General features: G+C 64.2%; 63 protein-coding genes and 1 tRNA gene (2 of these 64 only partly in view). 34 read left to right on the top strand and 30 right to left on the bottom strand.

The features are described from left to right. The 4 genes from arsJ to RBB18_RS07980 form a co-directional block, all read left to right on the top strand. A protein-coding gene (arsJ, locus tag RBB18_RS07995; protein WP_306110729.1) for an organoarsenical effux MFS transporter ArsJ crosses the window boundary here: on the top strand, positions 1–1,220 show its 3' portion. 61 nt of this gene lie to the left of the window's left edge; only the last 1,220 of its 1,281 coding nucleotides appear in the window; its start codon lies off the left edge, out of view; its stop codon occupies positions 1,218–1,220. A gap of 345 nt (positions 1,221–1,565) precedes the next feature. Then, a complete protein-coding gene (locus tag RBB18_RS07990) occupies positions 1,566–1,853 on the top strand; it encodes an HU family DNA-binding protein (protein ID WP_057790788.1) in 288 nt (95 codons plus the stop codon). Positions 1,854–1,926: 73 nt separating this feature from the next. Continuing rightward, positions 1,927–2,799: a DMT family transporter gene (locus RBB18_RS07985; RefSeq protein ID WP_103762934.1), complete on the top strand. Its 873-nt coding sequence runs from the start codon at positions 1,927–1,929 to the stop codon at positions 2,797–2,799. A gap of 59 nt (positions 2,800–2,858) precedes the next feature. Next, entirely contained in the window at positions 2,859–3,635 is a 777-nt protein-coding gene (locus RBB18_RS07980) for a methyltransferase domain-containing protein (RefSeq protein WP_274594507.1), read from the top strand. 8 nt (positions 3,636–3,643) lie between these two features. On the opposite strand, the gene aroC is transcribed toward RBB18_RS07980, so the two are convergent. Beyond that, complete coding sequence (aroC, locus tag RBB18_RS07975; protein WP_103762932.1) at positions 3,644–4,747, bottom strand: chorismate synthase; 1,104 nt, start codon at positions 4,745–4,747, stop codon at positions 3,644–3,646. Between the two features lie 266 nt (positions 4,748–5,013). On the opposite strand from aroC, the gene RBB18_RS07970 reads away from it, so the two are divergent. From RBB18_RS07970 to RBB18_RS07955, 4 genes are all read left to right on the top strand, one after another. After that, positions 5,014–6,657, top strand: coding sequence for an ABC transporter substrate-binding protein (locus tag RBB18_RS07970; protein WP_306110730.1), 1,644 nt, complete (start codon positions 5,014–5,016; stop codon positions 6,655–6,657). A 552-nt stretch (positions 6,658–7,209) separates the two neighbouring features. Further along, positions 7,210–8,559 (top strand): aminotransferase class III-fold pyridoxal phosphate-dependent enzyme, encoded by a 1,350-nt coding sequence (locus tag RBB18_RS07965; RefSeq protein ID WP_306110731.1) that lies wholly within the window; start codon positions 7,210–7,212, stop codon positions 8,557–8,559. A gap of 156 nt (positions 8,560–8,715) precedes the next feature. After that, positions 8,716–10,092 (top strand): cytochrome ubiquinol oxidase subunit I, encoded by a 1,377-nt coding sequence (locus RBB18_RS07960; RefSeq protein ID WP_306110732.1) that lies wholly within the window; start codon positions 8,716–8,718, stop codon positions 10,090–10,092. A gap of 4 nt (positions 10,093–10,096) precedes the next feature. Next, positions 10,097–11,107 carry a cytochrome d ubiquinol oxidase subunit II gene (locus RBB18_RS07955; protein ID WP_103762928.1) on the top strand — a complete coding sequence of 337 codons (1,011 nt, stop codon included), beginning with the start codon at positions 10,097–10,099 and terminating at the stop codon, positions 11,105–11,107. 20 nt (positions 11,108–11,127) lie between these two features. On the opposite strand, the gene RBB18_RS07950 is transcribed toward RBB18_RS07955, so the two are convergent. Continuing rightward, a complete protein-coding gene (locus RBB18_RS07950; RefSeq protein WP_103762927.1) occupies positions 11,128–11,415 on the bottom strand; it encodes a hypothetical protein in 288 nt (95 codons plus the stop codon). A gap of 172 nt (positions 11,416–11,587) precedes the next feature. On the opposite strand from RBB18_RS07950, the gene RBB18_RS07945 reads away from it, so the two are divergent. Continuing rightward, positions 11,588–12,004, top strand: a complete 417-nt coding sequence (locus tag RBB18_RS07945) for a TIGR01244 family sulfur transferase (protein ID WP_103762926.1) — start codon at positions 11,588–11,590, stop codon at positions 12,002–12,004. Continuing rightward, complete coding sequence (locus RBB18_RS07940; RefSeq protein WP_103762925.1) at positions 12,001–12,723, top strand: 2-dehydro-3-deoxygalactonokinase; 723 nt, start codon at positions 12,001–12,003, stop codon at positions 12,721–12,723. The genes RBB18_RS07945 and RBB18_RS07940 overlap by 4 nt, the downstream gene beginning before the upstream one ends. Here RBB18_RS07940 and RBB18_RS07935 read toward each other — a convergent pair. The 7 genes from RBB18_RS07935 to RBB18_RS07905 form a co-directional block, all read right to left on the bottom strand. After that, positions 12,720–13,652, bottom strand: coding sequence for a metal ABC transporter permease (locus RBB18_RS07935; protein ID WP_306110769.1), 933 nt, complete (start codon positions 13,650–13,652; stop codon positions 12,720–12,722). The two genes, RBB18_RS07940 and RBB18_RS07935, sit on opposite strands and share 4 nt — an antisense overlap. Further along, positions 13,649–14,848 carry a metal ABC transporter permease gene (locus RBB18_RS07930; RefSeq protein WP_306110733.1) on the bottom strand — a complete coding sequence of 400 codons (1,200 nt, stop codon included), beginning with the start codon at positions 14,846–14,848 and terminating at the stop codon, positions 13,649–13,651. The genes RBB18_RS07935 and RBB18_RS07930 overlap by 4 nt, the downstream gene beginning before the upstream one ends. 6 nt (positions 14,849–14,854) lie before the next feature. Further along, complete coding sequence (locus tag RBB18_RS07925) at positions 14,855–15,649, bottom strand: metal ABC transporter ATP-binding protein (RefSeq protein ID WP_371931608.1); 795 nt, start codon at positions 15,647–15,649, stop codon at positions 14,855–14,857. Positions 15,650–15,653: 4 nt separating this feature from the next. After that, positions 15,654–16,598, bottom strand: a complete 945-nt coding sequence (locus tag RBB18_RS07920; RefSeq protein WP_245890463.1) for a metal ABC transporter solute-binding protein, Zn/Mn family — start codon at positions 16,596–16,598, stop codon at positions 15,654–15,656. Positions 16,599–16,864: 266 nt separating this feature from the next. Beyond that, complete coding sequence (locus RBB18_RS07915) at positions 16,865–17,977, bottom strand: site-specific DNA-methyltransferase (RefSeq protein WP_274594499.1); 1,113 nt, start codon at positions 17,975–17,977, stop codon at positions 16,865–16,867. A 93-nt stretch (positions 17,978–18,070) separates the two neighbouring features. Then, on the bottom strand, positions 18,071–18,715 hold the full coding sequence (locus RBB18_RS07910; protein WP_103762919.1) for a ribonuclease HII: 645 nt from the start codon (positions 18,713–18,715) through the stop codon (positions 18,071–18,073). A gap of 104 nt (positions 18,716–18,819) precedes the next feature. Beyond that, a complete protein-coding gene (locus RBB18_RS07905) occupies positions 18,820–19,350 on the bottom strand; it encodes a hypothetical protein (protein ID WP_103762918.1) in 531 nt (176 codons plus the stop codon). Positions 19,351–19,562: 212 nt separating this feature from the next. Here RBB18_RS07905 and RBB18_RS07900 point away from each other — a divergent pair, with 212 nt between their 5' ends. From RBB18_RS07900 to RBB18_RS07890, 3 genes are all read left to right on the top strand, one after another. Continuing rightward, positions 19,563–19,805: a hypothetical protein gene (locus tag RBB18_RS07900; RefSeq protein ID WP_103762917.1), complete on the top strand. Its 243-nt coding sequence runs from the start codon at positions 19,563–19,565 to the stop codon at positions 19,803–19,805. 19 nt (positions 19,806–19,824) lie between these two features. Then, positions 19,825–20,529 (top strand): hypothetical protein, encoded by a 705-nt coding sequence (locus tag RBB18_RS07895; protein WP_306110734.1) that lies wholly within the window; start codon positions 19,825–19,827, stop codon positions 20,527–20,529. Between the two features lie 128 nt (positions 20,530–20,657). Then, a complete protein-coding gene (locus tag RBB18_RS07890; protein ID WP_103762916.1) occupies positions 20,658–22,268 on the top strand; it encodes a BCCT family transporter in 1,611 nt (536 codons plus the stop codon). A 17-nt stretch (positions 22,269–22,285) separates the two neighbouring features. Here the strand turns inward: RBB18_RS07890 and RBB18_RS07885 are convergent. Then, a tRNA-Arg gene (locus RBB18_RS07885) sits at positions 22,286–22,362 on the bottom strand. A gap of 277 nt (positions 22,363–22,639) precedes the next feature. Between RBB18_RS07885 and RBB18_RS07880 the strand changes: the two genes are divergently transcribed. The 6 genes from RBB18_RS07880 (at position 22,640) to rpsO (ending at position 28,549) form a co-directional block, all read left to right on the top strand. Beyond that, entirely contained in the window at positions 22,640–24,286 is a 1,647-nt protein-coding gene (locus tag RBB18_RS07880; protein ID WP_306121241.1) for a YadA-like family protein, read from the top strand. Between the two features lie 17 nt (positions 24,287–24,303). Continuing rightward, complete coding sequence (locus RBB18_RS07875; protein WP_274592954.1) at positions 24,304–24,813, top strand: hypothetical protein; 510 nt, start codon at positions 24,304–24,306, stop codon at positions 24,811–24,813. 69 nt (positions 24,814–24,882) lie between these two features. Further along, the gene (locus RBB18_RS07870) at positions 24,883–25,911 is read left to right on the top strand and encodes a LacI family DNA-binding transcriptional regulator (protein ID WP_103762907.1); all 1,029 of its coding nucleotides are present in this window, start codon (positions 24,883–24,885) and stop codon (positions 25,909–25,911) included. 91 nt (positions 25,912–26,002) lie between these two features. Then, complete coding sequence (locus RBB18_RS07865) at positions 26,003–26,956, top strand: NAD(P)-dependent oxidoreductase (protein WP_306110736.1); 954 nt, start codon at positions 26,003–26,005, stop codon at positions 26,954–26,956. 165 nt (positions 26,957–27,121) lie between these two features. After that, entirely contained in the window at positions 27,122–28,120 is a 999-nt protein-coding gene (locus tag RBB18_RS07860) for a calcium-binding protein (RefSeq protein WP_306110737.1), read from the top strand. 159 nt (positions 28,121–28,279) lie between these two features. Then, positions 28,280–28,549, top strand: a complete 270-nt coding sequence (gene rpsO, locus RBB18_RS07855) for a 30S ribosomal protein S15 (RefSeq protein WP_103762904.1) — start codon at positions 28,280–28,282, stop codon at positions 28,547–28,549. A gap of 144 nt (positions 28,550–28,693) precedes the next feature. Here rpsO and RBB18_RS07850 read toward each other — a convergent pair whose 3' ends face one another. The 7 genes from RBB18_RS07850 to RBB18_RS07820 all read right to left on the bottom strand — a co-directional run bounded on the left by RBB18_RS07850 (position 28,694) and on the right by RBB18_RS07820 (position 33,589). Continuing rightward, positions 28,694–29,254, bottom strand: a complete 561-nt coding sequence (locus RBB18_RS07850; RefSeq protein WP_103762903.1) for a F0F1 ATP synthase subunit B — start codon at positions 29,252–29,254, stop codon at positions 28,694–28,696. 5 nt (positions 29,255–29,259) lie between these two features. Beyond that, positions 29,260–29,811, bottom strand: coding sequence for a F0F1 ATP synthase subunit B' (locus RBB18_RS07845; protein ID WP_152476339.1), 552 nt, complete (start codon positions 29,809–29,811; stop codon positions 29,260–29,262). Positions 29,812–30,017: 206 nt separating this feature from the next. Beyond that, on the bottom strand, positions 30,018–30,254 hold the full coding sequence (locus RBB18_RS07840) for a F0F1 ATP synthase subunit C (protein ID WP_057790696.1): 237 nt from the start codon (positions 30,252–30,254) through the stop codon (positions 30,018–30,020). Between the two features lie 94 nt (positions 30,255–30,348). Beyond that, the gene (locus RBB18_RS07835) at positions 30,349–31,128 is read right to left on the bottom strand and encodes a F0F1 ATP synthase subunit A (RefSeq protein ID WP_103762901.1); all 780 of its coding nucleotides are present in this window, start codon (positions 31,126–31,128) and stop codon (positions 30,349–30,351) included. Next, entirely contained in the window at positions 31,118–31,480 is a 363-nt protein-coding gene (locus RBB18_RS07830) for an AtpZ/AtpI family protein (protein ID WP_103762900.1), read from the bottom strand. Before RBB18_RS07830 ends, RBB18_RS07835 begins: the two co-directional genes overlap by 11 nt. Positions 31,481–31,714: 234 nt before the next feature. Continuing rightward, positions 31,715–32,251, bottom strand: coding sequence for a prolyl-tRNA synthetase associated domain-containing protein (locus RBB18_RS07825; RefSeq protein ID WP_306110738.1), 537 nt, complete (start codon positions 32,249–32,251; stop codon positions 31,715–31,717). A gap of 30 nt (positions 32,252–32,281) precedes the next feature. Further along, complete coding sequence (locus RBB18_RS07820) at positions 32,282–33,589, bottom strand: hypothetical protein (protein ID WP_306110739.1); 1,308 nt, start codon at positions 33,587–33,589, stop codon at positions 32,282–32,284. A gap of 338 nt (positions 33,590–33,927) precedes the next feature. On the opposite strand from RBB18_RS07820, the gene ffh reads away from it, so the two are divergent. The 13 genes from ffh (at position 33,928) to RBB18_RS07755 (ending at position 42,455) form a co-directional block, all read left to right on the top strand. Next, positions 33,928–35,430, top strand: coding sequence for a signal recognition particle protein (gene ffh, locus RBB18_RS07815; protein WP_306110740.1), 1,503 nt, complete (start codon positions 33,928–33,930; stop codon positions 35,428–35,430). A 144-nt stretch (positions 35,431–35,574) separates the two neighbouring features. After that, positions 35,575–36,144: a GNAT family N-acetyltransferase gene (locus tag RBB18_RS07810; protein WP_103762896.1), complete on the top strand. Its 570-nt coding sequence runs from the start codon at positions 35,575–35,577 to the stop codon at positions 36,142–36,144. After that, the gene (locus RBB18_RS07805; protein WP_306110741.1) at positions 36,141–36,683 is read left to right on the top strand and encodes a GNAT family N-acetyltransferase; all 543 of its coding nucleotides are present in this window, start codon (positions 36,141–36,143) and stop codon (positions 36,681–36,683) included. The genes RBB18_RS07810 and RBB18_RS07805 overlap by 4 nt, the downstream gene beginning before the upstream one ends. A 1-nt stretch (position 36,684) precedes the next feature. Then, entirely contained in the window at positions 36,685–37,290 is a 606-nt protein-coding gene (locus RBB18_RS07800) for a GNAT family N-acetyltransferase (RefSeq protein ID WP_103762895.1), read from the top strand. Further along, positions 37,283–37,582: a chorismate mutase gene (locus RBB18_RS07795; RefSeq protein WP_103762894.1), complete on the top strand. Its 300-nt coding sequence runs from the start codon at positions 37,283–37,285 to the stop codon at positions 37,580–37,582. The genes RBB18_RS07800 and RBB18_RS07795 overlap by 8 nt, the downstream gene beginning before the upstream one ends. A gap of 80 nt (positions 37,583–37,662) precedes the next feature. After that, positions 37,663–38,079, top strand: coding sequence for a 30S ribosomal protein S16 (gene rpsP, locus RBB18_RS07790; RefSeq protein WP_103762893.1), 417 nt, complete (start codon positions 37,663–37,665; stop codon positions 38,077–38,079). 94 nt (positions 38,080–38,173) lie between these two features. Continuing rightward, positions 38,174–38,323, top strand: a complete 150-nt coding sequence (locus tag RBB18_RS07785) for a hypothetical protein (protein ID WP_170067172.1) — start codon at positions 38,174–38,176, stop codon at positions 38,321–38,323. Next, positions 38,320–38,826, top strand: a complete 507-nt coding sequence (gene rimM / locus RBB18_RS07780; protein ID WP_274592945.1) for a ribosome maturation factor RimM — start codon at positions 38,320–38,322, stop codon at positions 38,824–38,826. Before RBB18_RS07785 ends, rimM begins: the two co-directional genes overlap by 4 nt. 2 nt (positions 38,827–38,828) lie before the next feature. Beyond that, a complete protein-coding gene (locus RBB18_RS07775; RefSeq protein WP_306110742.1) occupies positions 38,829–39,644 on the top strand; it encodes a hypothetical protein in 816 nt (271 codons plus the stop codon). A 31-nt stretch (positions 39,645–39,675) separates the two neighbouring features. After that, positions 39,676–40,473 (top strand): tRNA (guanosine(37)-N1)-methyltransferase TrmD, encoded by a 798-nt coding sequence (gene trmD / locus RBB18_RS07770; RefSeq protein WP_103762890.1) that lies wholly within the window; start codon positions 39,676–39,678, stop codon positions 40,471–40,473. Between the two features lie 355 nt (positions 40,474–40,828). Continuing rightward, positions 40,829–41,212 (top strand): 50S ribosomal protein L19, encoded by a 384-nt coding sequence (gene rplS, locus RBB18_RS07765; RefSeq protein ID WP_103762889.1) that lies wholly within the window; start codon positions 40,829–40,831, stop codon positions 41,210–41,212. Between the two features lie 12 nt (positions 41,213–41,224). Next, positions 41,225–41,446 (top strand): 50S ribosomal protein L31, encoded by a 222-nt coding sequence (rpmE, locus tag RBB18_RS07760; RefSeq protein ID WP_103762888.1) that lies wholly within the window; start codon positions 41,225–41,227, stop codon positions 41,444–41,446. A 199-nt stretch (positions 41,447–41,645) separates the two neighbouring features. Then, complete coding sequence (locus tag RBB18_RS07755) at positions 41,646–42,455, top strand: division plane positioning ATPase MipZ (protein WP_103762887.1); 810 nt, start codon at positions 41,646–41,648, stop codon at positions 42,453–42,455. A gap of 108 nt (positions 42,456–42,563) precedes the next feature. Here the strand turns inward: RBB18_RS07755 and RBB18_RS07750 are convergent, their stop codons facing one another. From RBB18_RS07750 to RBB18_RS07740, 3 genes are all read right to left on the bottom strand, one after another. Continuing rightward, positions 42,564–43,232 carry an MBL fold metallo-hydrolase gene (locus tag RBB18_RS07750; protein WP_103762886.1) on the bottom strand — a complete coding sequence of 223 codons (669 nt, stop codon included), beginning with the start codon at positions 43,230–43,232 and terminating at the stop codon, positions 42,564–42,566. Positions 43,233–43,368: 136 nt separating this feature from the next. Next, entirely contained in the window at positions 43,369–44,031 is a 663-nt protein-coding gene (locus RBB18_RS07745; RefSeq protein WP_306110743.1) for a 5-formyltetrahydrofolate cyclo-ligase, read from the bottom strand. Further along, a complete protein-coding gene (locus tag RBB18_RS07740) occupies positions 44,028–44,885 on the bottom strand; it encodes a DMT family transporter (protein ID WP_103762884.1) in 858 nt (285 codons plus the stop codon). Before RBB18_RS07740 ends, RBB18_RS07745 begins: the two co-directional genes overlap by 4 nt. Before the next feature lie 260 nt (positions 44,886–45,145). On the opposite strand from RBB18_RS07740, the gene RBB18_RS07735 reads away from it, so the two are divergent. Further along, on the top strand, positions 45,146–45,613 hold the full coding sequence (locus RBB18_RS07735; RefSeq protein WP_306110744.1) for an N-acetyltransferase: 468 nt from the start codon (positions 45,146–45,148) through the stop codon (positions 45,611–45,613). A 233-nt stretch (positions 45,614–45,846) separates the two neighbouring features. Here RBB18_RS07735 and RBB18_RS07730 read toward each other — a convergent pair whose 3' ends face one another. Continuing rightward, positions 45,847–47,067: a phenylacetate--CoA ligase family protein gene (locus RBB18_RS07730; protein ID WP_306110745.1), complete on the bottom strand. Its 1,221-nt coding sequence runs from the start codon at positions 47,065–47,067 to the stop codon at positions 45,847–45,849. Positions 47,068–47,195: 128 nt separating this feature from the next. Between RBB18_RS07730 and RBB18_RS07725 the strand changes: the two genes are divergently transcribed. Beyond that, positions 47,196–48,047 carry a hypothetical protein gene (locus RBB18_RS07725; RefSeq protein ID WP_306110746.1) on the top strand — a complete coding sequence of 284 codons (852 nt, stop codon included), beginning with the start codon at positions 47,196–47,198 and terminating at the stop codon, positions 48,045–48,047. Positions 48,048–48,097: 50 nt separating this feature from the next. On the opposite strand, the gene RBB18_RS07720 is transcribed toward RBB18_RS07725, so the two are convergent. The 9 genes from RBB18_RS07720 to RBB18_RS07680 all read right to left on the bottom strand — a co-directional run. Further along, positions 48,098–48,685 (bottom strand): hypothetical protein, encoded by a 588-nt coding sequence (locus RBB18_RS07720; RefSeq protein WP_274592935.1) that lies wholly within the window; start codon positions 48,683–48,685, stop codon positions 48,098–48,100. Continuing rightward, positions 48,682–49,509: an ABC transporter ATP-binding protein gene (locus RBB18_RS07715; RefSeq protein WP_103762880.1), complete on the bottom strand. Its 828-nt coding sequence runs from the start codon at positions 49,507–49,509 to the stop codon at positions 48,682–48,684. The genes RBB18_RS07720 and RBB18_RS07715 overlap by 4 nt, the downstream gene beginning before the upstream one ends. Before the next feature lie 119 nt (positions 49,510–49,628). Further along, complete coding sequence (locus RBB18_RS07710; RefSeq protein ID WP_103762879.1) at positions 49,629–50,909, bottom strand: ABC transporter substrate-binding protein; 1,281 nt, start codon at positions 50,907–50,909, stop codon at positions 49,629–49,631. A gap of 94 nt (positions 50,910–51,003) precedes the next feature. Then, positions 51,004–52,080 (bottom strand): branched-chain amino acid ABC transporter permease, encoded by a 1,077-nt coding sequence (locus RBB18_RS07705; protein ID WP_306110747.1) that lies wholly within the window; start codon positions 52,078–52,080, stop codon positions 51,004–51,006. Between the two features lie 39 nt (positions 52,081–52,119). Next, positions 52,120–52,368: a hypothetical protein gene (locus tag RBB18_RS07700; RefSeq protein WP_103762877.1), complete on the bottom strand. Its 249-nt coding sequence runs from the start codon at positions 52,366–52,368 to the stop codon at positions 52,120–52,122. Then, the gene (locus RBB18_RS07695) at positions 52,365–52,577 is read right to left on the bottom strand and encodes a hypothetical protein (protein WP_103762876.1); all 213 of its coding nucleotides are present in this window, start codon (positions 52,575–52,577) and stop codon (positions 52,365–52,367) included. The genes RBB18_RS07700 and RBB18_RS07695 overlap by 4 nt, the downstream gene beginning before the upstream one ends. A gap of 3 nt (positions 52,578–52,580) precedes the next feature. After that, positions 52,581–53,570 (bottom strand): branched-chain amino acid ABC transporter permease, encoded by a 990-nt coding sequence (locus RBB18_RS07690; protein ID WP_103762875.1) that lies wholly within the window; start codon positions 53,568–53,570, stop codon positions 52,581–52,583. Positions 53,571–53,650: 80 nt separating this feature from the next. Continuing rightward, a complete protein-coding gene (locus tag RBB18_RS07685; protein ID WP_103762874.1) occupies positions 53,651–54,469 on the bottom strand; it encodes an ABC transporter ATP-binding protein in 819 nt (272 codons plus the stop codon). Between the two features lie 64 nt (positions 54,470–54,533). Continuing rightward, positions 54,534–54,710, bottom strand: the end of a protein-coding gene (locus RBB18_RS07680) for an AMP-binding protein (protein ID WP_103762873.1). It continues 1,797 nt past the right edge of the window; 177 of the gene's 1,974 nt are visible here — the last part of the coding sequence; its start codon lies beyond the right edge, outside the window — the gene reads right to left on this strand; it ends in the stop codon at positions 54,534–54,536.

The raw sequence follows: 54,710 nt of genomic DNA, 5'->3' as shown, positions 1-54,710 counted from the left end.
ACTGGGCCTTCATGCTCACCGACGGCGCGTTGCGGATGCTGGTGCTGCTGCACTTCCACACGCTGGGCTTTTCGCCCGTCCAACTGGCCTATCTCTTCGTCCTGTATGAGATCGCCGGCATGGTCACCAACCTCGCCGCCGGCTGGATCGCCGCCCGCTTCGGCCTGACCTCGACGCTCTATGCGGGTCTCGGGATACAGGTGCTGGCCTTGCTGGCCCTGACCCAGCTCGACCCCGACTGGGCCATCGGCCTCTCGGTCGTCTATGTCATGGTCGTCCAAGGCGCCAGCGGCGTGGCAAAGGACCTCGCCAAGATGTCCTCCAAGTCCGCCGTCAAGCTCCTCGCCCCCGCGACGGGCGGAGGCCTCTTTCGCTGGGTCGCCGTGCTCACCGGCTCCAAGAACGCGGTAAAAGGTCTGGGCTTCCTCCTCGGCGCCGCCCTTCTGGCGCTCTTCGGCTTCACCGGCGCGGTGCTCGGCATGGCCGCCATCCTCGCCCTCATTCTCGTGGCCGTCCTCATCGCCATGCCCTCGGGCCTGCCCAAGGGCCGCAAGGGCGCCAAGTTCTCCGAGGTCTTCTTCAAGTCCCCGAACGTCAACTGGCTGTCGGCGGCGCGCGTCTTTCTCTTCGGCGCACGCGACGTCTGGTTCGTCGTCGGCATCCCGATCTACTTCTACGCCGTGCTCTCCGACGGCACCGAGGACGGCAATCGCGCCGCCTTCTTCCTCATCGGCACGTTCATGGCCCTCTGGATCATCCTCTACGGCGCCGTGCAGGCCGCCGCCCCCCGTCTCCTGCGTGCCGCCTCCCGCCCCGAAGCCGACCTCGTCTACGCCGCCCGCGGCTGGGCCTGGGCGCTGGCCGCCATTCCCGCCGTCCTGACCGCCGCCGCGCTGGCGTCTTCCGGCCCGCAACCCTGGCTCACCGTCACGCTGGTGGCCGGCCTGCTGGTCTTCGGCGGCATATTCGCGGTCAACTCCTCCCTGCACTCCTACCTGATCCTCGCCTTCACCCGGGCCGAGCGCGTGACGATGGACGTGGGCTTCTACTACATGGCCAACGCCGGAGGCCGGCTCCTCGGAACCGTGCTGTCGGGCCTGACCTATCAACTGGGCGGCCTGCCCCTGATGCTCGGGACCGCGACCGCGATGGTCGCAGCCTCCGCGCTGGCGTCCGGTCGCCTCGATCCGGCCCTGGGCCAGGAACGCCCCGCCACGTAGCGCCAGTCTCCTGTTAACCACGTACGGCCCGTTAACCCCGGCAAATCGCGAAACGCGCACCGTCGCCATACCACCCGGATACCGACGCGATACCGACATGGAATTTCGACCGCTTTTGCCCGATTAACCAAGTTTCACTGGCGATTCCCCGCCTCGCTTGCAGGATCGCCATTTGCGCGTTGAAGGTCCCTGAATCTCGTGTAAAACGGCCTGAACCCAAAAAAACAGGCCCAAATCACCGAAATCGGCCTTGTTTTACGACACTATTTGTTGTGTTTGCCTACAAGATACAGTTAAATCCCGCGCAGGAGGCCCAAGAAACGGGCAGTTGAAGGAGACCAGAAAATGGCAAAACCGATGACCAAAACCCAGCTCGTTGCGGCCCTCGCCGAGGAAATGGGCAGCGACAAGAAAACCGCGACAAGCGCCCTCGACTCCATGATCGAGATCATCACCAAGGAAGTGTCGAACGGCGGCGCCGTCACCCTTCCCGGCGTTGGCAAGATCTACTGCCGCGAGCGTCCGGCGCGCATGGTGCGCAACCCCGCCACCGGCGAGCAAATCCACAAGGATGCCGACAAGGTCGTCAAAATGACGATCGCCAAGGCCCTCAAGGACAGCGTGAACGGCTGACCTTGTATTCCTTTCAGGTTTCGGAAAGGGTCGCCCCACCGGCGGCCCTTTTCATTTCGAGGACGAGTAAAACATGGATGTTCGCGCGTTACTCATGGGGCTGGCCTTTGCCGTCATGTGGTCCAGCGCCTTCACCTCCGCGCGCATCATCGTCGCCGCCGCACCGCCCGTCAGCGCGCTTGCCCTGCGCTTCCTGATCTCGGGCATACTGGGTGTTCTGATCGCCCGCGCCCTGGGGCAATCCTGGCGTCTGACACCCGCGCAATGGCGGGCCACGATCATCTTCGGCCTGTGCCAGAACGCGCTCTATCTCGGCCTGAATTTCGTCGCCATGCAGACGGTCGAGGCCTCGCTCGCCGCGATCATTGCCTCGTCGATGCCGCTGCTCGTCGGCCTCGCCAGTTGGCTGATCCTCGGCCAGCGCGTCAGCGCCCTGGGCTTCGCCGGACTCGCCGCGGGAATGGCCGGCGTCGCGCTGATCATGGGCACGCGTATCCAGGGCGGCGCCGACCTTTACGGCGTCATGCTCTGCATCGGCGGCGTCATCGCGCTTACTTTTGCCACCCTGATGGTGCGCGGCGCGACCTCGGGCGGTAACTTCCTGATGATCGTGGGCCTGCAAATGCTGGTCGGCAGCGCCGCCTTGGGCGTTTTCGGCCTTGCAACCGAAACCCTTGAAATCGCCTGGTCGTGGCAACTGATCGCGGCCTTCGTCTACACCACGCTGATCCCCGGCCTCGCCGCAACGCTGGTCTGGTTCGCCCTGGTCAACCGCATCGGCGCGGTCAAGGCCGCGACCTTCCACTTCCTCACCCCGTTCTTCGGCGTCACCATCGCCGCCCTCGTGCTTAACGAAGCATTAGGTTTCTGGGATATAATTGGCGTGCTGGTCGTAACAGGCGGCATTCTCGCCGTGCAGCTCTCGCGTCAAACGGCCCCGCGCTAAGGCGTCGATTTCGTGATTTTTCCGCTTTCGGGTATTCTGAAACGCGGGGGGATGCGATCATGCTGCAATTCAACGCCGAGACGACGCGCCTGCTGGACCTCGTCTATCAAGGGTCCGACATCATCCAGCGGCGGCGTCTGTCGTTCGACGCTGTCTTGCCGAAGCCTGCCGAGACGATCCTCGATATCGGGAGCGGCAACGGCCTTTTGTCTGCCGAACTGGCCCGCGCCGTCGGACCCGGCGGGTGCATCATCGGGGTCGACCCCAGCAACGACATGCGGGAGGCCGCCATCGCCCGCTGCACCGAGTTCGAATGGGTCGAGTTCCGCGATGGCTCGGCTTATGATCTGCCGGTTGAGAGGGGATCGGTCGACAAGGCCGTCTCGGTGCAGGTGTTCGAATATCTCGATGACCTGCCACGTGCCTGTCGCGAGGTCGCCCGTGTGTTGCGCCCCGGTGGACGGCTGGTTGTCAGCGACATCCATTTCGACAGCTGGATCTGGCACACCGAGGATCAGCCGCGCATGGACCGCATGATCGCCTCGTGGGACGACCATTTCATCGAGCGCCGCGTGCCTGCGGTGCTGCCGCCGATGCTGCGCGACGCGGGCTTCGAGGTAGAGGATATCCGCCCGGTCACGCTAAATGATCACGATCTCAGACCGGACGGTCTGGCCCGCATGATGCTGACATTAATGGATAACTACGCGCGGCAGAACGACCTCGTCCCCGAAGCCGATTGCACGGCTTGGCGCAAAGAACAGGAAGCCCTCGCCGCTGAGGGGCGCTTTTTCTTTTCATTGACGCAGTTCGCGGTGGTCGCCCGCAAGTCATAGGCCTGGGATCAGCCGATCACGCCCCGCGGTCCGGCCCCGACCTGCCCGCGATGCAACAACAGGTGATCGAGCACGACACAGGCCATCATCGCCTCTGCCACCGGCACCGCGCGGATGCCGACGCAGGGGTCGTGCCGCCCCTTGGTGACAACCTCGGTCGGGCTGCCGTCCATCCGGATCGACCGGCGCGGCGTCAGGATAGAACTGGTGGGCTTCACGGCAAACCGCACCACGATGTCCTGCCCGGTGGAGATGCCACCAAGGATGCCGCCCGCGTGGTTGCTGGTGTATTCCGGACCATTCTCGCCCATGAAAATCTCGTCGGCATTGTCGACGCCGGTCAGCCGGGCCGCGGCCATACCCTCGCCGATCTCCACGCCCTTCACCGCGTTGATACTCATCATTGCCGCGGCAAGGTCAGTGTCCAACTTGCCGTAAACCGGCGCGCCCAGCCCCGCCGGCGCTCCGCGACAGACCACCTCAATCTCCGCCCCGACAGAGTTCTGCGCCTTGCGGATGCCTTGCAGATACTCCTCCCAGACCGCCACCGCGCCCGCATCGGGCAGAAAGAAATCGTTGCGGTCTATCTGGTCCCAGTCGATCTGGTCGGGGTCGATCGTGACCTCGCCCATCCGGGTCATGTAGCCCTTCACCTGCAGCCCCGGCGCAAGGCTTGCCAGCGCAGCCCGCGCCAGCCCCCCTGCCGCGACCCGTGCGGCCGTCTCGCGGGCAGAACTGCGCCCGCCGCCGCGATAGTCCCGGATGCCGTATTTCTGGTGATAGGTGATGTCCGCATGACCCGGCCGGAAGGTTTGCGCGATATCGCCGTAATCCTTCGACCTCTGGTCGGTGTTCTCGATCATCAGCTGCACCGGCGTGCCGGTGGTCTGTCCTTCGAACACCCCCGACAGGATCTTCACCGCGTCCGGCTCCTTGCGCTGCGTCGTGTGCTTGCTCTGGCCCGGGCGGCGCTTGTCCAGAAACTGCTGAAGGAAGGCCTCGTCCACCGGAACCCCCGGCGGACACCCGTCCACGGTCGCGCCCAAAGCGGGCCCGTGGCTTTCGCCCCACGTGGTGACGCGAAACAGATGTCCGAATGTGTTGAGGCTCATACCCTGTCTCCTTTGCCGCCTGATCTACCCGTGCGCTCAAAGCGTCTCAAGCAAATTCGCCGGGGCCGAACCACCCGCATTGATCACGTCGCAAAACTACAATTTGATGTCGCAAATATTACAGGTCGTACGTATCCGTCCGCCCATTCTCATTCGGCGACATGCCCGGTCGAATGCTGGCGGATTTTCGAAAAGACCCAGGAAAACGCTGACCTGCGAGCCGGAAAAACAGGATGGAACAACATCCGATCAACAGGGAGACTTCGATGACACACGAAACGGAAACCGCGCAGCTGCGCCCCGTCATACGCAAGCTGGCCGAGGACACGCGCGCCGGCAAGATGGACCGCCGCGAATTCATGGCACTCGCCTCGACCTTCGGCGCCAGCGCCGCCACCGCTTACGGCCTTCTGGGCATGGCTCAACCCGCTATGGCGCAGGATGGCGAAGGCAAGAAAGGCGGTGTTCTGCGCGTCGCCATGCGAGTTCTGGAAATCACCGATCCGCGCAAGTACGACTGGACCGAGAAAGGCAACCTGGGCCGTCAGTTCTGCGAGCCGCTGGTGCGCTGGAACTCCGATTACAGCTTTACCGGCCTTCTGCTCGACAGCTGGGAAGTGTCGGACGACGCGCAGACCTACACCCTCAACCTGCGCCAGGGCGTGACGTGGAACAACGGCGACGATTTCACGACCGAGGATGTGGTCCACAACATCACCCGCTGGTGCGACAAGTCGGTGGAAGGCAATTCCATGGCCGCGCGCATGGCCTCCTTGATCGACGCGGAATCGGGCCAACTGGCCGATGGCGTGGTCGAGCAGGTCGATGACTACACCGTCAAGCTGAACCTGCCGCGCCCCGACATCTCGCTCATCGCAGGTATGGCCGACTATCCCGCGCTGATCGTGCACCGCAGCCACGGCGACGACACCGACCTTGCCCAAAGCCCGATCGGCACCGGCCCGTTCGAGCTGGTCTCGATGGATATCGGCACCGGCGCCGAGGTGAAGCGCCGCGAAAACGGTGAATGGTGGGGCGGCGACGTCTATCTCGACGGCATCAAGTTCATCGACTTCGGCACCGATGGCGCGGCCATCGTGGCGGCCTTCGACGGTGACGAGATCGACGTGAACGATGAAACCACGTCCGACTTCATCGACACGCTGGACGGTCTTGGCCTGGTCAAAAGCACCATGCCCACCGCCAATACGATCGTTGCCCGGATGCGCATGGACACCGAGCCCTACACGTCGAAAGAACTGCGCAACGCCGTGCAGATGGCAGTCGACAACAACATCGCGCTGCAACTGGGCATCAACGGCGACGGCATCACCGCCGAAAACCACCACGTCGCACCGTTCCACCCCGAATACGCCGAGATCCCCAAGAAAGAGGCCGATCCCGCCGCCGCCATCGAAATGGCCAAGGCCGCAGGTCACGGCGAAACCGAACTGGAGCTGATCTCGATCGACGGCGACTGGCGCACGGTGACCACCGACGCCATCGGCGCGATGCTGCGCGAGGCGGGCTTCAACCTCAAGCGCACCGTCATCCCCGGCTCGTCCTTCTGGAACGATTGGACAAAGTACCCCTTCTCGACCACCAACTGGGGCCCGCGCCCCTTGGGCGTGCAGGTATTGGTGCTGGCCTACAAGTCGGGCGAGGCCTGGAACGAATCCGGCCACTCGGACCCCGAGTTCGACGCGATACTCGAAGAGGCCGTTGGCGTGTTTGACGCGGACCAGCGGCGCGAATACTCCGCCAAGCTGCAAGCGCGCCTTCAGGACAACGGCGTGATCATACAGCCCTTCTGGCGCAACCAGACCAAGCATTTTGCCGAGCATGTGAAGAACGACCAGGTGCACCAGTTCCGGTACATGCATTTCGAAAATGTCTGGCTCGACACCTGAACCTGTACCAGATCATCACCACCCCAATAGCGGCGCCCCGTGCGCCGCTATTTTTTTTCGAGTCGAAGTCAGGGGTTAGCGCCTGTCGCGGTTAAAACGAATCACGCGATATTGACCGGCGCGAATCACTTCGCCTATACCTTGTAAAACAGCATGAAACGCACGGGGACAAGGGACCGGACCCGTGCATCCATCGGGGGACGCCGTGTTGCGAACGGCACTGGGGCACATCTTGATTTCGGCACCGCGTAACCACGCGGGGAATGCCGCATGACCCGGGCGACGGTCATAACGGACCAGCGTGCCTCTGCGCCCCATCCAGGCTTTTCCGATATATTTCAGACACACACCGCGATCGACGCATCGCGGTACACCCTGACCGGGGACGACCAGCGAGCCCCGGCACGGTAACCCGACAACGCGGCAGGAGGGAATGAGGGGCCGAACCAACGGCCCCCTTTCTTTTGCGCGGTCCCCATTGGCGTCACTGGACAGAACCCCGGCACGGTGCCACGTTTGATCAAATCCGCGACTCAGACACGGGGGCTTTCCATGAAAGACGACAATTTCCTGCGAGAGATGAATGCGCGCCACCTGTGGCACCCGATGGGCCACCCGGGCGAACAGCAGGAACACGCTCCCACCATCATCAAAAGCGCCGAGGGCGTCGAGATTACCGATATCGACGGGCATCGCGTGGTGGACGCCGTGGGCGGACTGTGGTGCACGAACTTGGGCTATTCCAACGACGCCATCAAACAGGCGATCAGTGACCAGCTGTGGCAACTGCCCTATTATTCGGCCTTTGCCGGCACCACCAATCCCCCGGCGATCGAGGCCTCCTACGCGGTACAGGAATTCTTTGCCGAAGACGGCATCGCCCGCGTCTTTTTCACCTCCGGCGGGTCCGACGCGGTCGACACGGCCCTGCGCATGGCGCGGCAATATCACCGCCTGCGCGGCGAGCCCACGCGCACCAAGTTCCTGTCACTCAAAAAGGGCTATCACGGCACACATTGGGGCGGCGCGTCGGTCAATGGCAACAACCGCTTCCGCATCACCTACGAGCCGCTTCTGCCCGGCTGTTTCCACCTGCCCAGCCCTTATACATATCGCAATCCGTTCCACGAAACCGATCCTGCCAGGCTGGCCGAGAAGATCGCCGCCGCGATGGTGGACGAGATCGAGTTCCAGGACCCAAGCACCATCGCGGCCTTCATCATGGAGCCGATCCAGGGCGCGGGCGGAGTCATCGTGCCCGACGCCAGTTTCATGAAGCACATGCGCGAGATTTGCGACCGCTACGGCATCCTGCTGATCTCCGACGAGGTCATCTGCGGCTTCGGACGCACCGGCGACTGGTCGGGCGCCCGGCACTGGGGCGTGCAGCCCGACATGATGACCGTCGCCAAGGGCATCACCAGCGCCTATTTCCCCGTGGGCGGCGTCCTGCTCGGCGAGACGGTCGCGGAGGTGTTCGAGGGCGCCGACGCGGGCGGCGCGATCTGGACGGGCTACACCTATTCGGCGCATCCGGTCGGGGCCGCCGCTGTCGTGGCCTGCCTGTCCGAGACCTTGCGGCTGGATACGAAAACCAACGCCGCGGCCCGCGGCACCCAACTGTTCGAAGGCGTGCGGAACCTGATGGAGAAACACGACATCATCGGCGATGTACGGGGCGGGCACGGCCTGATGACCGGCATAGAACTGGTCAGCGACCGCGCCGCGAAAACCCCGATGGACGCAACCACAGTCAAGCGGGTCCACAAGGCCACGTACGAGGCCGGCGCGATGGTCCGGATCGGGGGCAACAACCTGCTGATGTCACCGCCGCTGATCATCACCGAGGCAGAGATCGACCGCGTTCTTTCGGCCCTGGACGCGGGCTTTGCCGCAGCCTGACGGCAGCACAAGCGAAAACGAAGCGGCAATCCGAGCGTCCGCCGTTCCCACTTTTGCCGCGCCCTCTGGTCGCATTGGGCGGAAATTCGCGCGTTTCGCCTTAGGTTGATTGGTGGCGGTTACTGAAGTCCGTCGCAACCTGTCACCCTAAGAGCCATGGACACACTCCTGCTATCGCGCATCCAGTTCGGTGCCAACATCTCGTTCCACATCCTGTTCCCCACGATCACGATCGCGCTGGGGTGGGTGCTTTTCTACTTCAAGCTGCGCTTCAACCGCAGCGGCGCGGAACGCTGGATGAATGCCTACCGCTTCTGGGTGAAGGTGTTCGCACTCAGCTTTGGCCTTGGCGTCGTGTCGGGGATCACCATGTCCTTCCAGTTCGGCACCAACTGGCCCGGCTTCATGGAAACCGTCGGCAACATCGCAGGCCCGCTTCTGGCCTACGAGGTCTTGACCGCCTTCTTCCTCGAGGCCGTGTTCCTGGGCATCATGCTTTTCGGCATGAGCCGCGTTCCGGGCTGGCTGCACACGCTGGCCACGTTCCTGGTGGCGTTTGGCACGACCATGTCTGCCTTCTGGATCGTCGTGCTGTCCAGCTGGATGCACACGCCGGCGGGGTTCGAGATGCGCGACGGCGTGGCCCACGCAACGGATTGGTGGGCGATCATATTCAACCCGTCCATGCCGTACCGCGTGACCCATATGCTGCTGGCCTCGGGCCTGACGGTCGCGTTCCTTCTGGCCGGCCTGTCCGCTCTGCGCTGGCTGCGCGGCGACAAGGGCGAAGACGTGCGTGTGTCACTCGTCACGGGCCTTGGCCTCGGCGCTCTTCTGATCCCGATGCAGATCCTCGCGGGCGACATGCACGGGCTGAACACCTTGGAACATCAGCCCGCCAAGGTGGCCGCGATGGAAGGAAACTGGAACACCCAAGGCAACGCCCCGCTTCTGCTCTTCGCGATCCCGGACGAGGCCGCGCGCGAAAACCATGCAGAGATCGGCATTCCGAACCTTGCGTCGATCATCCTGACGCACCATGCCGACGGCGAAATTCCGGGCCTCAACGACTTTGTCGCCGAAGATGGCACACTCCTTCACCCGCCCGTCGCGCCGGTGTTCTACGCCTTCCGTCTCATGGTTGGCACCGGCATGGCGATGCTCCTGATCAGCTGGGTCGCCGTGGGCTTCATGGCGTTTCGGCGGCGTGGCCCCGAGGGCCTGCCCAAGCCGCTGTTGCTGGCGCTGGTGCCGATGGCCTTTTCCGGCTGGGTCGCCACGCTCGCGGGCTGGTACACGACAGAAATCGGACGTCAGCCGTGGCTGGTCAGCGGCGTGATGACGACCGAACAAGCCGTGGCCGAAGTGCCCGCACCGATGGTGGCGACGACGTTGGTCATCTACCTTTCGGTCTATGCCGCTCTTCTGCTGGCCTATATTTTCGTGCTCTATTACCTCGCCTGTGTCGGAGAGCAGGCGAAAAAGCGGGGCCGTCCGGACATGCCCGGGCTGAACCCGGCCCCGGCAGAGTAGACGCATGGACACGTTCGGAGATCCCGCGATCTGGTTGCCGCTGGCCTTTGCCGGTCTCATGGGCCTGTCGATCCTGTTCTACGTCTGCCTCGACGGGTTCGACCTCGGGATCGGGGTGCTGTTTCCCTTCGCCACGGAGGCCGAGAAAGACCGCATGGTCGCCTCGATCGGACCGTTCTGGGACGCCAATGAGACGTGGCTGGTTCTGGCCATCGGCATCCTTCTGGTGGCCTTTCCCACCGCGCACGGCGTGATCCTGACAACCCTCTACCTGCCGGTCGCCCTCATGCTGGTGGGCCTCATCCTGCGGGGCGTCGCTTTCGAATTCCGCGCCAAGGCCCCGGCCCGGCGCAAGCGGCTCTGGGACCTGTCCTTCTGGATCGGAAGCCTCATGGCGTCGCTGTCCCAGGGCTTCATGCTGGGGCTGTACGTCATGGGCCTGAACATGACGCCCTTCACTCTGCTCTTCGGGGCGATCACGGCGGTCTTCCTGACGGTGGCCTATTCCTTCATCGGGGCGACTTGGATGATCCTGAAAGCCGAAGGCGAATTGCAGGCCAAGGCCATTCGCTGGGCGCGTGACGGGATCTGGGGCGTGATCCTGGGGCTGGGGGCCATATCGCTGGCCTCGCCCTATGTCAGCAGCCGGATCTTCGACAAGTGGTTCACGCTGCCCGAGCTTTACTTCCTCGCGCCGCTGCCCCTGATCTCGGCGGGCCTGATCTTGCTCCTCTGGGGCCTGCTGCGCAGCCTGCCGCGCAAAAACGACGCGCTGTGTGCCGCGCCGTTTGCCCTGACCATCGCGCTTTTCACGCTGGGCTTTATCGGCATGGCGTATTCGTTCTACCCCTACGTGGTACCCGAGCGCCTGACCATATTCGAGGCCGCAAGCGCACCGGAAAGCCTGATGATCATCCTCGTCGGCACACTTTTCGTCCTGCCGATGATCATCGGGTACACGGTGCTGTCCTACGTGATCTTCCGCGGCAAGGCGACGGAGCTGCGGTATGACTGACGCCCGGGGCGGTCAGCGGTTCAGCTGAACCGCTTCCACGCATCCTGCATGGCCTTTGACATGTCGTCCCATGCCTTGTCGGCACCGGCCTTGACGTCGTTCCATGCCGCCGACTGATTGCGCTGCAACTCGTCCAGCTTGACCTGCATCTCGTCACGTCGTGCGCGAAGCTCTTTCAGGTGTTCCTCGTACTGGACCTGCGCATCCGCTTGCGCCTTCTCGGCCTGCGCGCGCATCTTGTCGATATTGGCCTGCCACTCCTTCATCTGAGCCTCAAGCTTCTTGGTGTAGGCGTCCTTGTCGGTCATAAGCCTCGGTCCTCCCTTTCAATGCGGTTCACAATTATGCATCTGGGAATATAGCACGCTTGCCGGTCTCGTGCAGTCGCCATGCACCCAACCATCGCTCTTGGCGACGCGGTCATTGAAATCCATCGTCATTTGCGCCCATATTGGCTTTAGCCGGAACAGGAGCCAAAGCATGGATATTCGCCCCCTGACGCAGGAATTCGCCGTCTCGCCGCAAATCGACGCGGCACATGTGCGCGAAGTCGCCGGAGCGGGGTTTCAATCCATCCTCTGCAACCGGCCGAATGACGAAGAACCCGGACAGCCCGAGTTCGAAGCGATCAAACAGGCGGCGGAAGCCGAAGGGCTGGAAGTGTGCAGTGTGCCCATCACGTCCGGCATGATCACCCCCGATGCGCTGGCCGAGTTCGACAAGGCGCTTCAGGACCTGCCCAAGCCCATTCTGGCCTATTGTCGCAGCGGCACCCGCTGCACCATGCTCTGGGCCGCGGTGGAACATGGCCGCCGTGCCGATGAAGAGATCATCGAACGCGCCGCAAAGGCGGGGTATGACGTGGCTCCGCTCGTGCGGCAAATGCAGGCGCGATGACCCGCTGGATCGCGCTTGTTCCCGAAAGCTCCGGCCTGTCGGGGCACCTGATTGACGGCGAAAGCCTCTTGAGACACACCACCGCAGCCTCGGAAGACGCGGTTCTGGCGGAGCTTGGCGATGCACCGCGCATGGTGCGATTGGGCGATGGACCGCCCGATCGCCTGCCCACAAGCATTCTGCCGGAAAACCGTGGCACCCTGCCCGCGCTCGAACAGGCCAGCCCGCCCGACATCATCAGCGCCAGCGTACGTCTCTGGATCGCCGGTGCGCTTGCGACGCGCGTGCATTGGGACGGTGTGATATGCGCGACGCAAGCCGATGTGACCCATTGGATTCATATCAGCGCAGGCGAAGCGATCAGCGCCCAGACGGTTCTGACACCGCGCCTCGTGACCGCGCTCGATGGTGCCGCATCGGCGGATGCCGATGCGCTGGCCGATACGCTAAGCCGACCGGAGCGCCTTGCCGCGCATTTGCGTCAGGCCGAAATCGCAGGCGACCGCGCGGCTTTGACAGGTCACCTACTGGGGGCCGAACTGGCCGCCACCCGGCCCTATTGGCTTGGACAGGAGGTTCTGGTGATCAGCACCGAACCTGCCCCGCACATGACGGCGCTCGCTGCTCAGGGCGTGCCGGCAACGGCACTGGACCCCGGCAATCTTGTCGGGGCCGGGCTTGTGGCGCTGGGCCGGACGCTGGGTCTGGTGGACAGCTAGGGTGCCGACGCGCTGACGCCGCTTCGGTGGCGGCACGGGCCGAATGCGGCGGCCAGACCAAGGATTGCCCCCGAAACCGTCGCGATCATGCCCGCCGCACTGACCGCGTCGTCAAAGCCCAGCCAAAGCGGGCCGTATCCGGCCAGCACGTACCCCAAGACCGCAGAGAGCACGGCGAACCCGATCGACCATGCCACCTGCGCCTCCAGGCCGTTGGTGACCATCCGTGCGGCAGCGGGCGGGCAGATGAACATCGCGATCACGATGATCGAGCCCACCGCGTCGAACGCCGCAACCGCCGCGATGGCCGCAACCACGACCAGCCCCAGCCCGATCAAGCTTCCAGGCAGCCCGACCGTGCGCGCGAACGCCTCGTCAAAGGTCGACAGCTTCAGTGGTCGCCAGAACACCCATGTCAGTCCCGTTACCAGCACCAACGTCAAGGCCATCCGAGGCAACTCAGGCGGCAGGCCCCGCAGCGCACCGATATCCACAAGCGACGCCCAGCCCTGCGCATCAAGCCAGATCAGGCTTTCAAGGTTGCCATAAAGCGCATGTTCGACATCAAGATGCACCGAAGATGTGTCCGATTGCTCCAGCAACAGGACACCCCCCGCGAACATCGCCGTAAAGACGACGCCCATCGCGGCACCCGGCTCGATCCCGCCCAGCCGCCTGATCGCCTCGATCAGGCCGACAGCCACAAGCGACGCAACACCTGCCCCCAGCATCATCGGCCACGCGGCCACGACCCCGGTCACCAGAAAGGCAACCACGATCCCCGGCAGCACAACGTGACTGATCGCATCGCCAATCAGCGCCTGACGCCGCAGCAACAGGAAATTCCCGGGTATCGCGCAGGCGACCGCGGCAAAGACCCCGATCAGCATGGGCGCCAGGGACAGGACGACGAATTCCTCGCCCATCAGAACACCCCCTTTGGCTGCAATTCGCGATCAAGAGCGCCTAACTGATCCGGCGTCAAAACATCGTCCAGCGGTGTCAGCCCGTCATAGCTGGCCGCCGCTTCCTCATAGGCCGGATCCGAGCGTAACAGCTGCCAGCGCCGCTCATCGCGCAATGCCTTGCCGGCCTGAGTCCGGCCAAGCTCGGTCGCCACGCCGTCAGCACGAATAAGCCCCCGGCGCCGCATAAGACGCAGGGTCAGGCCCTCGTAAATCGGCTGCCCTTGCGCCAGCGCCAACAATCCCTGCCGGACATGAACCCGCGCACGAAACCGCCGATGCCGCAGGACCACGGCGAAAACACCGCGATTGGGGGCCGTCAAAAGCGAAAGGATGAAAAGCGCGAACGCGACCAGCACGATGATCGGGCCGGTGGGCAACGCCGGGGCCGTGGCCGAAACTGCCGCTCCGGCATAGCCGGACGCTGCGCCGATCAGACCGGCCGAAATCACCACATGGCCAACCCGGTCAGTCCAGAACCGCGCCGCGACCGCCGGAATGATCAGCAGCGCGACAATCAGGATCAACCCCACGACTTTCAGGCCCACGACAGTGATCGCCAGCGCCAATCCCATCATCGCCAACTCGACTCTGGGTACGTTTATACCCAGGCTCGCGGCGAACACGCGATCAAAGGCCACCATGGTCATCGGCCGCCGGAACGCGGCAACCAGAAGAAGCACGATCGCGCCGCCCGACGCGATCACCATCGCGTCCTGCCACAACATTCCGGCTGTCGAGCCGAGCAGGAAGCTCTCCAACCCCGCCTGCCGCCCGGAATTCATCGACTGGATCACCGTCAGCAGCACGATACCGAAGCCGAAAAACACCGACAGTACCGCCCCGATGGCCGCATCCTCCGACAGCCGCGTCCTGTTGGTCAGGGCACTGACGCACAAAAGCCCGACGGCCGCCGACAGGGCCGAGCCGACCAGCAGACCCGGCAGGGCCCGCCCGTCCCCGCCAAGCGCCACCATCACCACGAAGGCGAGCGCGACGCCCGGAAGGGTCGCGTGGCTGATCGCGTCGCTGACAAGCGCCCTCTTGCCCAGAAACAGGAACGTTCCCGTCGCACCCGCCGCCATACCAAGCAGCGCCGCGCCAATCGTGACAAGCGTGGCATTGTATCCAAGCTGCAGTGTCAGCGCGTCCCAAATCATCCTTGCTTACCCCAATGCGCCCATTTGCGCCGTGGCCAGCCGCCCGCCATACGCCTTTTGAAGGTTGGACTGCGTGAAGGCGTCAGCGACCGACCCTTCGGCAACTTTGCTGGTACTGATGATGAAAACGCGGTCGAAATACTCGGCGACCGTCGACAGGTCGTGATGCACCGCGACAACCGTCTTTTCCAATCCGCGCAAGTCCTTCAGCACCGAGATGATCGCCGTTTCGGTCGCGGCATCGACCCCGGCAAAAGGCTCGTCCAGCAGGTACAGCTCGGCGTCCTGCGCCAGCGCCCGGGCAAGGAACACCCGCTGTTGCTGACCTCCGGACAGTTGCCCGATCTGCCGGTCGGCAAAGCCGTCCATGCCCACGCGCTCAAGACAATGCAGCGCGGTTTGCATGTGCTTTGTCTTCACCCGGCCCAACAGGCCAAGTTTTCGATATTGGCCCATCATCACCACATCCAGAACGCGCGCCGGAAAATCCCAGTCCACGGTCGCTCTTTGCGGGACATAGGCGATCCGGGCCCGCATCTCTTCGAGGTCTTCGCCCCACGCCGTGACCCGGCCCGACACGGGCTTCACGATTCCCAGCGCGGCCTTCAGCATCGTCGATTTGCCCGCACCATTCGGACCAATGATGGCCGTCATCGCGCCTTGTTCAAACGTCGCATCCAGCGAAAACACGGCTGGTTTTTCTCCGTAGGAGACTGTCAGCCCACGCACTGCCAGTGGGCTTGCGGCCAGCGCGTCACGGTCCTCGCGATTGGCTTCGGTCGTCACCAGTTCCACGCTCACGGCCTCAGCTCCCTTCTTCCAGTTTGCCCTGCATTCCGCGCTGCGGCACCTCGCCGCCAAGCGCCCGGGCGATTGTTGAGACATTGTGGTCGATCATCCCGATATAGGTGCCTGTGTATGTGCCCGGCGCGCCCATCGCGTCCGAAAACAACTCGCCGCCGATTTTCACCTTGTGCCCCTGCGCGGCAGCCCCTTCGACCAACGCACGAATGTTGCGGTCGCTGACGGAAGTTTCAACGAACACGGCCCCGATGCCGCGCTCCACCAGCATGTCCGCCAAGGTCCTGATCCGGTTCAAGCCGGCCTCCGACTCCGTGGATATTCCCTGGATACCGACGACTTCGAAACCATAAGCCGCGCCGAAATAGCCAAACGCGTCATGCGCGGTCAGAAGCACTCTGGCGGGCTGCGGCACGGTCGCCAACACATCCCGCGCGTAGGATCCGAGGGCGTCCAGCTCTTCCAGATATTCCGTGGCATGGGACGCGAACATATCGGCACGGTCCGGCGCCGCCTCGCTCAGCGCGTCACGCACGCCATTGACCACGTAGGTCCAAAGGTCCGGCACCATCCAGACATGCGGGTCGAACTTGTTGGCGTAATCCTCATGCGCGATCCGCTGGTCGCGCGGCACCGCCTCTCCCACGGGCACAGCCGTCCCTCGCTCTCCCAGCTTCAAAAGGAATTCTTCCATCTGCGCCTCGAGGTATAATCCGTGCCAAAGAACCAGGTCGGCGCGCAGCGCGGCCTGGATGTCGGTTCGGGTCTGACGATAGGAATGCGGATCGACGCCGGGTCCCATCAGCGCTTTGACCTCGACATGCTCCCCGCCCACGCGACGCGCCGCATCGGCGATCATCCCGGTCGTGGCCACCACTGAAAGCGATGCGCCCTGCGCCCGCAGCGGCGTTCCGGCCAAGGCGCCAGCCGCCAGGGAGGTGATCAACATGGTCCGGCGAGAAAATCGCATTCGTAAAAGGCCCCTCTTGCAGGTAGTCAAACATGAATATGCAAGTCATTCTCAAAAAGTCAATGCGGCGCAGTCCTTGCGTTTCTGTCGTCGCGCGTTCAACGGTCCCAAAGCATTACGGCACCCACCTGCAACACCTGATGTAGACCCATGAAAAAAGCCCCCGCCGTCAGGGGCGGGGGCAAGGTGAGTGCCATGTGTCAGGCCACAGGCACCGGCGGTGTTCTTGAATTCTGTGAAAACCTTTAGTTGGCGCGATCGGCCATTTCAGCCCGGATCTGTTGCCGGAACACGTCAATGGACACGGGCTTGCCATCCCGCTTGATGCACCAATAGGTCCAGCCATTGCAGCTGGGCGCACCTTCCAGCGCCGCGCCGACCTGGTGGATCGAGCCCTTGACGTCATCGCCCACCAGCGTGCCATCGGCGCGCAGCTTGGCCTTGTGACGTCCGTTCATGCTCAAGAGTTCCTCGCCCGGGCGCAGCATGCCGCGCTCGATCAGCTGCCCGAAGGGCACGCGCGGCTCGGCCCGCTTGCTGGTGCTGACCTGCAACGCCGCGCGATCGTACTTGCGCACCAAGGCCAGCCGTTTCTCGGCCACCTTGCGATAGGCTTCCTCGCGCTCGATCCCGATGAACTCGCGCCCCAGCATCTTGGCCACGGCGCCCGTTGTGCCGGTGCCAAAGAACGGGTCCAGCACGACGTCGCCGGGATTGGTCGTGCCCAGCAACACACGGTGCAGCAGGCTCTCGGGCTTCTGCGTCGGATGCGCCTTCTCGCCCTGATCGTCCTTCAGCCGCTCGTGCCCCGTGCAAATGGGCAAAACCCAGTCGCTGCGCATCTGAATGCCTTCGTTCAGCGACTTCAGCGCCTCGTAGTTGAACGTGTATTTCGCTGCCTCGTCGCGGCTGGCCCAGATCAGCGTCTCATGCGCGTTGGTCAGGCGCTTGCCCCGGAAATTCGGCATCGGGTTCGACTTGCGCCACACCACGTCGTTCAGGATCCAGAAGCCCGCGTCCTGCAATGCCGCGCCGACCCGGAAAATGTTGTGATAGGAGCCGATCACCCAGATCGCGCCATTGGGCTTCAGCAGTCGCCGCGCGGCCTTCAGCCAGTCGCGGGTGAAGCGGTCATAGACCTCGAAACTGGCGAACTGGTCCCACGCGTCATCGACCGCATCCACCTGGCTGTTATCTGGCCGGTGCAGGTCACCGCGCAGTTGCAGGTTGTACGGAGGGTCGGCAAATATCAGGTCGACGCTGCCTTCCGGCAAGCCGTTCATGACCTCGATACAATCGCCACCAAGGACAGTATTCAACGGGAGCGTTTCCACGCCCTGCTTGGTCTTTGTCGTCATCTTTTCTGCCTCTGTCCCGGCGCCTTGTTGTGCGCTCTGGTCGTTGAGGCCAAGGATGAGTCAAAGCCGATTCGCGGTCAATTCCTTTTTGAATCAGTCGGTTAGGTTTTTTTCTTGATACAAGATATTGTGCACCGGCTTGAACGAACGTCTATGGTGTGGGGTCACACCAAGATTTTGCAAAGCGGCCATGTGGCTTTTGGAGCCATAGCCCGCGTTCGTTTCCCAGCCATAGCCGGGATACTGTTGCGCCAAATCCCACATGATGCGATCGCGCCTTATTTTGGCCACAATCGAGGCCGCCGAAATCGACAGACAAACCGCGTCGCCCTTGACGATCGCGCGCCCCTCGCAGGGCATCTCGCGGGGCAAAAGGTTGCCATCGACCAGCGCCAGGCAGGGCGGCCGCGAAAGCCCCTCCAGCGCCCGCGTCATCGCCAGCTGTGCCGCCCGAAGGATGTTGATCTCGTCGATCTCCTCGACGCTGGCATGGGCCACCGAAACCTCGGCCACCTCCAGGATCGCATCGTGCAGCACCGCGCGTCGCTTCGCCGTCAGCGCCTTGGAATCGTTCAGACCTTCGGGGATGTGCTCGGCGTCCAGAATCACCGCCGCCGCCGTCACCGGCCCGGCGAGCGGGCCACGGCCCACCTCGTCCACGCCCGCCACGCGCAAGGCGCCCGCGACCAGCGCCTCGGTCTCGAACTGGAAATGGGGCCCATGCGCGGTTGTGATCATGGGCCCCTGATAGTCACGTTTACATCGGAGGAAAAGAAGGGAGGCACCCGTAGGATGCTTTGAACCGGGCCCCTCCCCTCACTGCTCGACCGGTATCCGCGCTCTTATTTGCGGTACTTGTCACTTCTGCGGTCGAAGAACCCGTGCCGCTCGAGACAGGCGCTGCCGTAAACCACGCCACGCCGTCCATTTCCGCGGGTCTCCACCGCGCAGCGATGCGGCAGCGCGTTGAACCTTGAATAGTTGTTCAGCAGGCAGTGCCGGCCATAGCCGCGCAGCACACCGCCCCGGACCCGCACGTCGCGGCGGCACTGCTGCGGCAGCGCAAAACGCCCGCCATGACGACCGCGATTGCCATAGCCGTCATGCCCGCGCCGATACCCGCGATTGTCGTAGCGGTCGTGCCCACGGCGATGCCCATTGTTGAACCGCGGCACATGACCGCCCTGATGGCGCGTCACCGCGCGGTCGTCGCGGCGCTTGTCGGCGATGGCCGCGCCGATCAGTCCCAGGGCAACCGCCCCCGCCACCCATTTGCCGACATCCCTGTCGCCGGCCTGCGCCGGGGCTGCTGTCATTCCGGTCACCGCCAGCGCGGCGGCCAGTATCAGCGATATGAACTTCCGATGTGTCATGTCAGATCCTTTCTCTGCATTCAGCTTTGATCGGTCTCCTCCCCCGGTCATGACGTCACCGTGTCGGCCCGGGTCAGGCGATGCAGCAAGGATCGGTCCACCCCGCCCAGACAGGCAATATCGCCCACCTGCTATCGGATAACACGGCACGAAAGGCCGTTTGCCGCCAACCGGATATTGAATAGCGGCGGGGATGCGCGCATCTTGGCGCAATGAAACGCACACTCCTCCCCCTCGTCGTGACGCTCGGCCTTGCCGCCGCCACGACCGGCGCCGCCCAGGCCGCCTGCTATGCCGAGTACAAGGCCAAGCGCGACACCCCGTTCGAGCTGATTTACGAGGTCGCGCAGATCAGCGGCCCTTGCACCATCGCCAACGCCACGGCTCAGCTTGGCACCCGCCTGGCCGGACAAGGCCTGACCCTGCTCAAGGTCCTCTCGGTCCGCGAAGGCTAGAAGAAGGAGACTGCCGCACGTGCAGGATTTCGACACCTCCATCACAGACACCCGCCGCTCCGGCAACCGGATCGTGCTGTTTGGCGTCGCGGCCATCGTCACGATCCTTGTCGGCGCCGCGATCCTTCTGGTTCTGACCCTGCCCGACGCCAACGCCTTCAACGACAAGGTGGCGCAGATCTTCGCCGAGAACGACGCGCTCACCTCGGATGCCGAGATCAAGCTGCTGGAAATCCTCGCCCTCTCGGGGACGGCCTTTTCCGAAACGCTCGGCAGCTACCGGATGCTTATCCTCGTCCTTCTGGTCTTCGCCACGGCCCTTCTGGTGGCCGCGCTGGTGTTTCTGGTCATGCTCGTCGGCATGAACCGCCGCCTGGCGCAGATCGAACACTCCGGCATCCAGGTCAGTTCGCTACTCATCAGCCGCGAGGAAAACGCCGTCTACCTCAACAACATGGGCTTCAAGCTCACGGACGCGGCGATGGAAACCCTTGCCGTTCTGGCCGAGGCACGAATGGACGACGACGTGCTCTCGGGCGCCGAGATCGAGGCGGTGATCTCCGGTCGCTCTGCCGACTATTGCGAAGAGGCCGCCGGCGCGACCCGCATCAAGCGCCTGCGCGACACTCTGGGCAACCAGATGGTCTCGGAACTGCTGGTCAAGAACATCGCGCGCCGCGGCTATATGCTGGCGATCGACAAGAAAGTCATCCGCGTGATCTGACGCCGCCCGCGCCCTCTGGCGCGTGTTTCGCTTGCCGCGCTACTACAAGTTGTGGAACTCACCCCACCCCCTCTGCGTTCAAGCCCTTAACGTCTAAGAACGAAAAACGTCCAGAGGGGGACAGTCATATGACTACGTGGGTTGAACGGATGGGCCTGAAAACCGATCCGGTGATTTTCTCGATATCCGCCATCTTCACCATCGTCTTCGTTCTTGCACTGGTCATCGCGCCGGAACCCATCGGCGACGCCTTCGCCGCCGGGCGCGCGTGGATCGTTTCTCACTTGGGCTGGTTCTTCATCCTCGGCGTCAACCTCTGGCTCGGTTTCCTCGTTTGGACCGCCATGAGCCGTCACGGCCATATCCGCCTCGGCCCGCGCGACTCCCGGCCTGACTACACAAACCTGTCGTGGTTCACGATGCTGTTTGCCGGCGGCATCGGCACCGTCCTGATGTTCTGGGGCGTGGCCGAACCCATGAGCCATTTCGCCACCCCGCCCCTGCCGGGGGTCGAGCCCTATTCCGAAGAGGCCGCGAAGGACGCGATTTCCATCGCAACCTATCACCTCGCCCTGCACACCTGGACGATCTTCGCCCTGCCGGGGCTTGCCTTCGCCTATTTCATCAACCGCTACGACCTGCCCGTGCGCGTCAGTTCCGTTTTCTACCCTCTGATCAAGGACCGGATCTACGGTCCATTGGGCAAAGCCATCGACATCGCGGCGGTTCTCGGCACGCTCTTCGGGGTCGCGGTCTCGCTCGGTCTCGGCTCGTCCCAGATCGCCGCCGGACTTTCCGCGCTCTTTGGCTGGGACTCCGGCGTCATGCTCAAGGTCGCGATCCTCGCGGTCCTGACAGCCGTGGCTGTGGTGTCCATCGTCGCCGGCCTCGACAAGGGCGTCAAGCTTCTGTCCAACATCAACATCGGCATGGCCGTGGGCCTCATGATCTTCGTGCTGATCTGCGGCTCGACCCTCTTTTTGCTGCGCGGCATGGTCGAAACCGTCGGGCTCTACCTCGGCAACCTGCCGCGCCTCGCGTTCTGGAACGACATGCTGGCCGATATCGGCCCCAATTCCGACGGCTGGGGCTGGCAGGGCGGCTGGACCGTGTTCTACTGGGCATGGACAGTGACGTGGTCCCCCTTCATCGGCCTTTTCGTCGCGCGCATCTCGCGCGGGCGCACGATCCGCGAATTCGTCTTCGGCGTGCTGCTGGCCCCGTCGCTCTTTACCTTGATCTGGTTCTCGATTTTCGGCTGGCAGGCGATGGAGATCGACGGCATCGGCGCCGCCGCGCGCGATGCCCTGGGGGACCAGGCCGGCGCGCTCAGCGATGCGGTGGCCGAATCCGTGCCGCTCGCCATGTTCGCCTTCTTCGAAAACTTCCCCTTCGCTGACCTCGTACAAGGTATCGCCGTGCTCGTGGTCGCGATTTTCTTCGCCACGTCCTCGGACTCGGCTTCGCTGGTGGTCGACATGCTCTGCACCGGCTCGCCAGACCCCGGACCGACTCGCCAGCGCGTCTTCTGGGGCGTGTCCGAAGGGCTGGTGGCCACGATGCTGATCGTCCTCGCCGGCGACGCCGGCCTGACCGCCCTGCAACAGGTCATCACCGTCGTGGGACTCCCGATCTTCTGCCTCGTGTTCCTGATGATCCCGGCGCTGATCCTCGGCTTGCGCAACGAGGAGATCGACCACATCACCATCGGCAAACGACCGGGCTTGTCCAAGTTCTGACGTCATAAACGGGAAACTGGCGACCCCGGCAGGATTCGAACCTGCAACCTGCCCCTTAGGAGGGGGCTGCTCTATCCAGTTGAGCCACGGGGCCGCTGGGACACTCCTAGCCCAATCGTGCGGACGTGTCACGATGGCGGTGACACACTTTTGGACATGCTTCGGCGCACGCGGAAATGAATAAAAACGTAAGAATTATTTGTTCTGACGCCCATTTTCGATATAACATTAGGTGTCCGTGCGTATTGCGGAACAGTAATCAGTTTGACCAAGGTAAGGTTCTCATGTTTTCCATCACACAACCGCCATGTCGCGCGCTTTTGCGCAGCGGCACTGCAATCATTTTTGTTCTCGCCGGCAGCCACGCGTCTTTGGCGGACGGGACTGCCCCCTGCAACACCGGTGCCGGGACCAACAGCGTCGAATGCGGCGAGAACAGCACCTCGAACGGTGACTTTTCGGTCGCCATCGGTGACCAGTCGGTGACCGATGCCACGTCGACCGATGGTGTCGCCATCGGGTCCGAAGCCGCAGCGACCGGCCCCTCGACCACCGCTGTCGGCGGCGAGACCGTCGCAACCGGCCCAGGCACGACCGCGATTGGCTGGCAAAGCCAAGCCACGGCGGAACGCGCCCAGGCCTTCGGCCATCTCGCAACCGCGCAGGGTGTCCGCAGCCTGGCGGTTGGCGAGAATGCCGACGCGCAGACCGACAACGCCACCGCCATCGGCAACGAGGCCACCGCGAACGGCATCGATTCGATTGCATTCGGCGACACGTCACAGGCCACCGGCCCCTCGACAACCGCTGTCGGTGGCGAGTCCGTCGCCACCGGCCCAGGCGCGACCGCGATTGGCTGGCAGAGTCAGGCAACGGCGGAACGCGCGCAGGCCTTCGGCCATCTCGCAACGGCGCAGGGCGTCCGCAGCCTCGCAATTGGCGAGGCCGCCGACGCGCAGACCGACAACGCCACCGCCATCGGCAACGAGGCCACAGCGAGCGGCATCGACTCGATAGCATTCGGTGACACCTCGCAGGCCACCGGCCCCTCCACCACCGCTGTCGGTGGCGAGTCCGTCGCCACCGGCCCAGGCGCGACCGCGATTGGCTGGCAAAGCCAGGCAACAGCGGAACGCGCGCAGGCCTTCGGTCATCTCGCGACCGCGCAGGGCGTCCGCAGCCTCGCAATTGGCGAGGCCGCCGACGCGCAGACCGACAACGCCACCGCCATCGGCAACGAGGCCACAGCGAGCGGCATCGACTCGATAGCATTCGGTGACACCTCGCAGGCCACCGGCCCCTCCACCACCGCTGTCGGTGGCGAGTCCGTCGCCACCGGCCCCGGCGCAACAGCGATGGGTTGGCAGGCCATGGCGACGGCGGAGCGGGCCCAGGCCTTCGGCCATCTTGCCAGCGCGAGCGGTGTGCGGTCCACTGCGGTCGGCGAAGGTGCCGTCGCGTCCGGGGAGCGGTCTCTGTCGTTCGGTAATCTCGCAACGGCGACGGCCACCAACTCGGTCGCGATCGGTGACGGTGCACAGGCCACCAACGAGAACCAGTTCGTTCTCGGCAATGCGCAAAATACCTATACGGCGCCCGGCATCAACTCGGCGGACAGCACCGCGGCGCAGGGCGCCGTTGTCGGCTACCTGACGACGGACGCGGCGGGCAACCTTGCGGTCGACAACTCGGCGCTGCCGACGGCGGCGCTGACCAGCGCGGTACAGGCCAACGCAGGATCGATTGCGGCCAACTCCCAGGGAATTGCGTCGAACGCGCGTGGCATCTCAAGCAACCAGGAAGGTATCGCAATGGCGATGGCCCTCGATACGCCTTACGTGCCCAGCGATCGGACCTTCGCATTGTCGACGGGCGTCGGCGCCTTCGAGGGCAAGACCGCTTTGGCGCTCAACATGGGCTTCCGCGCAAGCGACACCGTGCAGTTCGACGCCGGTCTCGCCCACGGTTTCGACCGGAGCCAGACCGGTGGCCGTGTCGGGGTGACATGGTCCTGGTAACGGCAACACGTCTCGCCATGAAAAGAGCGTCGCAACGGATCGTTGCGGCGCTTTTCGCCGTCGTGCTCATGACCGGGCATGCGGCAGCTCAGGAAACGGTGGAGCGCAGCTTCGCCGTTGCGCTGATCCGGGACATCATGACGGCCGTGAACCACGGCAACTGGACAGGCAACTACACGGTGCTGAGAGACTACGCCGCGCCCGAGTTTTCCGCCGCAAACGATCCAACCCGACTTGCCGGGCTTTTCACGCCGGTGCGCGAGGCTGGTCTCGACATGCTGCCGGTCCTTGTGACCGAGCCCGAAATCCTAAAGGCCCAAGTCTCCGCCGGGGGTCAGCAGATGCGGCTCACCGGGTACTTCCCGACCCGACCACAGCATTTCAGCTTCGACATGGTGATGGTCAGCGAAGGTCGGCGTTGGGTCCTGCTCGATATCTCGGTGGGGGCTTTCGATCCTATCTCGGTCCCCGACTCTGCCCCGCAAGCGGATGAGGCAGAACCCGACCCGGCGCCGGATGCAGAGTAAGCCCTGCTTGCAGGGGTGACGCCGATTCGGCTAGAATCGTCGGACCCCCTGACAGGAACGCCCCGCACAATGACATCACAGGATAACCGCCCGCTCACGCTTCGTGACGTGTCCGAAGCTTCGGGCGTGTCCGAAATGACGGTCAGCCGCGTGTTGCGCAATCGCGGCGACGTCTCGGACACAACGCGCAAACGCGTGCTGGAAGCGGCGCGCGCCCTTGGCTACGTCCCCAACAAGATCGCCGGCGCACTGGCCAGCCAGCGGGTCAACCTCGTCGCGGTCGTCATCCCCTCGATGTCCAACATGGTTTTCCCCGATGTCATGACAGGCATCTCCGAGGCGCTCGACGAGACCGAGCTTCAGCCCGTCGTCGGCGTCACCGGCTACCGGCCGGAAAAAGAAGAAAAGGTCCTCTACGAAATGCTCTCCTGGCGCCCCTCGGGCGTGATCATCGCAGGGATGGAGCATTCCGACGCGGCGCTTGCCATGCTCCGCGCCTCTGGCATCCCGGTCGTCGAGATCATGGATGTAGACGGCACCGCGATCGACTCCGTGGTCGGAATATCGCACCGCCGCGCCGGGTCGCAGATGGCACAGGCGATCATCAAGGCCGGGTATCGGCGCATCGCCTTTCTCGGCACCAAGATGCCGCTGGATCACCGCGCCCGAAAACGCTTCGAAGGGTTCACCGAAACCCTCGCAAAGGCCGGGATCGAAATCGAGGACCGCGAGTTCTACTCCGGCGGCTCGGCGCTCAAGAAGGGCCGCGAGATGACCCGCGACGTGCTGGCCCGCAGCCCGGATCTCGACTTCATCTACTATTCCAACGACCTGATCGGTGCGGGCGGCCTGCTCTACCTGACCGAGCAGGGCATCGACATTCCCGGCCAGGTGGGCCTTGCCGGTTTCAACGGCGTCGACCTGATCAAGGGCCTGCCGCGCGAGCTGGCGACGATGGATTCCTGCCGCCAGGAGATCGGCCGCCGCGCCGCCGAACTGATCGTCGCCCGCGCCACCGGTGCCGACAGCGCGGCGGGCTCGTCCCGGATCGTGCTGGAGCCCACGCTCACCTACGGCGACACATTGCGCCGCCCTTAGGGCGCTTCCCTTCCCTGCCCTGTCGCGGACAGGCCAGACCCCGCCTTGTTCGCCCCGCACCATCCTGTCAAACATCGGGGAGGCATTAACCATGCAGACCGGCTTCATCGGGCTCGGCAATGTCGGCGGCAAGCTCGCGGGCTCGCTCCTGCGCAACGGCATCGACCTTACGGTGCATGACCTCGACCCCGACCTCGTCGCCGGCTTCACCACGTGCGGCGCGCAGGCGGCCCAAAGCCCGGCGCAGATGATGCAGGACTGCGACGCCGTCATCACCTGCCTGCCCTCGCCCGCCGCCTCGGACGCGGTGCTGCGCCAGATGCTGCCCCATGTCGGCCCCGGCAAGATCTGGATGGAAATGTCCACCACCGACGAGGCCGAGGTCAAACGCCTCGGCAGCCAGGTCATCGCCGCCGGCGGTGCGGCCGTCGACTGCCCCGTATCGGGCGGCTGCCACCGGGCCGACACGGGCAACATCTCGATCTTCGCGGGCTGTGACCGCGCCACGTTCGAGCGTATCCTGCCACTGTTGAAAACCATGGGTCGCCGCATTCTGCACACCGGCGAACTGGGCAGCGCGTCGGTGCTCAAGGTCATGACAAACTACCTGGCCACCGCCAACCTGCTCACCCTGTGCGAGGCGCTGGTGACCATGAAAGGCGCCGGCATGGATCTTGCCACCACCTATCAGGCCATCGCCATCAGCTCCGGCACCTCCTTCGTGCACGAAACCGAAAGCCAGGTCATCCTGAACGGGTCTCGCGACATCAACTTCACCATGGATCTGGTGAAAAAGGACATCGGCCTGTTCCAGTCGATTGCCGACCGTGCCGGTGTGCCGCTGGAAATCTCCCCCTTGATGATCTCTATCTTCGAGGACGGCATTCGGCGTTACGGGATGCGCGCGCAATCGGACGACATCATCCGCCGCCTGGAAGAGGCCACGGGCCTCGACATCACCGCGCCGGGCTTTCCTGCCGAAATGGTCGATGACGAACCCGAAGAACCCGGGTACGAAGTGCACGTCCCCAGCCGGATCAGCTAACGCAAAACACGTTTGGCAACCGGTAATTAGGCCGATCTTAACCTTTGTTTAACACCGCCGTGCCAAGGTACGTCACGGCGTCATGTTAACCAAGGCGCGCAGTTCGAATTGAAAAATCTCCTCCGCTCTGGCTCTGTCAAACGGGGTATTTTGTGGATATGGGTTATGCTTTTCCTGGCTGGTTTGATCGGTATGATGGCGGCAAGCACCGCGGCAATGTGGGGGTTCGAAGACGTCTCCACACAGAATGCCCGCGACGATGTCGATACGCCCGGCGACACCGATCAGCTTGATACGGGCGGTACCGCCACCTCGGTTCTCGATATCGCAACCGCGCCCGAAGCTGCGGCAGATGACCCCGAGGGCGACGACTATGGCGTCGCGCGTGGAACCACGGTGGCCAACACTGTCTCGGGCACATCGATCAACGAATTTCTCGACGGACTCGACGGCGACGACACGGTCACGTCCGGCGACGGCAACGATATCGCGCGCGGCGGTGAAGGCGATGACGTCGTTGCGGGCGACGGCGGCGACGACATCCTGCATGGCGAGGCCGGGAATGACGTGGTCTCGGGCGGCGCCGGAAATGACAGCGTCATGGGCCATGACGGCGATGACCTCCTTGACGGCGGGGATGGCGACGACAGTCTTCTGGGGGGCGAAGGCGACGACACCCTGTCAGGCGGCACCGGAAATGATGCGCTGCACGGCTATCTCGACGACGACACGCTCGACGGCGGCGCCGGCGCCGATACGCTCTTCGGCGGCGACGGCAACGATCAGCTCAGCGGCATCGCCCCCGACGGCACCGCGCCCGAAGACGATCAGGACTACCTGAACGGCGGAACGGGCGACGACCGGATCTCGCTTGGCGCGGGCGACATAGCCAACGGCGGCAACGGTGCCGACAGCTTTATCCTTCGTGACTGGCTCGATGCTCAACATCAGGGCCAGATCGTTGATTTCAATACCGCCGAGGACAACCTCGTGCTGCTTTACGACGACACCGGCGATGCCGCGCCGGATGTCTCGATCGAAGGCGATACGGATGTGCCCGGCCTGCATCGCGTCCTCCTGGACGGAGAGGTGGCGGCCGAGGTGACCAGCGACGCCGCCCTGACGCTGGAGCATATCACCCTTATCCCACAAACCGAGGGCTGATCCGCGCCCCCGGGGCCGCTTCCGCGAATCCCCCTTTCCAAACGCCCGAGAATCTCCTATATGCCCGCATCTGCCGCTGAAACGGCAGGTTTCTCCACAGGACCTTGCTGGACGACATCCCGGCTCGTGCCCTTCACCCTTCAACCAAAGGAGACCCCGATGTCGATCACTGTCGAAGAAAAAGCCAAGGTGCTGAAAGAGTTCGCGACCAAGGAAGGCGACACCGGCTCGCCCGAAGTTCAGGTCGCGATCCTCACATCGCGCATCACAACCCTGACCGAGCACTTCAAGACCCACAAGAAGGACAACCACGGTCGCCGTGGCCTTCTGAAGATGGTCGCCCAGCGCCGCAAGCTGCTGGACTACCTCAAGGGCAAGGACGAAGGCCGCTACCAGGACCTGATCAAGCGTCTCGGCATCCGCCGCTAAAACGCACCGGTGATCAGAATTTGATAAGAATGCCCGTTCCCCGGAGCGGGCATTTTCTTTTGCCGATCATCGCCGGGCAATAAATGAAAAAGGCCCGGGTCGTTTCCGAACCCGGGCCTGTTTTTCTACCTATTGGTCGGCAGGTCAGTGCAGCTTGGACTCAACCTCGCCAATCGACTGATCGATCAACTTGCTGTTGTCCTCCTCGGTCATGGTCTTGGCGACCACGTCCTTGGCGGCGGCTACGGCCACGGCAATCGCCTGGTCGCGCACGTCCTTCACGGCGCTGGCCTCGGCCGACGCGATCTGCTCTTCGGCGGCCTTGATCCGGCGCTTGATGGACACTTCGAGGTCTTTCTTCGCCTGCTCGGCAGCTTCGGCGGCTTCGGTCTTGGCATGGGCCACGATCCGGTCGGCCTGGTCCTGCACTTCCTTCTGCTTGCGCTCATAGCTTGCCAGCAGGGTCTGTGCCTCCTCGCGCAGCGCGCGCGCCTCGTCCAGCTCCGACTTGATGCCGTCGGCCCGCTTGTCCAGCATCTCGCCGATCTTGCCGGGCACCTTCAGGTAGACCAGCAGCGCGATAAACAGGATGAAGGCCAGCATCACCACGAAGTTGGTGTTGCCCAGCGACAAGAAAGGCCCGGTAGCGGCCAGCGCGGGGCTGGCAGCGACCATGGCAGTCAGGGTTGCGATCAACTGTTTCATGGCGCTCACCCTTTCAGCCGCGAATTGACGGCGGACGTGACTGTCCGCGCATCGGCCTTGACGCCCATGGCGGCCACCAATTCCTTGGCGGTGTCCTTGGCCACTTCCTTCACGCTCTCCATGGCGGAGGCGCGGATTTCCGCGATGGCCTTCTCGCCCTCGGCAGTCTTCGCCGCGATCTCGGCGTCGGCCTTCTTGGTGGCCTCTTCCAGCTCCGCGTTCATTTCCGCCTTGGCCTCGGCAATGATCTCCTGCGCCTGTGCGCGGGCATCGGCCAAAGCCTTGTTATAGGCGTCTTCCGCGTCAGAGGCCTTTTCCTTCAGGTCTTCCGCCGCCGCCAGGTCGTTGGTGATCGTCCCCTGACGCTCGGCCAGCACCGCCGCGATCCGCGGCAGCGCGATGCGCGACAGGATGAAAAAGATCACGATCAGCGCGATGACCAGCCAGAAGATCTGGTTGCCCATCCAGTCCGGGCAAAGCTGGGGAAGGCCGATTGCTCCACCGCCTGCGTCGACGCAAGCGCTGGCAGCACCTTCTCCTAGGGTATCGGTCGCCATCTGCGTTCTCCTTGTTGCGCCTGCCCCCTTGTATCAGGTTTGCCGGACAATGTCCGGCACCGGGACTGCGCAAGGCTCAATGTTCGTGTCGTGGTGCCAGGCCCGCAAGACGGACGCGGCATAAGGCCATTCGGATTTTCCTCACGGACGCCGGGGGACAGGCACAACGCCCCTCGCCCGGCCCGTAAGGATCACATCCGCCTGGCTTAGACGGCGAACATCAGCAGAAGCGCGACGAGGAACGAGAAGATCCCCAGTGCTTCCGCGAACGCGATACCGATGAACATGGTCGCGGTCTGGCCACCGGCGGCCGAGGGGTTGCGCAGGGCACCGGCCAGGTAGTTGCCGACCACGTTGCCCACACCGACGGCCGCGCCGCCCATGCCGACAGACGCCAGGCCCGCGCCGATGAATTGACCCATTTGTGCGATATCGCCTTCCATGTCTTTTCTCCTTACGATGGAATTCAGTGATCTGTTGTTGGTTGCTGGCGCCGGAAACCGCCGCCGTAGGGTGGGTGACAACCCACGCTATCTCCTAGTGATGCGGGTGCAGCGCGTCCTTCAGGTACACGCAGGTCAGGATGGTGAACACGTAGGCCTGGATGAACGACACCAGCACCTCCAGCCCGTAAACCGCCGTGATCGCCAGGATAGACAGCGGCGTGACCACAAGGCCCACACCGGTCGAGATCAGCACCAGCGGCGCGAAGGCGGCAAACACCTTCATCACGGCGTGGCCCGCCATCATGTTGCCGGCAAGACGGATAGAGTGGCTGACCGGACGCACGAAGTACGAGATCACCTCGATCAGCGCCAGGATCGGCCGCAGCACCAGCGGCGCCGAGCTGATCCAGAACAGGCTCAGAAAGCTCGCGCCGTTCTTGACGAAGCCCAGGACGGTCACGCCGATGAACACCATCATCGCCATCACCGCGGTCACGCCGATATGGCTGGTTGATGTGAACGATCCGGGGATCAGGCCAAGGAAGTTAGCGAAGACGATGAACATGAACAGCGTCATGATGTAGGGGAAGTACGGCAGCGCGTCCTTGCCCGCCACGTCCTCGACCATCTTGCGGATGAAGCCGTAGGCCAGTTCCGCAACCGACTGGATGCGGCCCGGAATGACCGACCGCGCCGAAGTGCCCAGAACCATCAGCGCGAACACGGCCAGGCACGTCAGCGCCATCCACAGCGTCACGTTGGTGATCGTGAACAGGCCCACCGGGCCGTCGCCGGCCAGCGGCTTGATGATGAACTGATCCATCGGGTGGAAAACCAGCCCTTCGCTTTCGCCATGCGCTTCAGTGGCCATCTGTCATCCTCTTCTCGTCACCCTCTCGGGCTCGCTCTGCGTCCAGCGTTTCCGCCGCATTCTTCAGCTGGATCTCGTTGGCGCTGCGCATCATCGTCTTGATGCCCGCCGCCAGGCCCAGCAATGTAAACAGCACGAGGAAGATCGGGATTGTCCCGAACAGGTAATCCAACCCGTACCCCATGCCAAAGCCGATCCCCAGACCGGCCACAAGCTCGATCACCATCCGCCAGGCCAGCTGCGCCTGGGAATAGTGGTTCTCCATGTGGGGCGTCGGCGCATCCACGCCTTTCAGCGCATTGATCCTGTCTTCAAGCCGCTTCAGCCGCTCCTGTCGGTCAGGATCGTCCACGTTTGCCCCTCCGGAACCGTTGCGCTGTTGCTATGCCGCACCCGCGCCCGAGTCAAGCACGGGACAACCCCTCTCAACCCCTTGATAAAACGAGCCTTTCATGGGCTGCGCCGCTCCGCCGCAGTCCGCTTCGGGCGTCATGAACCGGATTCCGCATATTCAACCAAGCGGTTGAGATTGCGCGCACCGCACCGTTTTCACTGTTCCTCAAATACTCAAATTCCGCCGCCGGCCCTAAAGCTCCAGCCAAGCCACCTCGGCGCCCCACCCTTCCAGTAGCGCAACCAGGTCGGCAGGCCGCATCGCCACCGTCCTGTCATTGACCAGCGGGTGCGCATGGACGAACTCCGCGTCCCGCACCGCCGCGTCCATCCACAGCTGCACGCCCGCCTCCGCCCCGTTGACCAAACCCAGCGGGCTGACCGCGCCGGGCCGCACGCCCAGGAACTCCATCAAACGCTCCGCCGAGCCGAACGACAGCCCCGCAACACCCATCTGCGCGCCCAGCGCCTTCAGGTCCACCTCCCGGTCCTGCTCCAGCACCACAAGGTGGTTCCGCTTCTTGCGGTCTCGCAGGTAGAAGTTCTTGATGTCGATCCGCCCTTCGCCTGCCGGAACGGCCCCGCCCTGCACCGTCTTGGCATCCTCGACCGTGCGCAGGGGAATATGCTCGTAAAGCTCGAAATCGACGCCCGCCGCGCGCATCCGCGCCAGCAGGTCATCCGAACTCACGGGCAAGCTGTCCTGAAAGGCGGAAGAGGCATCGACCATGTCCAAAGGCTCCTTGACCGGGTAAGGCGGCTATTCCGCCGGGTCGTCCTTCTCGAAGAACGACTTCAGCCTGTCAATGGCCCCGGGCTTTTCATCCTCGGCTGTGTCGTCGGCCTCCGCCTCGACCGCCGTCTCGTCCTCACGCACGATCCCGCCTTTCATCACGCCAGCCAGCACCGTGTCCCAAAAGAGGTCGATGTCGCCTTCGCGTAGCCGGGCCATCTCCTCGGCATCCAGCTGCAACTGATAGCGAAACTCCGCGTTCCCGCCCTGCATCGCCACCAGCTTGCCCAGGCCTCCGGCCAGCATCCGCTCGGTCCGCGCCGCGCCTTCGGGCACGCTCACACTCATGTCTCGCGCCGCCAGCCGCCAGTTCATGTCGACGAAGTCCTCCGACAGGCTCCAGCTGTCCTCGACCATCACCGTCGCCCGGCCCGTCTCGATCCATGTCAGCGGCGCGCGCGGCACCAACCGCTTCAGCTGTGCCGCGTCCACGTCCTCGAAGGCCCAGCGCGTCTCGCGCCCCTGCTCGGTGATCTCGCGCGTCTCCACCAACAGCGGCTGGCCCGCCACCTCGGCGGTCAGGTTCGAACGGAACAGCAGGTCGAACAGCGCCAGCCCGCTGCGAAACGGCGCCACCTCGCCGGTCTCGATCGCCAGCGTGTAGGGTTCGGTCCCGCGCGGCCGGATCTCCACGTCGACACCCTCGACCGCCAGCCTGTCGGCCTTGAACGCCCGGCGCGGCTTGGGAAGGCCGCGCTCCTCGCCCGCCGTCTCTTCCTTGGGAAGCGGCGGAATGACATACCCTTCCACCCCCTCGACCTGCCCCAGCTCCAGCCGTGGCGTGTCGCCCAACAGGCTCCACAGGTCCACATCCGCCTCCGCCCGCGCCACAGCCAGGTCAAAGGCCAACCCGGTCTCGTGCGCTCGCGCCATCTGCAGCCCCTCCAGCACAACGTGCCCGCCCAGAAGCGATCCGCTGGCCGCGGCATACTCCACGCGCATTCCCGCATTCTCGCTGGCGGTCTCGATCACCGTTCGCAGGATCGGCTGGAAAAACACATAAGTCGCCACGACCCCCAGCACGCCCAACACGGCAGAGCCGCCGGCCACCCAATGCACCACCTTGCGCGGGATCAGCGGCTTGCGTGGCGGCGACGACTTGCCCCGGGCAGACGCGCGCCGCGCCCGCCGGGCCTGGACCCATTCCGCGAACACCCCGCCGAACAGCAGGAAAAAGCCCTCGATCACCGCACCCACGATGGCGCCCAGAATGGCGATCACCGGCGCCATGCACGCCAGGATGATCTCCGCAAAGATAAGAACCAGCGCTTCCATCGCGAAATCTCCTAAAGCAATGGCCGCAGTCTATCCCTGCCCGACGCCCCTTGCCAACGCCTTCCAAGTTCATGACGTCACCCGGCCCCGCGCGGTGGCGGCCCTGCATCCGCGCCAGTGGTGCCAAGTCCGGCCCGACGCGCTGCGCCATATTGACTCCCCCGCCGCAAAAGCCTATCAGCCGCGCAATATCACGGAAGACAGCGTTCTTCCGGTCCCTTGGGCGCAGCCTGGGATCGCCCCCCACCAGCGAGTTTCGCCCGTGGGGGCGTTTATCGTTTGAACCGTCATCCCTATGTTGGGACGACATGACAGAAACCGGCGAAGGAGGCCGAGGCATGTTTGAAAATCTTTCCGAACGTCTCTCCGGCGTCTTCGACCGGCTGACGAAACAGGGCGCCCTTTCCGAAGAGGACGTCAAGACCGCCCTGCGCGAGGTCCGCGTCGCCCTTCTGGAGGCCGACGTCTCGCTCCCCGTCGCCCGGGACTTCGTCAAGCGCGTGCAGGATCAGGCCACCGGCCAGGCCGTCACCCGCTCCGTCACCCCCGGGCAGCAGGTCGTCAAGATCGTCCACGACGCGCTGGTCGACACGCTCACCGGGTCCGAGGACCCCGGCGCGCTGAAAATCGACAACCCGCCTGCCCCGATCCTCATGGTCGGCCTGCAGGGCTCGGGCAAGACCACCACCACCGCCAAGCTCGCCAAGCGCCTCAAGGACCGCGACGGCAAGCGCGTGCTGATGGCCTCGCTCGACGTCAACCGCCCCGCGGCCATGGAACAGCTCGAAATCCTCGGCCGCCAGATCGGCGTCGACACGCTCCCCATCGTCAAGGGCGAGGACCCGGTCACCATCGCCAAGCGCGCCAAGACGCAGGCGGGCCTCGGTGGCTACGACGTCTACATGCTCGACACCGCCGGCCGCCTGCATATCGACCAGGAGCTGATCGCCCAGGCGGCGGCAGTCCGCGACGTCGCCAACCCGCGCGAAACGCTTCTGGTGGTCGACGGCCTGACGGGCCAGGACGCCGTCAACGTCGCCACCGAGTTCGACAACAAGATCGGCGTCTCCGGCGTGGTCCTCACCCGGATGGACGGCGACGGCCGCGGCGGCGCCGCCTTGTCGATGCGCGCCGTCACCGGCAAACCCATCCGCTTCGTCGGCCTGGGCGAAAAGATGGACGCCATCGAAACCTTCGAGCCCGAGCGCATCGCGGGCCGCATCCTCGGCATGGGCGACATCGTTTCCCTCGTCGAGAAAGCGCAGGAAACCATCGAGGCCGAACAGGCCGAAAAGATGATGCGCCGCTTCCAGAAGGGTCAGTTCAACATGAACGACCTCAAGATGCAGCTTGAACAGATGCAAAAGATGGGCGGCATGGAAGGCGTGATGGGCATGATGCCCGGCATGGGCAAGATGGCCAAGCAGATGGAAGGCGCCGGCATCGACGACAAGGTCATCGCCCACCAGATCGCGCTGGTCAATTCCATGACCAAGAAGGAACGCGCCAACCCCAAGCTCCTGCAGGCGTCGCGCAAGAAGCGCATCGCGCAGGGCGCGGGGCTGGAAGTCTCCGAGCTCAACAAGCTTCTGAAAATGCAACGCCAGATGGGCGACATGATGAAGAAGATGGGCAAGGGCGGCATGCTGAAACAGGCGATGAAAGGCATGTTCGGCAAAGGCGGCCCCTCGCCCGAGGACATGGCCCAGGGCATGGACCCCAAGGCGCTCGAACAGGCCGCCAAGCAGATGGGCAAGGGCATGTCCGGCGGCGGTTTTCCCGGCATGGGCGGCGGTGCGCAATTGCCCCCCGGTCTCTCCGGCTTCGGGAAAAAGAAATAATCCCATGGCTTTTTCTTGCCCCAAATACTCAATCCGGCCCCTGCCGTCCGCGCCCCGGCCCGCCCCGGCGCGTCACGGCGCAGCCCGTTGCATAAGAGCCGCGCGGCAGCGCGTCCTTTTGGCCAGACCCACGGCAGGTGCCGCATGACCCTCCGTCTCGACATCCCCCGGATCGAGACCGACCGCCTCGTCCTGCGCGGCCCCGAAGCCAGCGATTTCGAACCGCTGGCCGGGTTCCTGCTGGACCGCGAGCGTTCCTGGGGCTTCGGCACGGAAAAGAACATGTCCCGCGCCTGGCGCTGGTTCGCCATGTCCATCGGCCACTGGGCGCTGCACGGCTTCGGCTATTTCACCATGGAGTGGAAGGAAACGGGCCAGCCCTGCGGCATCACCGGCATCTGGGCGCCCGAGGGCTGGCCCGAGCCGGAACTCGGCTGGGTCGTCTATGACGGGTTCGAGGGCCGCGGCATCGCCTATGAAGGCGCCGAACGCGCCCGCCGCTGGGCCTACCAGGATCTGGGCCTCACGACGCTCACCTCCAACATCGTGCCCGGCAACACGCGCTCCATCGCGCTGGCCGAACGCCTCGGCGCGCAGTACGAGACGACCTACCAGAATGTCGAGATGGGCGAGGATTACCTCTACCGTCACCCCGGCCCGTCCGAACTGGGCCTCGACTGCGACGCCGACGGCTCCCCCGAGGCCTACGCATGAAGATCACCGTCGACATCCCTGTCATCGAGACCGGTGACCTGGTCCTGCGCGGCTACCGGGACTCCGATTTCGAGGCCTTCGCCGCCTTTGGCACGTCTCCCCGCGCGTCCTATGTCGGCGGTCCGCACACCCGTTGGGACAGCTGGCGCGCCTTCATGGCCGGGATCGGCCACTGGGCCCTGCGCGGCTACGGCATGTGGATGATCGAACACCGCGACTCCCGTCAGGTCGCAGGCCGCGTCGGCATGATCCTAAACGATGGCTGGGACGAACCCGAACTCGGCTGGCACATCTACGACGGGTTCGAAGGCAAGGGCCTGGCCTGTCAGGCCGCCCTGGCCGCGCGCGACCACGCGGCACGCCATTTCGGCCTCGACGGCGTGATCTCCTATATCGACGCCTCCAATACCCGCTCGCTCCGCCTCGCCGAACGCCTCGGCGCACAGTACGAACGCGATGGCACCGTCGTCGGCACCCCCTGCCAGGTCTGGCGCCACCCCCGCGTGGCCCAGCCCACCGCGCAACCGGCGGAGGCCTGAGATGGGACACCGCGACATCCCCGTGCTCGAGACCGGGCGCCTCGTCCTGCGCGGTCCCGAGGCGACGGATTACCCGGATTTCAAGGCCACCTTCGCCTCCTACCGGTCACGCTTCATGGGCGGCCCGCTCAACCCTTACGAGGCGTGGATGCTCTACGCCGCCGAGATCGGCCACTGGGAAATCCGCGGCTATGGCATGTGGATGATCCACCTGCGCGACACCGGCGAGACCGTGGGCATGGCCGGCGGCTGGTTCCCCGCCAAGTGGCCGGAACGCGAAATCGCCTGGATCATCTGGCCCGACAAGGCCGGCAAGGGCTACGCGCTCGAAGCCACGCACAAGGTCAGGGATCACCTCTTCACCACCGCCGGCTGGGACAGCGCGGTCAGCTATATCGACCCCAAGAACCTCGATTCCATCCGCCTTGCCGAACGGCTGGGCTGCACCAAGGACCACGCGGCCCCCAGCATCGACGGCTCCGACGCGGTCTACCGTCACCCGTCGCCCGCCACCCTGAAATCCGGCCAGATCCGCGACGGGATCGAGCTGGAAATCGGCCATTACCGCGACCCGCTCTTCAAACCGAAGGGGATGCCCATTGACTGATGCAACGACCAACCGCGCCGCGGCCCTTCTGAAAGGGCATCGCGAAAGCATCGACCGTCTCGATGCCATCCTCGTCTACACCTTGGGCGAGCGGTTCAAGCACACCCAGGCCGTGGGTGCGCTCAAGGCCGAACACGACCTTCCCCCGTCCGATCCCGCCCGCGAGGCGGCCCAGATCGCGCGGCTCGAAGACCTGGCGCACCGCGCCGACCTCGACCCGGAATTCGCCAAGAAATTCCTCAACTTCATCATCGCTGAAGTCATTCAGCACCATAAGCAACACCAGACCTGACGCGGGGTCCTCCCGCCAGACCAACCGTAGGGTGGGGTTCCACCCCACCAAACAAACGCCATACTAAAGGAGAAACACCAATGGCCATGAAAATCCGCCTTGCCCGTGGTGGCAGCAAGAAACGTCCCCATTATTCGATTGTCGCCGCCGACAGCCGCATGCCGCGCGACGGCCGCTTCATCGAGAAGCTGGGCACCTACAACCCGCTTCTGCCCAAGGACAGCGAAGACCGCGTCAAGATGAACATGGAGCGCGTGCAGCACTGGCTGGACCACGGCGCACAACCCTCCGACCGCGTCTCGCGCTTCCTCGAAGCCGCCGGCGTGCTGGAAAAGAAAGAGCGCGCCAACATGAAGAAGGCCGAGCCGGGCCAGAAAGCCAAAGAGCGCGCCGAAGAGAAAGCCGCCAAGGCCGCCGAAGCGGCTGAAGCCGCCAACGCTCCGGCCGAGGAAGCCCCGGCTGAAGAGGCCGCCGCGGAAGAAACCAGCGAAAGCTGATCCGCCCGCCGCTTTCGGCGCAAAGAAAACCGTGCCGCCCCCGCGACCGTCGCCCGGGGCGGCACGCAACGCTTTCGCTTTCGGGACATCCCAAATGTTCGGCCTCATTCGCCTTGTCGTTCTCAGTTCGCTGACCTTCGTCGCGGGCGTCTTCTTTGAACGCCACAACGTGTCCGAGGCCTGCACGGCACGGGGTGGCCTGTCCATCGACGGGCTATGTCTGGTCACGGAGGGCCTGCAATGACCGACCGTATCTGCATAGGCGCCGTCGCCGGCGCATTCGGCGTCCGGGGCGATTTGCGGCTGAAATCCTTCACCGCCACGCCCGAGGATATCGCCACCTATGGCCCCGTCACCTCCGAGGATGGCGCACAAAGCTTCACCATCACCCTCACCGGCCAGACCACCAAGGGGGCCCTGATCGCCCGCCTCTCCGGCGTCGCCACCAAGGAACAGGCCGAAGCCCTGCGCGGCCTGCGCCTGTTCGTGGACCGCGACCGCCTGCCCAACCTGCCGGACGACGAATACTACCACGCCGACCTCATCGGGCTGGAAGTCTTCGACACCGGCGGCGCGTCGCTGGGCCGGGTCAAGTCGGTCCTGAACCACGGCGCGTCAGACATCCTCGAAATCCACGGGCCGGGGCTCAAGTCCACCGTCCTGCTGCCCTTCACGCTCGAGGCCGTGCCCACCGTCGATCTCGCCTCAGGCCGCATCATCGCCGACCCGCCCGAGGGGCTCTTCTGAGCATGCCGCGCATCCTGCTGCATCCGGGCTTTCACAAGACAGGCACGTCCTCCCTGCAACGCGGCGCGGCACAAGTGCAGCGCGCCCTGCGCCCCCACCTGCGGCTGATCTTCACCCATGACCTCATCGAGGCCACGCGCATGGCCAAACGCTTCTCGGCCTACCGGGACCAGGCCGACCTGCGCCGCTTTGCCGAAGCCTTCACCGCCACGATCCGTGACATCGACCCGGACGAGCCCCGTGCGCTGATGATCACCTCCGAGGATCTCTGCGGCTACATCCCCGGCAATCACGGCGTCACCAGCTACGCCGCCGCGGCGCCGCTCATGAATGTCGCCACCGCCGTGCTCGCCGCTCATTTCGGCCCCGAAGCCCCGATCGGCGTGCTGTTCACCACGCGCGCACCCCGCGACTGGCAGCGCAGCGTCTGGTGGCAGAACTTGCGCGCCCTGCGCGTGACCGAGGATTTCGAGACCTACCGCACCCACCTCTCCAGCGCCGCCGACCTCGACACCATCGTCGACAGCGTCGACGAACGTGTCCGCCACCGCGCCACCGTGCTCGACGCGCCGATCGAAGAGTGCGGCACCGATCCGCTTGGCCCGCTCGGCGTGGCACTCGACCATCTCGACGTGCCCCGCGACGGCCTCGCGCCCCTGCCCGCCCATAACGTCCAGCCCGACGGTGCCGCCGAGGAACTGCTGGCGCTCAACCGCTCCGCGCTGTCCGACGCCGAGCTGTCCGAGGCCAAGCGCGCCGTGCTCAAACGCTACCGCGCCGCCGGTGCCACGCGCCAGACGCGGACCACGCCCGCTTGACGCGGCCCGGGTTTGCACCGCACATAGCCCCATGTCCGACACCGCCTCGAAATCCCACGGCCGCAAGTCGATCACCGCGTCGCTCAAACCGCGCAGCCTGATGGACGGCCCCGAACGCCTCGCCCGCGCGTGGTCGGCGCAGGTCATCACCCTGCTGCCCGACGCGTTCCCCGGCATCCTGGGGCACAGCCTCACCGGCAAGGCGCTGAAGGACGGCCTCTGGCAACTCGACGCCATCGACCTGCGCCAGTTCGGGATCGGCAAGCACCGCAATGTCGACGACACGCCCGCCGGCGGCGGCGCCGGCATGGTGCTGCGGGCCGACGTGATGGGCCGCGCCCTCGACCACGCCCTGCCCCGGGCGCCCAAAGGCGCGCCGCTGGTCTATCTCAGCCCGCGCGGCACCCCCTTCACGCAAGCGATGGCCCGCGACTGGGCCACCCGCCCAGGCGTGACCATGATCTGCGGCCGTTTCGAAGGGCTCGACCAGCGCGTCATCGACCACTACGACATTCAAGAGGTCTCGCTCGGCGATTTCGTCCTCACCGGCGGCGACCTCGCCGCGCAGGCGATGATCGACGCGACCGTCCGTCTGCTGCCCGGCGTGCTGGGCAATGAAAGCTCGACCGAGGAAGAAAGCTTCTCCGACGGCCTGCTCGAACACCCCCAATATACCCGCCCCGCCGAATGGCAGGGCCGCAAGATCCCGGATGTGCTCATGTCCGGCCACCACGGCGAAATCGCCAAGTGGCGGCGCGCCATGTCCGAGGAAACGACGAAAGGACGACGCCCTGACCTTTGGGCCAACTTTCCCAAGCGCAACGACTGACCCTCGCGCCAGCGGAATTTGCGCAAATTCCGCGATAGAAAATACGTATTTTCTATCGCGTTTTCTGCGCAGAAAACGGTCCCGCCCCGCGCGCAACACTACTCTTGATCGACGCTCCGTTTCCCCCTATACACCGCCCGTCCGGGGCTCTTTTGAGTCGTCCGGACCTGTTTGTTTGGCACAAGGGCCCGCTTTCTTCGGCTCCCACCCGCCCGGCACACAGCGCAGAGACAAAAGACATGACGACCTGACCTCCGGCGGGCACTTCCTAAGTGGACCCGATAGAAGACCAGGAGCTCTCAAGGCCGCGCATCACCTTTGCGGGACAACCGCAAGCAACATAGGAGTGGATCAGATGGACCTGATCGCTGAAATCGAGGCGGAACAAATCGCCGAACTGGGGAAAACCATCCCCGACTTCAAAGCCGGCGACACCGTGCGCGTCGGCTTCAAGGTGACCGAAGGCACCCGTAGCCGTGTGCAGAACTTCGAAGGCGTCTGCATCAGCCGCAAGAACGGCGAAGGCATCGCCGGCTCGTTCACCATTCGCAAGATTTCCTTCGGTGAAGGCGTGGAACGGGTGTTCCCGCTCTACTCGACCAACATCGACAGCATCGAAGTCGTGCGCCGTGGCCGCGTCCGCCGCGCCAAGCTCTATTACCTGCGCCAACGCCGCGGCAAGTCGGCCCGGATTGCAGAAGACACCACCTACAAGCCCAAGTCGGGCGCAAACGCGTAAGGAGCGGACCAGATGAAAAAAGATCTGCACCCCGATTATCACTTTATCGACGTGAAAATGACCGACGGCACCGTCGTCCAGATGCGCTCGACCTGGGGCAGCGAAGGCGACACCCTGTCGCTCGACGTCGACCCGTCCGTGCACCCCGCCTGGACCGGCGGCGGCACCCGCCTGATGGATTCCGGCGGCCGCGTGTCGAAGTTCAAGAACAAGTACGCCGGCCTCGGCTTCTAAGCCACCCGCGTCCGCGACATCGAAACGCCGCTCCACCCGGGGCGGCGTTTTTCGTTTGGGGCCCCGGCATGGCGCAAATGCAATATTTCGGCGCGATCGTCTCAAACCGGCTTCAACCGGCCGGCCATACACCATAAAGTAGCGTCCAAACCTGCAAGGCAGTTCGCCGGGTCAAAAAGCGGGGCAAAGGGGCACGGGCATGGCACATATAATCGTCGTCGGAAACGAAAAGGGCGGGGCGGGCAAATCAACCGTCTCGATGCACGTGGCCACGGCCCTCGCCCGGATGGGGTACAACGTCAGCGCGCTCGACCTTGACCTGCGGCAAAAGACCTTTGGGCGCTACGCTCACAACCGCACGGCCTATCTCGAAAAAGCCGGACTCGAGCTGCCCGGCCCGCATTACCACGACCTGCCCGAGGTCGACGCCGACAAGCTGAAACCCGGCGAGAACGTCTATGACCGCCGTCTCTCGGCGGCGGTGGCGCAACTCGAACCCGACAGCGACTTCATCATCATCGACTGCCCGGGCTCGCACACACGGCTCAGCCAGGTGGCACACTCGCTTGCCGATACCCTGATCACGCCGCTGAACGACAGCTTCGTCGATTTCGACCTCCTCGCCCATGTCGACACCGACGGGCTGAAGATCCTCGGCCCCTCGGTCTATTCCGAGATGGTCTGGAACGCGCGGCAGCTGCGCGCGCAGGCGGGTCTGAAACCGATCGACTGGATCGTCGTGCGCAACCGCCTCGGTGCGCAGCAGATGGTGAACAAGGAAAAGATGGGCGCGGCGCTGGAAAACCTCGCCAAGCGCATCGGATTTCGCACCGCCCCCGGCTTCAACGAACGCGTCATTTTCCGCGAGCTTTTCCCGCGCGGCCTGACCCTCCTGGACCTCAAGGATATCGGCGTGAAGGGGCTCAACATCTCCAACGTCGCCGCCCGTCAGGAACTGCGTGACCTGGTCAAGGCCCTGAACCTGCCCGGCGTGACGGTCGATTTCTGACGGCGCCCGGCTCGGGCGCCGGATTCAGAGTATTTACGGCAAGAAAAAGCAGCGCGACCTCACAGCCAGCTTCAAGCCCAACGCATACGCTTGCACTCCCGGTTTCAATCAGGCGTTTTCACCGCGTTCAAGGCGTCGTCGTATCGCGTCGAGATGGCTTCGCGCCTGTTTGGGGGAGACTCCGTATCCATAGGGCTCCCCCTCCTCGACACCCCAAGGCACCAGCACGTCGAACGTCACATCCATCAGCAGCGAGAGGCTTGCGATATAGGCCGCGCGGTCGCTGTCGCCCAGCAGCACGGCCTTCCATTCACCGCCCTGCACCCAGATCGAATCTCCCGGGAACAGCAGACGTAGGTCGCCACTGTCCCAGAGAAATGCCGTGGTGCCGGGCGTGTGACCGGGGGTCGGGATGATTTCAAGATCGTCACCGAGCCTCTGCCGGTCGGAAAAGGTGCCTGCAAGTGGCATATCGGTCCGGCCTTCATCCTCTGCGTGGACATAGGCCGGGGCCTCCAGATCCGGAGCGCCGAACATCGCTTCGTGCTGGTGGTTCAGCAGCAACCGTTCGATCGGGCCAAGGGCGCGGATATCCGTCGCCGCCGCGTCGATGCCCGGTGAATTGTAAAGGATAACGTGGCCTTGCGGTCGCTCCAGCACAAAGGATCGCACCACGACACCTTTCAGGAAGGGCAGAGGCGCGACGGGCGTTCCATGCAGGCCCCGGATTGTCGATTGCAGGCCAGTGTTGCCATTGAAGTGCAGATCGTCGGGCATACGCATGTCCTTCCATGGTGTTACAAGTCCAACACTGGAAGAAACCTTTTCGTTTCATGGGACGCGCGCCCGGACTTTTTCTTGCTCAAAATACTCGAATGCCCGGCACCGGCCACGGGAACCACGCTTGCAGCGGTCATTCACCCCGGCGCACATGCGACCCGTCGCCCAGGATCACCTCGTCCATCGGCACGTCCCAGGGCTGCGGAAAGATCGTCTGGACGGGGCAGAAATCATGTCCCACCCCGATCACCCTTGGCCGCGGCGTCAGCGCGGCCAGCGTCATGTCGTAATACCCGCCGCCATTGCCCAGCCGGTAACAGCCATCATCGACCCCCAGCAGCGGCACGATGACGATTTCGGGCGCGACCGGGCGCGCCTCGGCGGGAACCGGAATGTTCCAGATGCCGCGCGTCATCTTCGCGCCGGGCTGCCAAAGATGAAACTGAACCGCGCGGCCCTTTTCCACCACCACCGGCAGCGCCACCTGCGCCCCCGCCGCGCCTGCCCGGCCGAACCACGACCGCAGGTCCAACTCGCCACGGATCGGCCAGTACCCGGCAACCGCCTTGCCCGCCACATCCTCCAGAACGCGGTCAAGCGTCGCCATCACGGCCGCCGCCTGCCGGGCCAGCTCGTTCTGCGACATCTCCTTGCGCAGGGCATAAAGCCGGGCGCGATCGCTCTTGCGAAACTGCGCCACGTCGGCCCGCGTTTGCGCATCCACGACATGGCCGCCCACGACGTCCTGCGCGAAGCAGGGTGCCTCACCACCCGGGTCATCCTCCGCGCCGCTCATCGCCGCCGCCGCAGCGCCACCATGTTCGACACCAGCAGCGCCCCGATCACCACGGCGCCGCCGACGATGGCCCAGCGCCCCGGGTCCTCGCCCACCACGGCCCAGACCAACAGCGGCGCCAGCACCGATTCCAGCAAGATCAGCAGCGACACCTCCGCCGAGCTGATATAGCGCGGCCCCAACGTGAGAAAGCACGTGGCGACCGCGATGAAGCCCCCGTGCAGCGCAAACAAATGCCATTGCGCCGCGACCGGCACCCACGGCGACACGAAGGGCAGCACCACCAGCCCCGCCCCGATATAGGCTACCGGAATGGCCGGGATCATCGAGACATCCTTCAACTGCCGCACCGCCGTCAGCGCCCCCGCGTAAGAGGCGCAGACGATGACGGCCCAGACGTCGCCCTTCCAGCTGGCAATCTCGTTCTCGCCCGAGCCATAGGCGATGATCGCCAGGCCCACGAAAACCCCCAGCATGGTCAGCACCATGCGCTTGCTGATCCCTTCACCCAGGAAAACCTTGCCGAAGATCGCCGCGAAAACCGGCATCGAGGCAAAGATGAAGACCACGTTCGCCACGCTGGTCTGCGTCACCGCCAGCACGAATCCCGGCGCGGTCGAGCCCATCAGCACGATGTAGATGACGCCCGGCCAGCCGGTGCTGAGCGCGGCACGGGTCGACCCGCGCGGCATGAAGGCCAGCACGCCCACCAGGATGAAAACCCCCGCGGTGATCCCGCGCCAGAAGGCCACGACGAGCGGCTCTGCCTCGATCAGCCGCACGAAAAGAGAGTCGGGCACTACGAACAACACGCCCAGCGTGGTCAGCAGCAGCCCCTTGAGATGCGCATTCATGCGCCTAGCTGCCCGGAATTTGATCAGAATGTAAAGACCGGCGGCGCGGATTTCGCGCCGTCCGGATCGTTGGAGAACAGCAGGACAAGATAATACCGGCTCGCGAAGTTGCCCCTCCCTTCGCCTTCACCAGCCAAGGCTGCAGGTAGGTGCCGCGATCCGCTCCCCCGGTTGACGCGGGCGGGGCTTATATGTCAGGCGCACGCCTTCATAGAGACATTCCGGTGCATTCGCGCCGAGACCAGCCGAAGGAAGGACCCATGACACTCACACTGCGTCGCAACCACGACCGCGATTTGGCCCCGTTGGCAGATATGCTGCCGAATGCGGATATCCCCCTGCTCAACCCCAATGCAAAAGTGCCCTTCGACGAGATTGAATGGCATCGCAATTGGCTGGGAGAGTCCACGGATGTGTCCTTTTACCTTCAGGATACTTCAGGACGGGACATCGGATTCTTCGCGTTGCGCGAAGGGATCGGACCGGAAGTGCGGCACCTGACCTACGTCTACCTCTCCGAAGAGGTGCGCGGCGGGTCCGGCGCGGAATTGGCCAAGCTCGTCGAGCAGGCGGCCGAGGACCTCGGCGCATTGGTTCTGACCTTGAAAGTGGAAACCGACAACGCTCCGGCGTTCAACGCCTATCTCTCGGCCGGCTACGAGGAACTGTCCCGCCGGCACGGCATGGCAACCATGCGCCTGGATCTGGAAGCGCGCGCCGCCGCGTAGCTGGAGCTGCCAGGACAGGTCGCCTCGAAGGTCGGCAAGGCACGTCGGGCTGATCCGCGTTCGGTGCAAGCCCGACCCTTGGACACCCGCCCTCCGAGGCCAACCTGGCGCGTTACATCGCCAAGGTGCATTGCATTTTGAACGACGCGGCCGACCTGCAGCGAGTGCGCGTTTCCCTAAACACCGCCTTAACCTCAAGCGCACTTTCCGCGCCCTATCCAAAGGCGGCGCCGTCACTCGTAGCTGCGCAAATCCTCGATCACCTTGCCATCGTTGGGCAGGCTGCCCCGGGCCACGACCTCGATCTTGCCCTTCAGCTTCAGCACGTCGCTCACCGTCGCCGCATAGGCCTCGGGCGCGCCGCCATCGGCCTCGATCTGCACGGTCATCACGTCCATCTCGCCTTCGCGGCTGGCCACCACCCGGGCGCGCGCAATCTCTGAATGCTTGGCCACCAGCGCGGCCACCTGTTCGGGCCGCACGAACATGCCCTTGATCTTGGTGGTCTGGTCGGCGCGCCCCATCCAGCCCTTGATCCGCATGTTGGTCCGCCCACAGTGGCTTTCCCCCTCCAGCACCGCGCTCAGGTCGCCGGTGGCAAAGCGGATCAGCGGATAGTCCGGGTTCAGCGTGGTCACCACGACCTCTCCCACTTCGCCGGGCTTCACCGGATCGCCCGTGCCGGGCGTCACGATCTCCACAATAACGCCCTCGTCCACGATCATCCCCTCCTGCGCCGGGCTTTCATAGGCGATGTTGCCCAGGTCGGCGGTGGCATAGCATTGCAGGCACTGAATGCCCCGATCCGCATATTCCTTCCGCAGCGACGGAAACAGCGCCCCGCCCCCCACGGCGGCCTTGGTGATGCGCAGGTTCAGCCCCATCTCGTCCGCCTTGTCCAGGATCACTTTCAGGTAATCCGGCGTCCCGGCATAGGCGGTCGTCCCGATGTCATGCGCCGCCTGCACCTGCAGCTCGGTCTGCCCGGTCCCGGCGGGCAGCACCGTCGCCCCGACGGCCCGTGCCCCGTTCTCGAACATCATGCCGGCGGGCGTCAGGTGATAGCCGAAACAGTTCTGCACGATATCCCCCGCGCCGATGCCGCAGGCATGAAGAAACCGCCCCATCCGCCACCAGTCATTCCCCGAGCCGCCCGGCTCGTAAATCGGCCCGGGGCTCTGGAACACATGCGCAAAACCCGAGGCCGTGCCCACCGTCAGCCCGCCAAACGGCGGCGCAGCCTTCTGCGCCTGTCCCAGGTCCGCCTTGCGCAGCACCGGCAAGCGGGCAAGGTCAGCCACGCTCTTGATATCCCCCGGCGCGACCCCCGCCAGCGTATCGCCATAGCCCGCAAGCCCCTGCGCCCGTTCGATCTGCTCGCCCAATGCGCGAGCAATGGCCGATGCGCGGTCCGCGGACTTGCGCGCTTCAAGATCATCGAAATACTGGCTCATGTGCTGGCCCTCCATCGGCCGTTGACCTCGCGACAGCCTGCCCGATGGTCGGACATGCACCGTCGTGTTACCCATTGCATACTATTGTATACGAAATTTTTGCCTGACAGATACCAGAGATTGCTACCATGACCGACACCGATACCGCGCCCGTTCTCGACCGCGCCGCGCTGGATGCGCGCATCACTTTCCATGAAGAACTGCAGATCATGGAGGTCGACTTCAGAGACGTCCATTTCCCCGACAGCGCCACCGTCAACGCCTTCTACGACCGGCTCGAGGCGCGCATCGCCGCCACCGGCGAGGAAAAGTGGTTCTTCCTCGTGAACCTCAATGGCACCCGTATCGACCCCGCCGCCTGGACGGCCTATTCCCGCCGGGGCCGCGCGCTCAACCTGGCGCATTCCATGGGCTCGGTCCGCTTCGACGCGTCCGAGGAAACCAAGCGCCAGATCCTCCGCGCCGCCAACACCGAGGCGTTCGATCCCAACCTCTTCTCCGACCGCACCGCCGCCATCGCCCGCATCGCCGAGATGCCCAGCACGCGGCGCGCCCGCGTCACGCACGACCCGACCTACACCACCGCCGATTTCGTCCGCCGCATCCGGTTCGATCCCGAGACCGTCATCATGGACGTGGACTTCTCGCATTTCACGTTTCACCACAGCCGCGACGTCAACGATTTCTACGACCACATCGAGGAGCGCATCCGCGCCACCGACCGCCGCTGGTTCTTCCTCGTCAATCTCAACGGCTGCGAGATCCTGCCCGCCGCCTGGGTGCAATACGCCCATCGCGGCAAGCGGCTGAACGAGGCCGCCTCGCTCGGCTCGGCCCGCTACGCCGCCGGGTCGGAAACCGAGGAAGACATCCGCCTGCGCGCCGAATCCCAGGGCTTCCGCCCCAACATCCGCAACACCCGCACCGAGGCTCTGGCCCTGATCGAAGAGATGCGGGCGGAACTGACGAAAGACACCTGAACCGGACCAATCATGGCCCTGCGCCCAATTCGGCATGCGCCCCACCGCGCTCATATCCGGTAGCCGTCCGCGGAAAGGCCGGGCCGCCCGACCGTCCGCTCCAGGCTGTCCCTGACCGCCTCCATCAACGGCGTGCCATAGGGCCAGTTCCACAAGCCCACGCCGAACCCGGCAATGATAAAGCCCCCCTCGGACGCCCAATCATTCACCGATGTCTCGGCCCCGCAGGTTATGCACGTGACAGCCGTGTCCGAAAAATCGGCATCAGCCACCGCATCTCCGATCTCGTTAATCTGATCGTCAAAGGCCTCGGGGTCCTCGTTCGAGATCGACACCTTGCACCGACGACATTCAAGCGTGTCCGTGTTCAACGGACCGAAGTTGAAGATCAGCGACGGGCAGAACTCCGCACCGTTGGTCAGCAGTTCAGAAAACGATCCGAAACGCCCCGCAAGGGCAACGCCCGCCGGCGCCGGTCGATGCACCGGCCCTCTCGGCGCACCAAGAATGGCCTCCGGGTCCCGGTCCTGTCGTATGATACCCTGCCCAACCAAGTCGGCAATCGTGCCGTCAAGCAAGGCGCCAGCGTTCGGCGGCGTCGGTTCCGGGTAGGCGAAGAACCAGACACTGTCGCTCATGAAAGCCACCGCTTGCGGCGGCGATAGCTGCGCACGTCGCGAAAAGACTTGCGCCCCTCGTCCGACATCCCGAGGTAGAATTCCTTCACATCCGGGTTCTCGCGAAGCTCCTTCGCTGGCCCGTCCATCACCACGCGCCCACTTTCCAGGATGTATCCATACTGCGCGAACCGCAGCGCCACGTTAGTGTTCTGCTCCGCCAGCAGGAAGGTATAGCCCTCCTCCTCGTTCAGCGACTTCACGATCCCGAAAATCTGCTCCACCAGCTGCGGCGCCAGCCCCATGCTGGGCTCGTCCAGCAGGATCGTCTCGGGCCGCGACATCAGCGCGCGCCCGATCGCGCACATCTGCTGCTCGCCGCCGGACGTGTATCCCGCTTGGCTCCGTCGCCGCTCCTTCAGGCGCGGAAAATATTCGTACACAAGGTCCAGATCCTTCTCGATCTCCCCCTTGCTCGACCCGCGTGTATAGGCCCCGGTCAGCAGGTTCTCCTCCACCGTCAGGTGCTCGAAGCAATGCCGCCCCTCCATCACCTGGATCACGCCCTTCTTCACCAGCTCCGACGGCACAAGGTCCTGCACCCGCTCGCCACGGTACCGGATGTTGCCCTTGGTGACTTCACCCCGCTCGGACTTCAATAGGTTGGAAATCGCCTTCAGCGTCGTGGTCTTGCCGGCCCCGTTGCCGCCCAGAAGCGCCGTGATCCCGCCCTTCGGCACGCTCAGGCTCACACCCTTCAGCACGAGGATCACGTGATTGTAGATCACCTCGATATTGTTCACCTCAAGCAGGTTTTCCTGCGTCTCGACGGCGGCCTCGGCCATGGCTCAACTCTCCCGCGCTCATCCCGGGGCACAGGCGCGCCCCCGGCTTTCACTGTTCTTCAAATACTCGAAATCCCCCGGCCGCCACCCTGTGCAGCGGCCGGGGAAATAGCGTCAGATCAGCACCCCGGCTCGATGCCGTTCTCCTCGGCAAAGGCGGCCGAGTCCTCTTCCACCAGCGGTTGGATGATCTCCTGGTCCGACTGGTAGTACTCGGTGATCAGGTCGAACTCGCCGGCCTCCGCGTTCCACTGCGACACGGCGCCAAAGCCGTTGCCGCCATGGTTCTCGCACGACACCTTGAACTCGGGGCCAAAGTTCGGAAGGCCAAGCGCGGCCATCTTCTCTTCGGTCATTTCCAGGTTCTCCATGCCGTCGCGCATCTGGGCAGCATTGATCGCGGCGGTGCCATGCATCTCCTGCGCGGTCTTGATCGCCTCGGCGGCCAGCATCGCGGCATACATGCCCCGGTTATAAAGAACCGAGCCGATCTGGTCGCCCGCACCGGCGGCGTTGCCGGTATCCACGACATGCGTCTGGATATCGTCGTAGATCGGGTAATCGGACCCGAGGTTGTGGAAGGTCAGCGCCTTGTATCCATCGGCCCCGGCCCCGGCGGATTTCACGTCGTTCTCCGAGCCGGACCACCAGATACCGATGAAGTTCTCCATCGGGAACCGGATGTTCACGGCTTCCTGGATCGCGACCTGGTTCATCACGCCCCAGCCCCACATGATCACGTAGTCCGGGCGCTGCTGGCGCACCTGCAACCACTGCGACTTCTGCTCCTGGCCCGGATGATCCACCGGCAGCAGCATCAGCTCGTAACCATGCTTCTCCGCCAGCTTCTCCAGCGTCCGGATCGGCTCCTTGCCATAGGCGGAGTTGTGATACACGAGCGCCACTTTCTTGCCGCTCAGGTCGCCGTCATTCTGCTCCGACAGGTGCGTGATCGCCAGCGACGCGCCGTCCCAGTAGTTGGCGGGATAGTTGAACACCCACTTGAACACCTCCCCGGCCTTGGCGCTGGTGCGGCCATAGCCCATCGTGTGAAGCGGGATACCGTCGGCGGTCGCCTTCGGGATCAGCTGATAGGTGATGCCGGTGGACAGCGGCTGATACACCAGCGCGCCTTCGCCCTTGGTCGCCTCGTAGCACTCCACACCCTTCTCGGTGTTGTACCCGGTCTCGCATTCGATCAGGTTGATCATCTCGCCGCCGATGCCGCCGTCACGCTCGTTCAGCAGGGTGAAATAATCCTGGTAGCCATCCGAGAACGGAATGCCGTTCGCAGCATAAGGCCCGGTGCGATAGCTGGTATCGACGATGGTCAGCTCCGCAAGCGCGGGGCTGGCCACCATCGCCACAGCCGCAATCGCTGTCAGCAGTTTCTGTTTCATCGGTTTGATCCTCCCTTGGTATGTCCGATGTCTCGTCATGGGCGTTTTCCTCGCCCAACTCGTAGGGCGGGATTTCATCCCGCCATGCCGCCCCCTAATGCGGGAAGGGCCATAGTCTCAATTTCTCCTTCGCCACCCGCCACAGCTGCGCCAGCCCGTGCGGCTCGGCCACCAGGAATATCACGATCAGCCCGCCCACGATGATGAAATCGAAATGCGCCGCCAGGTCCGTGGGCCAGCCCAGGCCGCCCACCAGCACGTTCTTCAACAACACCGGCAACAGCACCAGGAACGCCGCCCCGGCGAAGGAGCCGAAGATCGAGCCCAGCCCGCCGATGATGACCATGAACAGCACGAGGAACGACTTGTTGATGCCAAAGACCTCGCCCACTTCCACGGCGCCAAGGTAGACGGCAAAGAACAGCGCTCCCGCAATCCCGACGAAAAAGCCCGACACGGCAAAAGCGCTCAGCTTGGCCTTCAGCGGATTGACCCCGATGATCTCGGCGGCGATGTCCATGTCCCGGATCGCCATCCACTGCCGGCCCTGCATCCCCCGCGTCAGGTTCCGCGCCACGAGCGCACAAACCACGGTGAACACCAGGCAGAACAGGTACGCGGCCCAGGGCGCCGTCTCGGCCCCCGTGATGGGCACGCCCAGCACCGTCCGCTCCGGCGCGTTGATCTGCCCCGAGGCCGAGTAATTGTAGAACCACCCCACCCGGTTGAAGAGCCACACGAGAAAGAATTGCGCCGCCAGCGTCGCCACCGCCAGGTAGAACCCCTTGATCCGCAGGCTCGGCAGGCCAAAGAGCACGCAGACCCCCGCCGTGATTCCGCCCGAGATGATCACGTGGACAAAAATGCTCACCTCGGGAAACCCGGTCATCAGCTTGTAACAGGCATAGGCCCCCACGGCCATGAACCCCCCGGTCCCCAGGCTCACCTGCCCGCAATAGCCCACAAGTATGTTCAGCCCGATCGCGGCGATCGAATAGATCAGGAACGGCAGGAAGACCGCGTTCACCCAATAGTCGTTGATCACGAAGGGCACGACGGCAAACGCCACCAGCAAGACCGCGTAATAGCGGAACCTGTCGAACTTGATCGGAAAGGTCTGGCTATCCGCCACGTAGGACGTCTTGAAGTCGCCCGCCTCACGATAAAACATCAGATCTCTCCTCCAGGTACGTCACATGCCCAGGTCCGCTCAAACCGGTTCCGCATCGTCATCCTCCCGCTTCGCCACGCGGTTCGCGGGCCGGGCATAGCCCGTCTCCTCGGCGTGCCGCACCAGCCAGAAATACGCCAGCATCCCCGTGCCGCCGCCCAGCGCCGCCAGGATCGCGGCCACCACCATTTGGCCGCTCTGATCCACGCCCGAGGTCAGCGCCAGGTACCCGAAGGCCCAGAACCCCGACCATGCGACCACGTTCAAGATCGCGATCACCTGTCTCATGTCTTGCCCTCCCCGGCCTTCAGCATATCCGCCTTCAGCGCCGCGAACTTCGCCTGCGCCGCGCCCCAGCTTTCCCCGGCGCGTCCCGCCATCGAAATCTCCGCGCCGCAATTGCCACAGGCAAACGACGCCCCTTCCATCAGCGCCCGCGTCTCTATTGCGATGGGCGTGCCGCAATCCGGGCAGTCTATGCTCTGTTCAAGGCCCATGGCTCACACCCTCTCGATGATCTTCTCGCCGAACAGGCCCTGCGGCCGGAACACCAGGAAGATCAGCGCCAGCACATAGGCAAACCAGATCTCCGTCGCCCCGCCCAGATAGGGCGCGCCAATGGCGAATTCGAACAGCTTCTCTCCGACGCCGATCAGCAAACCGCCCACGATGGCCCCGGGGATCGAGGTGAAGCCGCCCAGCATCAGCACCGGCAACGCCTTCAGCGCGATCAGCGACAACGAGAACTGCACGCCTGACTTGGTGCCCCACATGATCCCCGCGACCAGCGCGACGAACCCGGCCAGTGACCACACCATCACCCAGATGAAGTTCAACGAAATGCCCACCGACAGCGCCGCCTGGTGGTCATCCGCCACCGCCCGCATCGCGCGGCCCTGCTTGGTGTATTGCGCGAACACGATCAGCGTGAACACCAGCGCGGCCGCGATCACCGTCGCCACGATGTCCAGGTTGTCGATGAAAAAGCCGTATCCGAACCACCCCGCCGTGGTCTCGTCGATCACCTCGTTGATCCCCTGCGGCAGGCCCACATCCATCGTCTTGATATCCGATCCCCACATCATGTCCCCGAACCCTTCGAGGAAATAGGCAAGGCCAATCGTCGCCATGAACAGGATGATCGGCTCCTGGTTCACCAGGTGCTTGAAGATGAAGGTGTTGACCGCCCAGGCCAGCGCAACCATCACCACCATGGTCAGCAGGATCGCCGCCAGCGCCGGCACGTGCCAGCCGAAATGGTGGATTTCCGTGCCGAAGATCGCGTTAATCAGGTGCGAAAACGGCACTTGCCCTTCCATGATCCCCACCAACGTCAGCGCCGCGAACAGCGCCATCACGCCTTGCGCGTAATTGAAGATCCCCGACGCCTTGTAGATCAGCACGAAGCCCAGCGCGACAAGCGCATACAGAACCCCGGCCATAAGGCCGTTCAGGAACACTTCCATCCCGAAAATCAACTGATCAGGCATCTCTCACCTCCGCGCCAAATTTCTTCGAAGAAATTTGACAAAAATTTTCGAAAATTTTTGGCCGCCTGGACCGCCACCGTTCAATCATGCGCCACCCCCAGGTAAGCGTCGATCACCGCCTGGTTGCTGCGCACCTCGTCCGGCGTGCCGTCGCCGATCTTCTTGCCGTAATCCATCACCACGACACGGTCGCTGAGATCCATCACCACGCCCATGTCATGCTCGATCAGCACAATGGTCGTCCCGAACTCGTCATTCACATCAAGGACAAAGCGGCTCATGTCCTCCTTCTCCTCGACGTTCATCCCCGCCATCGGCTCGTCCAGCAGCAGGATCGACGGCTCCGCCGCCAGCGCCCGCGCCAGCTCCACCCGCTTCTTCAACCCATAGGGCAGCCGCCCCACCGGCGTCTTGCGAATGTGCTGGATCTCCAGAAAGTCGATGATCCGCTCCACGAAAGCCCGGTTCTCCACCTCCTCGCGCTCGGCCTTGCCCTTCCAAAACGACTGCGAAAACAGCCCTGATTTCATCTGCCGAATGCGCCCCGTCATCACGTTGTCCAGCACGCTCATCCCCTCGAACAGGGCGATGTTCTGGAACGTCCGTGCAATCCCCTGCTGCGCCACTTGGTAAGGCTTCATCTGCGGGCGCTTTTCGCCCTTGTACCAGACCTCGCCCTCCTGCGGATTGTAGAAGCCCGAGATCACGTTCAGCATCGAGGATTTGCCCGCGCCATTGGGCCCGATGATCGCCCGGATCTCGCCCTCCCGCACGTCAAACGAAATGTCCTGGATCGCCACCACCCCGCCAAACCGCAGCGTGATGTTCTTCATCTCCATCACCACGCCGCCAATCTTGCGGCCATCCTCGGTGGTGTAACCTTCGGTCTGATCAAGCATCAAAACTCTCCCAACGCGAGACGGGATGGCGGGCGGGGCGAAAGCGCAGCTGAGCGTCGTCCCGTCATTCCGCCGCCACCTTCTCCTGCGCCACCGGCACCACCTCGGCATCCACGATCTTCAGCGTGGCCGAAATGCTGCCCTTGCGCCCATCCTCATAGGTGACTTCCGTCGTGGTGAACTTCTCCGTCGAGCCGTCATAAAGCGCCGCCAGCAACTCCTCGAACTTCTCCGAGATCAC

The sequence above is a fragment of the Roseovarius sp. MMSF_3298 genome (genome assembly GCF_030733705.1).
Classification (GTDB): Bacteria; Pseudomonadota; Alphaproteobacteria; order Rhodobacterales; family Rhodobacteraceae; genus Roseovarius; species Roseovarius confluentis.
The sequence above is the reverse complement of the archived record's forward strand: the minus strand, read 5'-3'. Positions and strand labels throughout refer to the sequence as shown.

Bases quoted from the DNA above. Each gene is read 5' to 3' on its own strand.
- RBB18_RS07990 (WP_057790788.1), top strand. From the start codon at position 1,566: ATGGCAAAACCGATGACCAAAACCCAGCTCGTTGCGGCCCTCGCCGAG.
- RBB18_RS07985 (WP_103762934.1), top strand. From the start codon at position 1,927: ATGGATGTTCGCGCGTTACTCATGGGGCTGGCCTTTGCCGTCATGTGG.
- RBB18_RS07980 (WP_274594507.1), top strand. From the start codon at position 2,859: ATGCTGCAATTCAACGCCGAGACGACGCGCCTGCTGGACCTCGTCTAT.
- aroC (WP_103762932.1), bottom strand. From the start codon at position 4,747: ATGAGCCTCAACACATTCGGACATCTGTTTCGCGTCACCACGTGGGGC.
- RBB18_RS07970 (WP_306110730.1), top strand. From the start codon at position 5,014: ATGACACACGAAACGGAAACCGCGCAGCTGCGCCCCGTCATACGCAAG.
- RBB18_RS07965 (WP_306110731.1), top strand. From the start codon at position 7,210: ATGAAAGACGACAATTTCCTGCGAGAGATGAATGCGCGCCACCTGTGG.
- RBB18_RS07960 (WP_306110732.1), top strand. From the start codon at position 8,716: ATGGACACACTCCTGCTATCGCGCATCCAGTTCGGTGCCAACATCTCG.
- RBB18_RS07955 (WP_103762928.1), top strand. From the start codon at position 10,097: ATGGACACGTTCGGAGATCCCGCGATCTGGTTGCCGCTGGCCTTTGCC.
- RBB18_RS07950 (WP_103762927.1), bottom strand. From the start codon at position 11,415: ATGACCGACAAGGACGCCTACACCAAGAAGCTTGAGGCTCAGATGAAG.
- RBB18_RS07945 (WP_103762926.1), top strand. From the start codon at position 11,588: ATGGATATTCGCCCCCTGACGCAGGAATTCGCCGTCTCGCCGCAAATC.
- RBB18_RS07940 (WP_103762925.1), top strand. From the start codon at position 12,001: ATGACCCGCTGGATCGCGCTTGTTCCCGAAAGCTCCGGCCTGTCGGGG.
- RBB18_RS07930 (WP_306110733.1), bottom strand. From the start codon at position 14,848: ATGATTTGGGACGCGCTGACACTGCAGCTTGGATACAATGCCACGCTT.
- RBB18_RS07920 (WP_245890463.1), bottom strand. From the start codon at position 16,598: ATGTTGATCACCTCCCTGGCGGCTGGCGCCTTGGCCGGAACGCCGCTG.
- RBB18_RS07915 (WP_274594499.1), bottom strand. From the start codon at position 17,977: ATGACGACAAAGACCAAGCAGGGCGTGGAAACGCTCCCGTTGAATACT.
- RBB18_RS07910 (WP_103762919.1), bottom strand. From the start codon at position 18,715: ATGATCACAACCGCGCATGGGCCCCATTTCCAGTTCGAGACCGAGGCG.
- RBB18_RS07905 (WP_103762918.1), bottom strand. From the start codon at position 19,350: ATGACACATCGGAAGTTCATATCGCTGATACTGGCCGCCGCGCTGGCG.
- RBB18_RS07900 (WP_103762917.1), top strand. From the start codon at position 19,563: ATGAAACGCACACTCCTCCCCCTCGTCGTGACGCTCGGCCTTGCCGCC.
- RBB18_RS07890 (WP_103762916.1), top strand. From the start codon at position 20,658: ATGACTACGTGGGTTGAACGGATGGGCCTGAAAACCGATCCGGTGATT.
- RBB18_RS07875 (WP_274592954.1), top strand. From the start codon at position 24,304: ATGAAAAGAGCGTCGCAACGGATCGTTGCGGCGCTTTTCGCCGTCGTG.
- RBB18_RS07870 (WP_103762907.1), top strand. From the start codon at position 24,883: ATGACATCACAGGATAACCGCCCGCTCACGCTTCGTGACGTGTCCGAA.
- RBB18_RS07865 (WP_306110736.1), top strand. From the start codon at position 26,003: ATGCAGACCGGCTTCATCGGGCTCGGCAATGTCGGCGGCAAGCTCGCG.
- RBB18_RS07860 (WP_306110737.1), top strand. From the start codon at position 27,122: ATGCTTTTCCTGGCTGGTTTGATCGGTATGATGGCGGCAAGCACCGCG.
- rpsO (WP_103762904.1), top strand. From the start codon at position 28,280: ATGTCGATCACTGTCGAAGAAAAAGCCAAGGTGCTGAAAGAGTTCGCG.
- RBB18_RS07850 (WP_103762903.1), bottom strand. From the start codon at position 29,254: ATGAAACAGTTGATCGCAACCCTGACTGCCATGGTCGCTGCCAGCCCC.
- RBB18_RS07845 (WP_152476339.1), bottom strand. From the start codon at position 29,811: ATGGCGACCGATACCCTAGGAGAAGGTGCTGCCAGCGCTTGCGTCGAC.
- RBB18_RS07840 (WP_057790696.1), bottom strand. From the start codon at position 30,254: ATGGAAGGCGATATCGCACAAATGGGTCAATTCATCGGCGCGGGCCTG.
- RBB18_RS07835 (WP_103762901.1), bottom strand. From the start codon at position 31,128: ATGGCCACTGAAGCGCATGGCGAAAGCGAAGGGCTGGTTTTCCACCCG.
- RBB18_RS07825 (WP_306110738.1), bottom strand. From the start codon at position 32,251: ATGGTCGATGCCTCTTCCGCCTTTCAGGACAGCTTGCCCGTGAGTTCG.
- RBB18_RS07820 (WP_306110739.1), bottom strand. From the start codon at position 33,589: ATGGAAGCGCTGGTTCTTATCTTTGCGGAGATCATCCTGGCGTGCATG.
- ffh (WP_306110740.1), top strand. From the start codon at position 33,928: ATGTTTGAAAATCTTTCCGAACGTCTCTCCGGCGTCTTCGACCGGCTG.
- RBB18_RS07810 (WP_103762896.1), top strand. From the start codon at position 35,575: ATGACCCTCCGTCTCGACATCCCCCGGATCGAGACCGACCGCCTCGTC.
- RBB18_RS07805 (WP_306110741.1), top strand. From the start codon at position 36,141: ATGAAGATCACCGTCGACATCCCTGTCATCGAGACCGGTGACCTGGTC.
- RBB18_RS07800 (WP_103762895.1), top strand. From the start codon at position 36,685: ATGGGACACCGCGACATCCCCGTGCTCGAGACCGGGCGCCTCGTCCTG.
- rpsP (WP_103762893.1), top strand. From the start codon at position 37,663: ATGGCCATGAAAATCCGCCTTGCCCGTGGTGGCAGCAAGAAACGTCCC.
- RBB18_RS07785 (WP_170067172.1), top strand. From the start codon at position 38,174: ATGTTCGGCCTCATTCGCCTTGTCGTTCTCAGTTCGCTGACCTTCGTC.
- rimM (WP_274592945.1), top strand. From the start codon at position 38,320: ATGACCGACCGTATCTGCATAGGCGCCGTCGCCGGCGCATTCGGCGTC.
- RBB18_RS07775 (WP_306110742.1), top strand. From the start codon at position 38,829: ATGCCGCGCATCCTGCTGCATCCGGGCTTTCACAAGACAGGCACGTCC.
- trmD (WP_103762890.1), top strand. From the start codon at position 39,676: ATGTCCGACACCGCCTCGAAATCCCACGGCCGCAAGTCGATCACCGCG.
- rplS (WP_103762889.1), top strand. From the start codon at position 40,829: ATGGACCTGATCGCTGAAATCGAGGCGGAACAAATCGCCGAACTGGGG.
- rpmE (WP_103762888.1), top strand. From the start codon at position 41,225: ATGAAAAAAGATCTGCACCCCGATTATCACTTTATCGACGTGAAAATG.
- RBB18_RS07755 (WP_103762887.1), top strand. From the start codon at position 41,646: ATGGCACATATAATCGTCGTCGGAAACGAAAAGGGCGGGGCGGGCAAA.
- RBB18_RS07750 (WP_103762886.1), bottom strand. From the start codon at position 43,232: ATGCCCGACGATCTGCACTTCAATGGCAACACTGGCCTGCAATCGACA.
- RBB18_RS07745 (WP_306110743.1), bottom strand. From the start codon at position 44,031: ATGAGCGGCGCGGAGGATGACCCGGGTGGTGAGGCACCCTGCTTCGCG.
- RBB18_RS07740 (WP_103762884.1), bottom strand. From the start codon at position 44,885: ATGAATGCGCATCTCAAGGGGCTGCTGCTGACCACGCTGGGCGTGTTG.
- RBB18_RS07735 (WP_306110744.1), top strand. From the start codon at position 45,146: ATGACACTCACACTGCGTCGCAACCACGACCGCGATTTGGCCCCGTTG.
- RBB18_RS07730 (WP_306110745.1), bottom strand. From the start codon at position 47,067: ATGAGCCAGTATTTCGATGATCTTGAAGCGCGCAAGTCCGCGGACCGC.
- RBB18_RS07725 (WP_306110746.1), top strand. From the start codon at position 47,196: ATGACCGACACCGATACCGCGCCCGTTCTCGACCGCGCCGCGCTGGAT.
- RBB18_RS07720 (WP_274592935.1), bottom strand. From the start codon at position 48,685: ATGAGCGACAGTGTCTGGTTCTTCGCCTACCCGGAACCGACGCCGCCG.
- RBB18_RS07715 (WP_103762880.1), bottom strand. From the start codon at position 49,509: ATGGCCGAGGCCGCCGTCGAGACGCAGGAAAACCTGCTTGAGGTGAAC.
- RBB18_RS07710 (WP_103762879.1), bottom strand. From the start codon at position 50,909: ATGAAACAGAAACTGCTGACAGCGATTGCGGCTGTGGCGATGGTGGCC.
- RBB18_RS07705 (WP_306110747.1), bottom strand. From the start codon at position 52,080: ATGTTTTATCGTGAGGCGGGCGACTTCAAGACGTCCTACGTGGCGGAT.
- RBB18_RS07700 (WP_103762877.1), bottom strand. From the start codon at position 52,368: ATGAGACAGGTGATCGCGATCTTGAACGTGGTCGCATGGTCGGGGTTC.
- RBB18_RS07695 (WP_103762876.1), bottom strand. From the start codon at position 52,577: ATGGGCCTTGAACAGAGCATAGACTGCCCGGATTGCGGCACGCCCATC.
- RBB18_RS07690 (WP_103762875.1), bottom strand. From the start codon at position 53,570: ATGCCTGATCAGTTGATTTTCGGGATGGAAGTGTTCCTGAACGGCCTT.
- RBB18_RS07685 (WP_103762874.1), bottom strand. From the start codon at position 54,469: ATGCTTGATCAGACCGAAGGTTACACCACCGAGGATGGCCGCAAGATT.